The organism is Variovorax humicola, from assembly GCF_037889915.1.
GTDB classification, from domain to species: Bacteria; Pseudomonadota; Gammaproteobacteria; order Burkholderiales; family Burkholderiaceae_C; genus Variovorax; species Variovorax humicola.
In genome coordinates this window covers 1-54082 of the sequence record NZ_JBBKZV010000017.1, presented here as the reverse complement: position 1 = coordinate 54082, position 54082 = coordinate 1, and the positions used below count along the sequence as shown (strand labels likewise).

Sequence of the window (54082 nt, the reverse complement as noted above, 5' to 3'; positions counted from 1 at the left end):
CGCTTCAGAGTGATCGGATGGGTGTCGCCGGGCCTTTTCGATCCCGATGAGGATCGCAGCACCACGGTACCTTGATCGTGCATTGCCTGCGCGAGCAGTGCGCGCATGCAGACGGTGGCGGTGACGCGCCATGAACGCCGCCCGTGTCCCTGATGCCCGATCGTGTGGCAAAGCATCGGGACCGCTCGAAGACTGACGACTTCTATTCGGCGCCCTCTCGCAGAATTTCAAGAAAGCGCGTCGCCAGCGGCGAGAGGACGTGCATCTTGCGCGTCACTGCGCCGATGGCCCGCGTGAAGCGCGCTTCCGCGAAGGGCAGAGGCGCGAAGCCCTCACCACCCGGACCTGCCAGGCTGGCTTCGCTCATGAGCGCCACCAGGTCGCTACGCGCCAGCAGCCGGCTCAACGGCGCGGCCGTGTTGCTCACCTCGACCGCGACACGCGGAGGTGGGAGGCCGGCCTCCGCCAACCTTGCTTCGACCCCGCGGCGGGCAGCGACGTCGGGACCGGGCAGCATCCAGTGCGCATCCACCAGATCCTGCAAGCGCACGCGTCGGCGCGACAGCAGGGGATGGCCTTCGCGCACGACCATGCAGAGGTCGTCCTTCATCAGCGGCAGCGCCTGCAAGTCGTCGGGCAACGCCCGCGGGATCGCATTGATGCTCAGGTCCAGGTCGCCCAGGCGCAACGCGGCGAGCAGCGTGTCGTTCAGGTTGATCATCAAGCGCAGCCGCGCGGCGGGGCGCTGCTGGTGCAACTGCAGGAAGGCCGGCACGAACAGGCGATCCGCATAGAGCGGAGACACCCCCACCCGCAACGTACCCATCGCGCCCAGGTGCAGGTCCGCGGCTTCCTTGATGGCGTCGCCCAGGCTGGCGCGCAGGGTCTGCGTGCGCTGGCGGAACTGTTCGGCCACGCGCGTGAGCGTCATGCCGCGTGCGCCTCGCTCGAACAGCGGAAAGCCCAACTCCTTCTCCAGCCGCTTCAGGCCCTTTGTCAGGGCGGGTTGCGACAAGCCCAGCGCCGCGGCGGCGCGGCGCACCTGTCCGTGCTGTGCCACCGCCAGGAAATAGTCAATGTCGTCCAGCCGCAGGGCCATTGCACAACTCCGAGAAGATTCCCGCCGCACGCGGGCGTACGCACTGCGATAACCATCCGTTATCGCACGATGCGACTGGATTATCCGCAAGAGGGGCACCGCTTCCTAGACTTGCGCATCACTTCAGGAGACCACAGATGAACCACTGCCCTTGCTGGCCGGAGCGCCAATCATGAACCTCGGCATGTACCTCGCGCGCGGCGCCCGCCAATGGGCCGAGCGTCCCGCCGTACTCTTTCGCGACGGCGCCCTGACCTACCGTGACCTCGAACTGCGATCCAACCGACTCGCCCACTCCCTCAAGGCGCTGGGCCTGCAACGCGGCGACCGCGTGGCCGTGGTGTCACCCAATCGGCCGGAGATCGTCGAACTGGAGTGCGCGCTCTACAAGGCCGGCCTCGTGAAAGTGGCACTCAACTCGCGGCTGGCGCCGCAGGAGCTGGCGGACGCGCTCGCCAACGCCGAGCCGGTTGCCTGCCTGGCCGGACCCGAGCACCGTGGCATGGTCGAAGAGGCTTGCGCAAGCCTGCCATGCCTGACGCACCGAATTGCCTTTGAGACCGGTCTCGCGAACGAGGCATGCGGCTGGCTTTCGTACGAAGAGCTTCTGGCACGCGCTCCCGATACGCACCTGCACGAGGAGATGCGGCCGGAGGAACTGGCCGTGCTGCACTACACCTCCGGTTCGACCGGCAAGCTCAAGGCGGCGATGCAGACGGTCGGCAACCGCTTCGCGTCGCTGCGAAAGAACGTCATGGGCCGGATGCATGCCGCCCCCGGCGACGTGCTCATGCTGTCGGGCCCCATCACGCACGCCAGCGGCATGTTCATCCAGCCCATGCTGTTCCAGGGCGCGACCATCCTGCTGATGGAGGGCTTCCGCCCCGCCGAGTACCTGGAGGCCATCGAGAAGCACCGCGTCACCATGGCCTTCCTGGTCCCGGCCATGATCTACGCGCTGCTGGCCGAGCCGAGCCTTCGCACGCGCGACCTGTCCAGCCTGCGCCTCCTGAGCTATGGCGCCGCACCGATGTCGCCGGCGCGCATCCGCGAAGCATGGGCTGCATTCGGCCCCGTGCTGGCGCAAGGCTACGGCGCGGGCGAGACCACCGGCGGCGTCGTGGGCCTTGGCATCGCCGACCATGCGGCGGCCATCGAGGGCGGCAAGGATACGCTGCTGTCCGCGTGCGGGCGCCCTGTCTGCGAGTCGGATGTCCAGGTGCTGGACGACGCAGGCCGGCCCGTCAGCGGCGACGTCATCGGCGAGATCTGCGTGCGCGGCCCCGACGTATTCGCTGGCTACTGGCGCGCGCCCGAGCAGACCGCGCAGGCACTGGATGCCAACGGATGGCTGCACACCGGCGACCTGGCGCGCGTGGACGCGCAGGGCTACATCTACATCGTCGACCGCAAGAAGGAAATGCTCGTCTCGGGCGGCTTCAATGTCTACCCGAGCGAGATCGAGTCGGTGCTGGGCCAGCACCCCGCGATCTACGAGGTCTGCGTGGTCGGCGTGCCCGACGATCACTGGGGCGAGACGGTCAAGGCGGTTGTCGTCCTGCGAGACGGTGCCCGGGCGGATGACGGCGAGATCATGGAATTCTGCCGTGGCCGGCTGGCGGACTTCAAGCGGCCACGCTCGGTCGACTTCGTGCCGCAGTTGCCCAAGAACGGCAACGGCAAGCTTTCGCGCAAGGACGTGCGCGAGCAATACTGGCGCGGCCGCGAGCGGCGCGTGAACTGAGGAGCTCGACATGGACATGGATACCACCCACCTGGCCCTGCGCATGCCCTTGCCTCCGTTCGAGGGTTCCGACGCGGCGCGAGACTTCATCGCTCGACTCGAAACCTTTGTTCGCGATGAGTTGCAGCCACTCGCCGCCGAGCACCACATCACTTCCGAGAATGGCGCGCCGCGCGCATTGCTGGAGCAGGTCTGGAAGCGCTCACGTGAACTCGGCTTCTACGGCATGACGCTGCCCAGGACGCTGGGCGGCGCCGGCTTCGACATCGTCGATCACGCGCTGATCAAGGAGTTCATCTACGCCAGTGGCTCCCCCTTCGCGCCACACGTCCTCGGCGAGTTGACAGGGCCGCCGCGCGTGGGCGCGCTGGCCAGGCAGGCGACACCGGATCAGATGGAGCGCTTCATCCTTCCAGTCGCGCGCGCCGAAAAGGCGATCTGCTTCGCGATCACCGAGCCCGAGGCAGGGTCGGACGCCGGCGCACTGCAAACGCGCGCCGTACGCGACGGCGACAGCTTCGTGCTGAACGGGACCAAGCGCTTCATTTCGGGCTCCCCGTTCTGCGACTTCGCGGTGATCATCTGCTCGACCAGCGACGACCCCGCGGTGCGCGAGACCACGGCCTTCTTCGTCGAGCGCGATCGCGAAGGCTTTCGCGTCGAAGCAGGCTACAAGACCATGGCGGGCCAGTCCCATACCGGCAACATCGTCCTGACCGACTGCCGCATTCCAGCCACCAACCAGATCGGCGAGCGTGGGCGCGGGCTCGCGTTGGCCCTCGGACGCATCACCGTCAACCGACTTCTGCACTGCCCTGCGATGCTCGGCCTGGCCCGGCTGGCACTGGAAGATTCGCTGGCGCACGCGGCGAAGCGGCGGCAGTTCGGCCAGCCCATCGGCGCCTTCCAGGCGGTGCAGCACCTGCTGGCCGACATGGCCACCGAACTTGCCGCAGCGCGCGCGCTGATGCTCAGCGTGGCGCGCAGCCTGGACGCCGGCGGCGAGGCCCGCGCCGATGCGTCGATGGCCAAGCTGTTCTGTTCGGAGACCGCCTTCCGCATCGCCGATCGTGCCGTGCAGGTGCACGGCGGCGAAGGCATCGTGCAGGGCAGCCGCGTCGAATTCCTCTTCCGGCTGCTGCGCATGTACCGCGTGCTGACCGGCACCAGCGAAATCCAGCGCAACACCATTGCCCGCGAATTGCTGGGCCAAGCGGTACGCTGAACCATAGATCAGGAGACAAGCATGCAGACACTCACCCGACGCAGCCTGTTGCTGGCCGCCGCCGGCCTCGCATTGCACGGTGCGGCGCTGGCGCAGGAGTACCCCGCTCGGCCGATCAAATGGCTCGTGCCCTACCTCGCCGGCACCGCCCCTGACATCACGGTGCGTATCACTGCCGAGGCGATGTCACAGATCCTCAAGCAGCCGGTGGTGGTCGAGAACAAGGGCGGCGCGGCCGGCAACCTGGGAGCGCAGCTCGCGGCCCGCGCGCCGGCCGACGGCTACACCTGGGTCTACTCCGCGACGCCCATGGCCACCAACATGCGCATGTACCGCAAGCCCGGCTACGACGTGATGAAGGACTTCATCCATGTGGGCGGGATCACACGCTCGGACGTCGTGCTGGTCGTGGCTGCGGATAGCGGCATCCGCGACGCCAAGGACCTCTTCGAGCGCATGCGGCAGCAGCCGGGCAAGTTGTCCTATGCATCCGGCGGCGTGGGTACCCCGGCGCACATGGGCGCCGAACTCATCCTCAAGACCACCGGGACACAGGCGCTTCACGTTCCCTACAAGGGCGCTTCGGAATCGGCGAATGCCGTGCTGGGCAAGCAGGTGGACTTCGCGCTCACCATCAGTTCGGTATCCCTGCCCCACATCAATGGCGGGAAGCTGAAGGCGCTGGCGGTGACGGCGCCGACACGCAATCCGCGGCTGCCCGAAGTTCCCACACTCGCGGAGGCGGGCATACCCAATGTCGCGCTGGTGTCCTATGGAGGGCTTTCGTTGCCCGCCGGGACACCCGCACCCATCGTGCAACGCGTCTCCGACGCGCTGCAGAAGGCGCTGGTCGACCCCGGGGTCCGTGCGAAGCTCGAAGCCAACGGCGCCGTGGTCGTGGCCAGCAAGTCCGTGGAATACGCGCAGAGCCTCGAATCGGAGATCGTGCTGACGGAGAAGATGATGAAGGCCATCAACGTCACGGCGCAATGAGTCCTTCCGCCTAACAGCATGCCCTGGACGCTTTGAGCGCACACGGATGAGGTCGGCGCGAGCCTGCCTCGCTGGGCAAGCGCCGTACTGCGCCGACCCCCGGCCCGAGCATCACGCCGCAATAGTTGTGTCAGCTGCTGAAAGCCTGACGACGGCCCACCGCCACGCCGCTGTTCAAGCCCTTCACCAGTTATCCGCTGCGAGGGCGAGACGTGCAGGCTGTCGAAGCGCCTTCGCCGTGAAGGTCTTCATGACCGCTGTCGAGGCACTCGATGCCGAAGGTTCCGAGTTCGAAGATTTCGCAATCGAACGAAACGAACGCGCTGCCACGCTCCGATTTCGTGAGCGCGGCCTTCGGCAATGACGAATTCGGAGGCGAGCGGGTGCGGGAGCTAGGATTGCCCTGGATTTCGGGTGTCGGCCAGGAGCCGACCTTTGACGTAGGCACAATGTTTATTCAAATCCTGCCTTTCTCAGCCGTCGGTAGAACGCACGGCAATCCTCAATCCGAAAGATTCCGTTCGGCTCGTCTTGCGTGCGCCAGTTGGTAGAGCGCACCCGCATGAGATCGGGGCGTCCGTCGACGCGGTAGAACGTGACGGCGACCAGATAGGGACCAGGATACGTCAGCCTGAAGAATTCATGCTCAATCGTCCGCGCCTCGTGGATTTCGAGAATTGACTTAGGTCGCCAGTGGGCGACCAAGGAACTGGCCTTCAAATGGGCGTCGTTCATGCCGGAGCAGCGGGGTTTGCGAAAGCGAATATTGCCACGCGGTGTTTTTTGGGCGAGCTTGGAATCGCCAGCCATCATCGAGCCGGCTTCGGTGCCACACGTCGCGTAGCCAGAAGACGTCACCGTCACGGCAAGGAAGAAAACTTCTGCCCTCATGTGCACCGGCGTGCGGCAGGATGCGGCCATTAGGCACAGGACCCACTTATGAACAGTTGGCAGGAACGATGATCGGCTAAGGCGCACCGCACCTCGTGATCGAACCTCGTCCACGGGCGAGTCTGTACATAAGTTCGCAGTTGGGGCAGCACGGCGGCTCCACTTCAGGAGCCTGCCATGCACAAGATTCCCTCTTTGCACCCAACCGTCCGCGGCTGGCTGTTCGACGGCCCGTTGGCCGAGCATGTTCCGGCATACGTCGCGCGGTTGAAGGGCGGTCGCTACGCGCCCAACACCTCGGCCTGCTGCCTCGGCGCCATCCCCCACTTCGCTCATTGGATGGCGCTGTGCCTGTTGTCAGCGAACCGCCTCGACGAGAGCCGCATCGAGCGGTTCCTGCACGAGCACCTCCCGCACTGCGGTTGCCCTCCACCAGCCATGCGGCATGCGCGCGCGGCGCACGCTGTTCTGATGCCGTTGCTGGCCCTGGAGCACCAATCCTTTTGGTGGCACCCGGCCCGTAAGTGATGTCTACTCAACGCTCGGTAGCAACGGCGGCCAAGGAGAAACCTCATGAACTCGCAGTACTTCCACCGACTTGAGGACGCCCTCGGTGACCTCACTACAGACCCGGCAACTGCCGCGGACCCGATCAAGCGCAAGTTCTTGTTTGACGGGCAGGACCTTTCGTGCAACGTCAACATCCTCCAAGACAATGCCGATGTCATTCACATCCAGCCTGATCACGACGAGGTGGTACTGGTTTTGCAAGGCGAGTGTGGTTTCCGAGTCGGTGAGGAAACCAGGCGCGTGAAGGCCGGCGACTTGATGTTCATCCCTCGCGATACGGTGCATGGGCCGATCGTGGACAGCGGGCGTGTTGCTCTGCTTTCCGTTTTTGCGCCGTTCTTTGATCGCGCGAAGACAAACATTCGGTGGTCGCGGGATGCGTTCTCATAGCACCGGATCTGGTTCCTGCTTCTGGCTAAGCGATCTCGAAAGTCTCCGTCCCGGATGGCTTGCTCTTGAAGACGGCCATCAGCCGCAGAGGGTCCGAACTTGCCGGTCGCGCGTGAGGTTTCAGCAGCGGTGTCTGTATTGCCCCTCCCCCTGCCGTGAAGGAGAGCGGGCCAAAGCAGGGGCACACTTTCTGAGGCAACTGGCGGGAGACATTCGCCTGGAGGCTGCCATGCAAATGATTATCGAGGCCCGCTTGATCGACGATCTCGGCGAAACCGCGCCTGTTCGCCTGGCAGTGAGCGAACGTGAATCCACCGCGAGCCCAATTGGGTTGTCGCTGGCCGAAGCAAAGAAGCTGCTGGCCAGCGCGCAGGTACTTCGTTGCAGAGCAGTCGCTTTCCATTGCCGGTGCCTATTCGTATTGCTCACGGTGCGGCGTCAGATTGGGCGTCAAGGAATGGCATCAACGCCAGATCCGCACAGTCTTCGGGTTGGTTGATGTTCGAAGTCCACGCTTGCGCTGCTGCGCCTGCGCAGGAAGGCAACCGAAGCGGCGCCACGGCACCTTGTTCTCGCGAGCTTCGACCAAGCGCTTGTCTTCTTCAGTCGGTACGGATTGATTTGCCACTTTGTTCCCCGCTCGTTGAGGTTCAGGCTCACGTCCTGCGACGCGCTTCGGCTTTCCAGGAAAACCTGAGGTCCGCTGCGACCAGAAATGAGGCGCGGTACGAAGATGGCGCATCAATCGGTGCCCGTTCCTTCACGTCGGGGAGCAGGCGCCCGGCGAGGTTACAAATCAGAGCGAATGGACAGCCTCGACGCTTAGTTCTGCGTGACAATTCCGCGAAGTTCTCACGCATGAGCATAGTCAACCGAGGAGGAATTGCAATGTCCCTCAAAGGAAAGACCGCAATCGTCACGGGTGGCAACAGCGGGATCGGCAAGGCGATCGCGCTGGGTCTGGCGGAGGCCGGCGCCAACATCGTCATCGACTATGTCGTGCATCCCGAGGCGACTGCTGCGCTCGAGCAAGAGATATTGGCCCTGGGTGATCAGTCGATTGGCGTCGAAGCCGATGTCAGCCGGATTGATGACCTGCAGAGACTCGTCGACGCTGCGGTAGCGAAATTCGGGCGCATCGACATCATGGTGAACAATGCCGGCGTGGAGACCCGCACTTCCGTGCTCGATACCACCGAGGCGCAATACGAGAAGGTGTTGTCCATCAATCTCAAGAGCGCGTTTTTCGGCACCCAGGTCGCTGCGAAGCAGATGATCAAGCAGGGCGGAGGAGGGCGGATCATCAATATCACTTCCGTGCACGAGGATTGGCCCATGCCCGGTAACACGGCCTATTGCCTTTCCAAGGGTGGAATGCGAATGCTGACGCGGACGTCCGGCGTCGAACTGGCGCCGCACGGCATACGCGTTGTCGGCGTGGGCCCGGGCGCAGTGGCGACCCCGATCAATCTCTCCACCATGCAGGACGCAACGTTGATGGCGAAGCTTGATGGTGCCATTCCGCTGGGCCGGATGGCCAAGCCGGATGAGATCGCCAACGTCGTCGTCTTTCTCGCCGGGGACGGCGCCAGCTATGTGACCGCGACCACTGTCTTCGCAGACGGCGGGATAATGCAGAGCAGCCCCGGGCTGTAGCGTCATCATGGCCCAGCGCTACGACGTCATCATCGTCGGCAGCGGTGCCGGCGGGGGTACGTTGGCACACCGACTGGCGCCCTCGGGGAAAAAGGTGCTGATCCTGGAGCGAGGCGACTGGCTGCCGCGCGAGGCAAGCAATTGGAGCGTCGCGGACGTGTTCGGGGACAATCGCTATGTCTCGCCGGACACCTGGTACTTGCCGGACGGCAAGTCCTTCCAGCCACAGGTGCACTATTTCGTCGGCGGTGCAACCAAGATGTTTGGCGCCGCGCTCTACCGGTTGCGCAAGGAAGATTTTGGCGCGATGCAGCATCACGACGGCATATCGCCGGCGTGGCCGATCACCTACGAAGAGCTGGAGCCTTACTACACGGAAGCCGAGCGGCTGTACCAGGTGCACGGCGAGCGCGGCAGCGATCCCACGGAGCCTCCGGCTAGCGCGCCCTATCCGGCATCCCCCATTTCAAGCGAACCGCGCATCGAGAAGTTGGCCGAAGATTTGAAGGGAGCGGGTTACCGACCGTTCCCCGCCCCCTGTGCGGTGATGATGAACGAGGCCGACATGGCCTATAGCCGTTGTATTCGCTGTCAGACCTGCGACGGATTTCCTTGTCTGTTGCACGCCAAGGCTGATGCCGAGGTGATCGCCGTACGCCCCGCGCTGGAACATCCGAACGTCACGCTGCTGCGCAACGCCCGGGCCCTGAAGCTCGAGACCAGCGGTGCCAGCGTCACTGGCGTGCTCGCCGAGGTGGCCGGTGTGACGCAGCGCTTCACGGCCGAGATCGTCGTGGTCTCCTGTGGCGCCGCCAATTCCGCCGCTCTGTTGTTGCGTTCGGCTAGCGATGCGCACCCCGAGGGCTTGGCCAACGGCTCTGGTCAGGTGGGGCGCAACTACATGTTCCATAACAGCCAGGCGGTGCTGGCGCTGTCGCTGACGCCTAACGACACGATGTTCCAGAAGACGCTCGCGCTGAACGACTTCTATTTCGGAATGGACGGGTTTCAGTACCCGATGGGCAACATCCAGATGATCGGCAAGACGTTGGGCGGTATGTACCGCGCCGAGAAGACGCTGCTGACGGCCCTCGTGCCCAACCGCGCGCTCGACGAGATCGCTCGACATGCCGTCGATTTCTGGCTGACAACCGAAGACCTCCCCGATCCGAACAACCGCGTGACCATCGATCGCGCGGGTCGCCTGATCTTGGCATACACACCGAACAATCAGGTTCCGAAGCAAAAGCTCTACGAAAAGCTGCGCTCCATGCTGTCTCACCTCGGATTCCAGTCCCATCATCTCTTGGCGCGCAATGCGTATATGCGCAGCGACATCGAGTTGGCTGGCTGTGCGCATCAGGCAGGTACGTGCCGCTTCGGCGAAGATCCCGCCAACTCGGTACTCGACCGCGACTGCAAGGCGCACGAGTTGGACAATCTCTATGTCGTCGATACCAGCTTTTTTGTCAGTATCGGTGCGGTGAATCCATCACTCACCGTCATCGCCAATGCACTGCGTGTCGGCGATCATCTGCTGCGACGACTCGGCTGAGCCGGTGGCGCAAACTGCCACGGATGAACTGGCCCTTGCGGATGCGATGCAGCAACTCCACGCCCCGATGATCTTGCTCGACCATGTTGTTGAGATACTTGGATGACTCGCGCTCGAGCCGGCGACTCGATTGAACGCGATTGAGGTAGCCGCGGATGTGCAGCTTGAGCAGAACCGACGGGTGGGACCCCTCTTCGCGCGGTGGTACTTCCGACGGAGCGCTCGCCATTGATCACGCGATGTGAACGGCTCTGGAAAAAGATCCGCAATGCCCTGTGGAGAGGCAAGGGCGAAGCCGCCATTGAAATGATGCGAACGCTGGTGGCCCCGTTGCACGAGGACTGACCTTGCCCCCGGAAAACGTATCCCTTGCTGAGGTGTTTCAATACAAGCAAGGAAGACGTAAATGACGAAGACGACGAGGGCGCGCTAACGCTCGAATTCAAGCAGGAGGCGGAGCGGCTGGTCGAAAAGGGCCAGAGCATCGCGGCGGCGGCCCGCACATTGGGCGTGGTGGAGCAGACATTGTTCAACTGGGTCAAGGCGCAGCGCCAAGGCAAGCTCACCGGTGCTTAAGGCAAGGCCGTAAGCGCCGAGCAGATGGAGATCAGCCGGCTGCGTGCCGACTTGGCATGCGTGAAGATGGAGCGCGATATTTTGGGAAAAGCCACGGGTGCGCCGGGCGAGTCCACTGCAATGAAGGAGTAGCGATCCACATTGGCCCGGAGCCGTGCACCGGCATCCGCGAGGATGTCGGTGAAGCGTCGGCAGGGGAACACACAGGCCAGCAATTGCGCCACGAAAGTTTCTATCCTAGGTGCCGACGCTGTCCGTCAAAGCGGAAGGCAACACGGCCGGGCGCGTCATCGCAAGCGCCTGGACGACCTGGCGGGGTCGGAGACATTGGCATGCATGCACGCTCCCGTCGGCGCCAGTGATGGCCGCATCGGGAAGGTGAGGAGCCGACGCCCATGTTGCACGGGCTGGACAAGTCAGACCTCGCAGTAGTAGCGATGAAGCCTGCGAACACGGCCGGTGCGCCTGCGGCGGAGTGGGTGGTCCAAGGGCGAGGACCAACGGGAACGCCGACCGCACGCGACGGACTCAGAGCCGCGATAGCGTGTCCCAGGGGTTGGAACGCGTACGGCAGGCCGCAAGGCAAGGGAAGTGGCACGCGTTCACGGCGCTGCTGCACCACGTCACAGTCGATGCGCTCCAGACCACCTTCAATTCCGGCAGCCCCGCAATTCTTCGCGATCTCGTCGTCGCTGACGCCGCTCAGGGGTCCAAGAGTTGTGGCACATCGCGGGGGGTGTTGCTCAAGCGCATCGTTTAAGACCAGTGCGGCGCTCAGTTCCGCTGAAACGCCCACTGAGGAAGGGTTCGGCGCTATAAAACATATAGCGGCAGTACTGGCCTGTGCCGGATGGGAACATCATGCTCATTTTCGTGAAAAGTGCCCCACGGGTGATCCGAACGGATATCGTCGTCGCGTGCCTGCGAGCTTGCGTTTGGGCGCGTGTCGAGGGTCGGCCGTTCTGCCTCGTAGGGCCGTAACGTCCGCGACGCGCGACATTTCCGATCGGCACCGTGGCAAAAAGAGAGCCATCGGTGGGTGGTCCACTCTTTATGGCTCTGGCGAGCCGCCGACCGAAGGGGACGACGATCTTGTTCGCCGGTTTTAGCGCGAAGGCGCCTGCACAGTTGAGCTTGGCGCAGCAGCCGAAAGGGCGTCAAGACGATCGCGGTACCGGCGAAGCGCTTGCGGCCGTCGGTCGCAAGCGCCCAGGCGACGACGACGCAGCGCTCGCCGGGTCGGAAAGCTCCGATGGCCCGATGGGTTCAACAGCGTCCCGCTTTGCTGCGACCGGCGATCCCAACTTTGCTGGCGCGCCGATCTGGCCGCCTATACGATGCAGGAGGATTGCTTCTTGTCGTTTGCGCCCTCTGGGAGCCAAATTGCAGCTACCTGAACTAGGCCCCTGGTGGTTGGGCCGAACTTGCTCGCGACGAATGCATGCAATGACTGCCTACAATGTTCGACGGTCGCTGGCGTGAGGCTCCTGGTTCCCTTCAAAGAATCATGGACAGCTTGCGCCCCCCGCCCAAGTCACCGGCGCACCCCCTAGCGCGCCCGCCGGTAGATCTTGCTGCCGAGCCTCTCACGCCCGCCTATGAGTCGCGTTTCCTCGCGCCAGTGAGCCTGCTGTTAGTCTGCGGCACGCTGTTGCTAGTGATGTGGCTGGGCTTGCTGCCCGGCCTGCTATGCGTGTGCATGGGTTTCCTTGGCACTCGCTGGCTGTCACGTGTGATGGACCGGACACTGCGGGGACTGCGGCGCTGGCCGCGCGACGCTGACGGCCGGCCGCGCGGCGCCCCCGGCCTGGCGGCAACACTGGGTTTGTTGGCGCCAGTCGTCGTGCTGATCCTGTTGGTCACGCGATCGAGTTCTCTTTTGCTCGACGCACCTGCGCAATACAGGAATCTGCTTGACTTCATCGCCCGGACTGTCCTCGAGCTGCGCCAGAAGCTTCCACGGGAGATCGGCGCCACTTTGCCCGAGGGCGCTGCCGATGTGCAGCGAGTCTTCGCTGGCTATTTGCGCGCAGAGGCCGGCGCGCTGGCGCATACGGGCGGTACTTGGCTCAATGCGCTACTGTTCGCGTACGTTGGGCTGGTGATTGGCACGCTGGCTGCGGTACATTCGCCCACGCCGCGTGGCCCGCTGGCCGAGCAGTTGCGCCGGCGCGCCCACCTCTTCGGTGAGGCGTTCCACCAGATCGTGGCGGCGCAATTCTGGATTGCCGCAACTAACACCGTGTTTACGGCAATCTTCCTGCTATTCGCGCTGCCGATGTGGCAGCAGCAGCTGCCCTACACGCCGTTGTTGATCGCGCTCACATTTCTTGCCGGTTTGGTCCCGATCGTCGGCAATCTAGTGTGCAACGCGGTGATCACATTGGTGGGTTTGTCTGTGTCGCCGACGACGGCATTCATTTGCCTGGCATTCCTGGTTCTCATTCACAAGGCCGAATACCTCATCAATGCCAAGGTCGTGGGAAGTCGCACCGAGATGCGTGTGTGGGAACTGCTCACGGTAATGTTCATCGCCGAGGCTGCGTATGGGCCACCTGGTCTGGTGGCAGCGCCGCTGTTCTACGCATACCTCAAGAAAGAACTGAAGGCGGCCAAATTGATTTGAGTTGGCGGCTGTGCGTGCACGGCGCGAGCGGCGAAGCGCGAAGACCGACAGCGCGTTGGTACTTCACAAAAGTCGCTGCGATCGTCAACAAGGCCGAGGACGAAAGATCGGCCTCGAAGATAAACGTCCAGGCCCTCGCCGCGCTTGGCGATTCGCTGTGTCGGCACAGGAGATTGTCGTCGTCAGACTTCAATGCTCCACGTCCGAGTGGACGATGACCTCAAGGCGCAACCGCCGAGTTGGCGAACGTGGGCCTGACCGTATCTGACGCCATCCGCATTCTCCTGACACGTGTCACAAGAGAACGGGGCCGCCGGCAGGGCTTGTTTCTGCCCGTGATGCGTGGTTTCGGGCAGGAACTTGAGCAGGTTCAATGAAGCCCGCTGCTCGCAAATCGACGGCGCCCAGGACAGCTAGGCCTGCGCTGGTTCCCCCCAATGGGCACATCTTCGCAAGGAGAACGGATTTGATCGTGCGCTCAACTGCAGTGTCGTTCCACTGGTCGATGTAGGTCCGCTGGTCACCCCCGGCGATGAACAGCACGTCGGCCCCTTCGATGATGCTGATCACTTTCGGATTGTCGGCACCGCTGTGCTTCTTGATCACGACGGTCTCGACGGAATCGACACCCTCCATTGCGAAAAGGTAGTCGTTGCAGCCCTCTTCCCCGGAAGCACGAATGACGCCCACATCGATCTTGTCATTGCCGTGACCCCCGATCTTGCGAATCATGTCGACAAAGGCCTTATCGACGTCAAGCCCGCCACCCATCAACACCGTCATTTGACTGTCGGGCGCGCGGGTTTCTGATCGGCCGCATTGCCCGTCAGGTAATAGTCGAAGTCGCCGGTGCTGAGGGTACCTGCCATTTCGTGTTCGGGACCACCCTGTTTAGGACTCCCATTTGAGTCGGGCAGGTCGTTTCGGCTATTTGTGCGCGTAGCGTCTCGTCTAGCACTGGCACACATCCTTGCATGAGTCGCTTCCGCACCAGGCCTACCATCGTTCTTCGCATCGTCTCCGGCAAAGTGCGGCCATCCAGCAGAGAGTGGATCAAGGCTTCAGCGGTGTAGTGACAAAGGGCGATGGCTGTTCTCGGATTGCAGGTTGAAGCGATACAAGGTAGCAAGGTCGGATGGCTCTGTCTGTCCGGTGTCGGACGTTAGCGCTTGAAATTGTCTTCGTGGGCACCGGCATTTAGTTCGACATCGCGGCGCTCGTGCGCGGCCGCACGACGATGCTGCTGGTGCCGGCCTTCGCACTGCTTTTCCTGCTGGTGCGCGGCGTGCCGGTGTTCCTCTACCGCGTCAACTCGCGAAAGGGCAGGCACTTCCCTTCGCGCTGTCTTCCGCGGTGCCGTCGCTGTCGACCATCGTCGTCATTAGTGAGATCGGCACGCGCACCGGGGCGATGAGCGCGGACGTGACGGCCGCCATGATCGGCGCCGCGCTGCTGTGCGTGCTGCTGTTCCCGACGATCGCGGGGGCCATGCAGTCGCGGTCAACTTGATGTGGCTTTGCCATCTCGACTTGATCCCACTCGGGGGGCGGGCCGGGCGCGGCCCCGTCCTGGGCACCCTGGGAGTTCAGAACTAAAACCGAGACCAACGTAGAGGCCACCCATCGCGGCCTTGTAGACCAGGTCGTTGTCGCGCTTGTAGCCCAGGTAGCCGTAGCCGAACTTGATGGAAGTGGCGGGGGAGTACTGGTAGCTCGCACCCGCGATGGCCGCAGGCTTGTGGTCGAGTTGCCGGCGCCGGCATCCAGGTAACCCAGGAGCGACCACTTTTCGCCGAGCGGCACGATCGCGCACGCCGACTATGCCGCTGGTCGAGCCCGATGAGTCTTCGATCTGTTTGCCGAAGCCGCGCAGACTCGGCGCGATGTCCACGTTGGTCGTGATGTAGACATAGCGGACGCCACCCACGATGTCCACCTGCACCGCGGGCCCGTTGACCACGCGGTAGAAGCCCGCCGCCGTGGCAACGGTCTGCTTGAAGGTGACGTTGTAGCCGCCCGCGAGGCCGCCGAGGTACTGGTCGGAGACGCCGAGCTTGACGTACTGCAGATCGAGCAGGCCCCCCAGTTGCCCGATGAATTGCAAACGCGCGATGGCGCGTTGCGCACACATCTTCTGGCGCGGCACCGGCACGCGTACATCGGGTCGGAGTGCAACGTCGTTGCCCCGAGGGGAAGCGAACGCGCGCAGCATGTTGCCGCCCTTGCACCTTCGGGCAACGTCGTTGCCCTCTGTGCCCTATTTACAGGGGCGGGTCGCGTGCGTACCCTGTGCCTTGCAGTCAGTGAACCCTGTCGGGCGGTCCGCGCCCGTGTAACCCGGCCTGCGATCCTGAAAGGCAATCATGAAACACGTCGTGAGTTGGTCGAAGCATCTCGTCGCGATCGCTTCGCTCGCCATTGCCGCAGGCTGTGCCTACAACGCGAAGGCCAATGAGAACCTGGCCGTTGCCGCAGGCTTCAAGATGATCACGCCGCAGAATCCGGAGCACCAGGCCGTCCTCGCGACGCTTCCGAAGGACAAGGTCTCGCCGGTCAACTACCGCGGGGCGAATTACTACGTACTGCCGGACGCGACCAACAACGTCGCCTATGTCGGTGGCGCCAAGCAATACCAGGCCTACCAGCAACTGCGCACCCAACGGCAATTGAGCAACGACGCGTTCGAGGCCAAGCAGCTGGACTCGCTGAACAACCACGACTGGAGCGGTTGGAGTGGCGGCGTGGGTGCGTTCACGCCCCTTCCATGAGTTCGGGTAGCGCCGCGAAGCTCTTCGCCTGTGCATCCTGAGTGAGCACATCGGCAGGATCGGCGTAGATCGAGCGACTGGCGCGACACAGCGATCTGGCTTCTCTCGCCCAGCCCACCGGGAAAGGTGGTTCTTGGGGACGCAGAGAAGGATGCGCTGGCGCCTGAGAAGAAGCATCACCACCACAAACCGAAGGAGTGACTATGACTGCCTTGAAATCTCGACGACGCGATGGCCGCGCTCGTGCTTGCCGGCTACGCGTCCGCCCGCCCTTCATCGACCAGATGCAGCCGCAGGCGATTTCCATGGCCGAGCGTCGGGGCCAGTTCGAGATGAACTGTCCGGCGGCCAAGGGCGAAATGCTGTCGCGCGAAACGTTGCAACCGCTTGTGCAGACTTTCCGCTACCAAGGGGTTACGCGGGCTGAATACAATATCGGCGTGGCCGGATGCGCCAAGCGCACGACCTACGTCGTGATCTGCCCGGACAACGCAGCGGCAGCAGTTGCTTCGCTGGTGGATCGAGGCAGTGAGGCCGTGGTGACCGAATCTTTCGCGGGTCCAGCGCCCTGCACCAACTTGGGAGTCAGCATGTCCGCCCGAAAAGATCATCTCGCAGCGATCCTCCTCGCCTGCAGTGTTGTAGTCTGCGGCTGCGCCGGCTACCAGGCTCCTGCGCCGCTGATCGGTGGTTTCATGTCGCCGCAGAAGTCGCGTACAGCCTGCGTCGATGCGGTGGCGCGCTACTACAAGGTGCCTGCCGATAGCGTGAAGCCGTTGAGCGATGCCGGCACCATGCAGGACGGCGTCTACGTCGTGACCTTAAGCGCGGGCGGGCAGCCCAACGTGAATTGCACCGTCGACGAGAACGGTGCCGTTTCCGACGTGATTCGCGCGCGCTGAGAGGTGCAGGGCCGCACTCACCATGGCCGACGCAGCGGTTGACCCGGAGTTTCCGCTGCGGAAGATCGCATCGGCAACCTCCTCGGATCTCTCCGGCCTGCGACCCGCGCTCGTCGAGAACGTGCTCACCCAGGCGCTGCCGCTGCCCGACATCATGTTCGGCGGCAGCGTCCTGGTCTTCGTGATCATGACCCATGCGTTCTGGATGCGCTTCATCACCCGCACATTCGCCGAGCGCTCGAGCGCCTTGCTGCAGCAGCATGGCTCGATGTGGCGCGTCGACCTGCTGTTCATCGCGATGGTGATGATGCTGCTTGCGCTGCACTTGGCCGAGGTGATGATCTGGTCGGCCGCCCTGGTGTTCGGCGACATCGTCGACACCTGGTCGAGTGCGGCGTACTTCGCGGCCAACTGCTACACCGCGCTCGGCGAGCCGTTCTCGCTCCCGCGCTCTTGGCGCATCGTGGCGCCGATCATCGGGATGTCGGGCATCTTCGCCTTCGCCTGGACCGCGAGCGTGCTGGTCAACTTCGTGGCGCGCTACGACGCACTTCGCGCGCGCGTCCTTGCGGCCGCCTGCCCCGCGCGGGCACGCGCAACCCTGGACGGAAATATCGATGACCATACGTAGACGCAAGTCCCGAAAGGCTGGGGCAGCAGCGCCCCTCTCGACCCTTTCGCGCCTCCCTCTTCTCGCCCTGGCCGCGATATGCCTCGCCGGATGCCAGGCCTACACCGCGACGCTCGGCAGCGGCACCGCCGTGACGGCCACCGACGCCACGCGCATGACGCGAAGCGGATTCCTCAGCGACTACGCCAGGCTCAAGCCGGTCGCCGGGCTCAGCGGCGTCGAATGCTGGCGCGACCCGGCCCTCGACCCGAAGCGCTACGACAAGGCGATGGTCTCTCGCATCGTGGTGTCTCTCGCGCCAGCCAAGAACGGGGCGCCGTCGACTATCGACCCCAGCGACCTGAAGACGTTGACCGACTACTTCTACCATTCGATGCAGACGGCCCTCAAGGCCAACATGCAGGTCGTCGAACAGGCCGGCCCCGGCGTCGTGGTGATCCGCATCGCGCTCACGGACATGGTGCCCACCACCGTCGTCGACAGCCTGGCCGGCACCTTCGTGCCTTATGCCTTCATCGCGGAAGCGGGTTCCGGCGTCGCCACCGGTCGGCCCGCAGGCTCGACGCCGTACCTTGGCGAAACCGGTATGGAGATGCAGTTCCGCGACGGCGGCGGCGGCAAGGTCCTGGCGGAATGCCGCGACACGGAGATCGGCCGCAAGTACGCGGCCGATGTCAACAATGGAACGGCAGGCGCCGCACAGACCTGGGCCAATGGCTACATGAGTTCGTTCCAGAGCTGGTCGTACGCCAGGGAGGCGTTCGACAAGTGGTCGCTGCTCGTGGCCCGGCGAATGGCGGAACTGCGCGGCGCCGGCGGCGCACAATAGCCGGCCTGTCGGCGCGCGTTGTGTGGCAATGGGGGCGGCGGGCCGGGCCCCGCCTGACGGGGAAGCCGTCAGTGCGTCCGGCGAAGCCGTTCGGCCAGCGCGCCCAGATCAGTGGCGGAATTCGCGCCGAGCTTCAGCATCAACTGCGCACGGTGCGTCTTGACGGTGCGCTCGCTGGTCTTGAGCGCGTCGGCAATCTGTTTGTTGAGCTTGCCCGCGATTACCAGGTCGAACACATCGCGCTCACGCTTCGTCAGGCTTTCAAACAGCGCGCCCAGGTCGTGCGTGGCGCACTGCATTCGCCGGCACGAACACCTTGCCGATGTGCTTCCAGCCCACCCGCAGCGCGTCGGGCCGATGGGCCGAGTCGGTGAGCAGGCGCTAGAAGTACAACGGGCGTCTCTCGCGCCCGGCGGCCGGCGCGCCAGGCGAAGAAGCCCGCGACGCAGGGCTGCCGGATGAAGCGGAAAGCCATCGGCACGTGCCTGTGGCCGCCGTTCGTGAGGTCCGGCCAGGTGCGGATGAGGGGTTCGAAAAGTTCGTGCATCAGAGTACGCGCGAGACGAGACCGAGGAACATGAGCACCCCGGCGGCCGACATGATGAGGGCCATCACCAGCGAGGGCTGCCAGATCCGCAGTTCGGCCGATCCTTGCGCAGGCCCTGCAGTCGATACCAGTACTCGATCGTGCCCATCATGATGGCGACCGTGCCGAGACCCGTCAGGAACAGCCTGACGTTGCGCGCCGTGTTGGCGCGTGGAGCTGGCCGCCTTGCTGCGCAAAGCCCTCGATCACCATGTAGATCGTGAAGCCGAAGCTGATCATCGACAGGCCGGTGCGCACCCAGGCCATCAGCGAACGGTCCGCCGCCATCACGGTGCGATCGATTTGTTCAAGTACTTGCTCTGACGCAATTCGATGTCCGCGCCAGAGTCATCATTGACGCTCTGGATCGCAGCCGTGTTGGCGCCGCTCTTGTCGATGGTGATCGTTTCGGGCGCACCGTGCAGACTGATGGCTCGCTCCAGGAATTGCCGAGCAGCTGCCAAGTCTCGCTTGGCACGCAGCAGAAAATCAACGGTGCGAGCGTCAAGGTCGACCGCACGATACAGATACTTCCATTGGCCCGCGACCTCGATGTAGGTCTGGTCCATCCTTCAGCGCATCCCCAACGGTCGCTTGCGTTGCCGAAACGCCGCGGCCAGTACCGGCAGGATCTTCATCGCCCAACGATGGACCGTGGCGTGATCGACGCAGACACCGCGCGCGGCCATCATTTCCTCAATATGCCGCAGGCTCAGGGGATAGGCTTGCATACCAGCGCACGCAGGTGAGCATCACTTCCAGCGGGTAGTGCTTCCGCTTGATCACCTTGCGCAGCGCATCGATCACGTCTTCGTCCCGTCCTCAGTCTCGCGTCAGCCTGCCAGCGCCGGCTTGCTGCGACAGAACCCGAGCGACTGCATGCGGCCGTCCTGGCGCAAAGGATGCGCTGCGTGACGCGACCATCGAGGAATACGGGCCCCGTGTCGCGATCGACTCGGGTGTCGCAGTCCCGGCTCAGTCCTTCCTTGACGCCGCCACAGTGCTTGAAGGGTATGAGTTCGAGCGGACTGCGGGTACGACGACAGTCGTGATGGAGCCGGTCGGCGTCACGCTGTTGATCACGCCGTGGAACAGCAACGCCGGATCAATTTGCAGCAAGCTCGCCATGGCGATCGCCGCGGGCTGCAACACCGTGATCAAGCCCATCGAATTGAGCACCATCGAGACGCAGATCGTGACAGAAGCGCTGCATGAAGCCGGGCTGCCTCCTGGCGTGATCAATGTTCTCAGCGGACGCGGGGAGGTCGTCGGGCCGCACTCAGCTCGCATCCGGAGGTCAGCAGAAATTTCCTTTACCTGCTCCAGCGGCACCGGCGGCACCCGCAAGTCGCGCAGGAAGAGATCTTCGGGCCCCGTTCTGAGCATCATCGGCTACGAGAGCGAAGACGAAGCGATCTCGATTCAAAACTCGTGGAGAGCGGGCGTTCGTGGGATGCGAAGGGTGGGCACAAGTCTTCCAGATGCGGAACACGGTGTGGCCCTATGCGGTGGCGCTGTGATCGGCGGCACACACCTGGCGAGCGATAGGGACTGACCGGAGGTGGCAGCGCTTGGAGTGCGGGTGCCGGTGGCCAGAGGCAGGCGCTAGCCGGTTCCCGCGCGCCGCTACGCCTCCTCCCGTTCGAAAGCCTCCACGACCGCATCAGCTACCGCTCGCACGCGCGCGGTGCGCTTGAGATCGCCGTGCATTACGAGCCACATGTCGTACGGCTCCGCGCGATCGGGCCACACCTGCACCAGCGACGGAAAGCGCCGCGCGAGGTGTGTGGGGACCTCGCCGATGCCTAGCCCCGCGGCGACGGCCTGCGGGAGCATCATCCCCGTGTTGATCTCCAGCGCCACGTGCGCGCCCCCGGCGGGCTCGCCGCAGAGCACGTCGCGCCGAGTCCCGCCATGCTGCTGTCGTAGACCACGATGTCATGGCCTGCCAGGCCCGTGCCTGCTTCGGGCACCCCGCGCACTTCGAGGTATTCACGCGACGCATAGAGGCCAACGGCGCGCTGCCCGAGGTGACGCACGATCAGGTCCGGCGCGTCGGGGCGTACCGGACGCACCGCGAGGTTGCTGGCCGGCTCCGGTGCGGGCGTGCGCGAGCAGCGCGAGCGAACTCGGAATGAACAATGCCGCAGCGTTTCATGTCACCTTTTTTTTTCGATTCGTTCCAAGTGCATGCAATTTGCCCTCCGTGGGAGGGCAGATTCCCAGTGGGCTCGCCGTTCATACTGGTCGACAGGAAAGAGGGACTGCAGCGTCGGAGAAAGGCGCGATTCTGGCACCTTCTGGCACCTTCGGAGGGCAAGGCCGCGAGCTGTCTGGATCGATTGCTTCTGTTGCGGCAATGGCCAGACGGACAGTGTTCCCCAAGGCGGATCGTGACCCGGCCGCCACGGAAGTCAAAGGAGAAGCTCATGAAATCGGAATTCGAACGATCGAGCCTCCGGCGCCTTGCAGCATTGCTGCTCACGGCGCTGTCGATCGCATCCTGTGGCGGCGGGTCGTCCGGATCGACGCCCGTCGCAGCAACCGTAGCGGCGGCACCGACGGAGGCGAAGCCCGACACTCCCGCCATCAGCGCAGAGACGCGGGACGCCGCTGCGAAAGTCTCGGCCGGCGGCGGCCAGAACGAGAAGGCGGTCGGTGCAGCGCTTGCATCGTTGCAGGCGTTCAGGGCGGACCGCATACAGCAAGTCGTCGTCTTCGGGGACAGCCTGAGCGATGTCGGGACCTACAAGGTCGGATCCATCGCACAAGTCGGCGGAGGCAAGTTCACGACCAATCCCGGACCTGTGTGGCCCGAGACCGTGGGACTGCTGCTCGGCACTACCGTCAAACCATTCCGTCAGGGCTTTGGCGGTGCGTCACAGGTCTCCGTACCGCTGGCGACCGGCTTTGCAATGGGTGGCGCGCGGGTGTCACAGCAACCCGGCTACGGCTGCGATCCCGATCCGAGCGGCAATTGCACTGCGGCGCTGGCGATTCCCGTCGCGCAGCAGATCGCCGACTTCCTAACCTACTTCGGGTCCTTCCAGCGCCAACAGATGGTGTTTGTGTTCGCCGGCTCGAACGATTTTTTCTATGAGCTCGACCGGTATGCAAGGGGACTACAGACGGGACAGCAGACGCACGACGCCATCGTCCAGGCTGCGGATACTCTTGCCGCTCAGCTGCATCGCATCGTGGTCAATGGCGGAAGCCGCATCGCGGTGCTCACCGTCCCCGACATCACGGACACGATTGCGGGTCGAAAGCTCGATTCTCAGACAGCGGCTGCGGTGTCGGGTTGGGTGGCGGAATTCAACGCCGCAGCTACCGCGGGGCTCGACAGCGCCATCAAGATCATCGACACCCATGCGGAGTTCAAGCGCGTGGTCGCCAACCCCGGAGCCTTCGGTGTCTCGGTGTTGGACAGGCCGGCGTGCGACTTCCAAGCCATTGCCGAACTCACCGGACAGCTGGTACAGAACATTGCGACCCCGAGCCTGTTCTGTTCAGCCCTGACGCTGGTCGGTTTGAATGCCCCTTCACCTATTTCTTCGCCGACAGCAATCATCCATCGACACTCGGGCATCTGATCATTGCGCGCTTCGTGTTGAGCGAGATGTACAGACAGGGACTGATCTGACGCCGGTTGCCACGCCATTACCGTAGATGAATCACAAATGGAGTCATGAAACGAGTCGAGGCCGCCCTCACCAGCATCGGCGCACTTGCGTTCACGATGAATGCGGTCGCCTTTTCAGATGTCGAAGTGGTGCAGCACCTTGCTGTCGTTGCCCAAGAACTGAGTCCTCAACTTCCACTGGGAACCGCAAGCGCAAAGATTGTCTCAACAGAAGTCGGTCCGGGGCGCAAGTTCACATACGTCATTGCTTCTCGCTTGCGCGCCAACGAATGGACGGAAGTGCAAAAGGCGCGGCATCGCGAAGTCAAACGGGTTCTGTATTGCACCGATCCGGACATGAAATTTTTCCGAGACCGAGGGGTGACCGTTGTCTTTGCCGTGATCGACGAAAATGGGACCTCTGTTGACGAGGCCGCGACAGCGCCAAAAGACTGCAAGTAGGGGCGCATTTGGAACGCACGAACGGTGATTAATCAGGCGGATTGATCCGCTTGCTTTACCAGATGCTCGACGAGCAGTCGTGCGGCCAATGAGAGTTGCTGTGCATCGCGAAAGCACACGACGAAGCGCCGCTCCGCCCAGGACTCCGCCAGCGGAATGATCCGAAGGTTGTCGGCAGCAGCCTGCCGCTCGGCAACCTCCCTGGACACCAGGCCGATGGCCAGTCCCGCGCGCACCACGCCGAGCGCCGCCTCGAAGTTGCTCACGATGATGCGGTGAATCAGTGTGCGACCGAGCAGTGCCGCCGCGCGTTGCAGCATCACCTGCACCGCACTGTTGATCGGCAGGCTGACGTGCTCGTAGTCCAACGTGTGCTCGAAGCGCACGCTTTTTCGTGAGGCGAGGGGATGGTCCGGCTGCACCACGACGCAAAGGTGGTCGCTGCGGTACGGCAGGAACTGCAGCGGCCCAAGATCGACCGCGTCCCAACACACGCCCACCGAGGCCATGCCGTCCCGCACGCCGGACACCACGCCGGGACTGAGCCGCTCCTCCAGGTCGACCTGGATGGTGCGATGGGCGGGCAATTTGAGGAACGCCGCCACGTCGTTTGCCAGCGAGCCCGCCATGGTGGAGATGCTCGCGAGGACGCGCACCTGTCCGCGTGCGCCGGTGACATAGCTGTCCATGTCGCGCTCGATCCGTGCCGCGCCATCCAGCATGCTGCGTGCGTGCTCCAGCAAGGTCTGGCCTGCGGCCGTCGGCACGACGCCGTGGCGCTTGCGGATCAGCAGTGGCGTGCGCAACTGGTCTTCGAGCTGTGCGAGGCGCTTGCTGATGGCCGAGCCGACGATGTGGGCGTGCTCCCCCGCGCGGGCCATGTTGCCGGTTTCGCAGACGGCGACGAATAGACGCAAGGTGGTGAGATCGAGGTCGCGCAAGATATTCCAATCGGGAATTCTGAGCTTCTCAAATTGAGAAGCAATTTGCTTTGGGAAATTCTAAACTCGCACTTGGTGATTGCATTGACCTTCACCTGCAAGAAGCAAGGAGATTCGCTTGATTCCATCTTCCCCGCTGCCCCGGCGCGCCATCATCCGCGAGGTGGGCCTGCGCGACGGTCTTCAGAGCATTGCCCGGGTCGTGCCAACGGCGGCCAAGCTCGAATGGATCCGCGACGCCTACGACGCAGGCCAGCGCGAAATCGAGGTCGGCTCTTTCGTGCCGGCGCGCCTGTTGCCGCAACTGACCGACACGGCCGAGCTGCTGGCCTTCGCACAGACCTTGCCGGGCCTGAAGGCCTCGGTGCTGGTGCCCAACCTGAAGGGTGCCGAGCGCGCCATGGACTACGAGGCCGAACTCATGCTGCTGCCGATTTCCGCCAGTCACGCACACAGTCTGGCCAACCTGCGCAAGACGCCAGACCAGGTGGTCGAGGAGATTGCCCGCATTCGCGATGCGCGAGACGCACGCGGTTCGAAGACGACAATCGAGGTGGGATTCAGCACTGCCTTCGGTTGCACGATCCAAGGCCGCGTGGAGCCTGACGAGGTGGTCCGTCTGGTCGAGGCCGTGCTCGACGCGGGCGCCGAAGCCATCGGCCTGGCCGACACCGTGGGTTATGCCGATCCGCGCATGGTGCGCTCGCTGTTCGAGGCGGTGCTGCCCATCGCCGGCGACAGGCTCAACTGCGGCCATTTCCATGACACGCGCGGCTTGGGCATGGCCAATGTCTACGCCGCGCTCGAATTGGGCGTGAATCGCTTCGACGCCTGCGTCGGAGGCATCGGCGGCTGTCCGCACGCACCAGGTGCCAGCGGCAACGTGGCGACAGAAGACCTGGCCTACATGCTGGCCAGCATGGGCATCGAGACCGGGCAGGACTTCGATGCGCTGCTCGCCCTGCGCAAGAAGGTGGCCACATGGCTGGAAGGCGAGACCCTTCATGGCACCCTCTGGCGCGCTGGATTGCCCCGAACGATGAAACAGGAGGCTCTGTCATGAGCGACAGCACACAAGTTGCGCAGCCGTTGACGGGCCTGCGCGTCGTCGAGTTCACCCACATGGTCATGGGTCCGACCTGCGGCATGGTGTTGGCCGACCTGGGCGCGGAAGTCATCAAGATCGAGCCGGTGAACGGCGACCACAGCCGCCGATTGCTGGGTGCGGGTTCGGGCTTCTTCCCGATGTTCAACCGCAACAAGAAAAGCATCGGCATCGACCTGCACAGCGAGGAAGGCGCGGAAACCGCGCGGCGCCTCGCTGCCACGGCCGACGTGGTGGCCGAGAACTTCAAGCCCGGCACGATGGCCAAATACGGCCTCGACTACGCTTCGCTCAGCCAGGTCAACCCGCGCATCATCTACGCCAGCCACAAAGGTTTCCTGCCCGGCCCGTACGACCAGCGCACAGCCCTCGACGAAGTGGTCCAGATGATGGGCGGGCTCGCCTACATGACGGGCCGCCCGGGGGACCCTTTGCGCGCCGGCACCAGCGTCAACGACATCATGGGCGGCCTCTTCGGCGCGATCGCGGTGCTGGGTGCGCTGATCCAGCGCGGCATCACCGGCCGCGGCATGGAGGTGCAGTCGGCGCTTTACGAGAACAACGTGTTCCTCATGGGCCAGCACATGCTGCAGTTCGCGATGACTGGCAAGCACCCAGCACCGATGCCCGCGCGCGACAACCCCTGGGCGGTGTACGACGTGTTCACGGTGAAGGATGGCGAGCAGATCTTCCTTGCGGCCGTCAGCGACGCGCAGTGGCTGATGTTCTGCGATGCACTGGGCTTCGCCGACCTGAAGGCCGAACCTGATCTGGCCACCAACAACCAGCGAGTCGCACATCGGCCGCGATTGCTCAAGGCCATCGCCGAGCGGATTGCCGATCGAAGCGCGGAGGAACTGGCGCGGGCCATGGAAAAGGCCGGCTTGCCGTTCGCACCCATTCGCAAGCCCGAGGACCTCTACGATGACGAGCACCTGCTGGCCACCGGCGGCCTTGCCGACATGCAGTTGCCCGATGGCCCGAAGGCGGGCGAGACCGTCAAGACGGCGCTCTTTCCCATCACTCTGGAAGGTCATCGATTGGGCGTGCGATTGAGTCCACCGAAGCTCGGCGAGCACACCGAAGACTTGCTGAAGGGCCTCGGCTGCACAGAGCGCGAGGTCGAGGGATTGCGGGCGCGCAGCATCGTGGCCTGAACCCTTCGACAGCCCGACGTGGACACAGAAGAAACGATGGAGACAACACACATGACAAACACCACGAAGCTCCTTTCCCGCCGCACGATGCTGGCCGCCTCGGCGGCCCTCGCGGTCGCGCCTTGGTCTACCGCATCGCATGCGCAGGCGGGCATCGTCCGTTTCATCCTGCCCAATGCCGCGGGCTCCGGCGTGGACACGATCGCGCGTGCTGCCCAGCCGGCACTCAACAAGGCGTTCAACGGGTCGGTGGTCATCGACAACCAGCCCGGCGCAGGCGGCGTCGTCGGGCTGCAGCAGTTGGCGCGCGCGGCGCCAGATGGCAACACGCTGTCGATCGTGTCGAACAACGTCGTGATCTTCCCGAGCGTGATCAAGTCGCTTTCCTTCAACATGCCGGGCGACTTCACGCCGATCGCATTGGTCGGCGCCACGCCGATGGTGCTGGTGGTGAATCCGTCCAGGGTGCCGGCCACCAACAGCAAGGATTTCATCGCGCTGCTCAAGAGCAAGCCGGACACATTCAACTTCGCGTCCGGCGGCAATGGAACCATCCTTCATCTGGCCACGCAACTGTTCCTCGAGGAAGCAGGCGTGACAGCGAAGCACATTCCTTACAAGGGCGTCGGTCCGATGGTGGCAGGCCTCATCGGCGGGCAGGTCGACTTCGGAACGGTCGCCTTGCCGAGCGTGCAGCCGCACATCAAGAGCGGTGCGCTGCGCGCAATCGGCATGCTGACGGCGCAACGAACCCCCGCCGCGCCCGAGATCCCGACCTTCGCCGAACAAGGGCTGCCCAATTTCGTCGTCGACGCGTGGTTCGCGGTGATCGGTCCGAAGGGGCTGCCGCCTGCCATCGTCAACAAGACGCATGGCGCCGTGGTTGCCGCGTTCGAAGACCCGGCCGTCAAGCAGGCAATGACGAACCAAGGCAACACCATCAACATCAGCACACCGGAGCAGGCGCAGGCGGCGTTCAAGAGCGAGTTGGCGAAGTACGCCACGCTGGTGAAGAAGGCGGGGATTGAGCCGGAGTGAGCGCAACGACGGCTGGCTTCAGCGTAGCCAGCATAGCCTCCTCCGGGCTTGTATGTTCTCGCTCTGGGCGCTGAAGGGAGGTGCAGACTTGGTTTCCCGGTCAACCATATCTAGCACTGGCGAATGATGGGACCGGTTGGATGATGGGAGCCGGATGAATCGAGAGGTTCACGTCCGGTTCTGCGAGAGGCTGGGGGTGAATCTCCCCCCGGCCTACGTGCCAGAGCGGTGCCGATACGGCCGCCATCCAGAGCATTCAAGCCGACTCCGGTGCGCCCACCGAGATGCGCCAGTCGAAGTACCTAACAACATCGTCGAACAGGACCATCGGGCCGTCAAACGTATCGTGAGGCCGAAGCTCAGCTTCAAGTGTTTCCGTTGCGCGCGAGCGCTGATTGCCGGCATCGAAACGATGCGCATGATCAGGAAAGGGCAGATGGACTGCCTTGAAGGTCACGCCTCGTCCGCGGGGAACGAAGTTTTATTCGCTGGCTTTCTGAGAGCGAACACGCAGGACGCGAACTTGCTTGGCCTGGCACCGCTATTGCGGCTCGAGGCGCCGCAGCTTGAGTTGGCCGATCAAGGCTCCGTGGACGTCGGTTCCGAAGAACGGGCGCCGCCATCCCGATGGACGCCGTACTCCCGGCCCCGGATGTCGAAGCGGTGCAGGTGCATGTCCTGCCAACCGAACGCGATCTGCAGAATCTGGTGAAGGCGGGCGATGCTTGTGTCTCCTCGCAGCAGCAACCGGCGCCAGATCAGCGGGCTGATGCCGCGCAGCACTACGCGCAGTTGATGGACTTCTTGACCAGAGGATGCCCCGGTTTCCATTGCCGAAGCTTGCTTTGCTGCACTGCACCCCCCCCAGGAATGAGATGCTCTCCGACTCAACACGTTTCGCCAAGATCTCGATCCATCGCCGCGCCCAAATGCGGCTCGGATCGACAGCTTGCCTATTTACGGATAAGTTCTTACCCACACCAGGGGGAGCAAGATCATGCTTTCTGGAGCCTTCAGAACGCGGTCAAATGGTATGGCTTCCGCAACTCTCAAGGAGATTCCGAAATGTTCAAACGCATTCTTGTGGCTACCGACGGCTCCACGCTTTCCGAACAGGCCGTTGCCAAGGCTATTGACCTGAGCCTGCTGACCGACGCGGAACTGCATGCGATCACTGTGGCACACCTGGAACCACACAGCTATTTCGAAGGATCGTCCGTGCTGAGCCAGCGGCAGATCGAGGAGTCACATCACCGTTCAGTCGCGGCGGCACAGGCTTTGGTCGATGCAGTCAAGGGTCTCGCCCTCGCAAAGGGCGTTCGTCGAGCGGAGGCTGTTGTCGCAAAGTCGAACCACGTGGCTGAATCGATCGTCGAATTCGCAACGAACCACGACTGTGACCTTATCGTCATGGCGTCTCACGGGCGGAGGGGACTCACGCGACTGCTGATGGGCAGTGAGACGCTGCACGTCTTGACCCATTCCCACACGCCTGTCCTGGTGCTTCGTTAGTCGACGCGCGAGCGCTGCCGCTTTTCGTCGTCGAACACCTGCTGCTCGTGTTGAGCAGCCGAGTTCCGAGCAGCTCTGTTTTCCGGTGCGATAGAGCCGGCCGCGCAAATCTGAACACGCCGCAAAGTGGGTAGGCTGCTCCCATGGGCGAGGACAGAGCCCGGATGACAAGAGCAGACGACATGAGTAAAAGACCCCGCCGCAATCACTCAGCGGCATTCAAGGCCAAGGTGGCGATCGATGCGCTGGCCGACGGCAAGACGATCGCCGAGGTGGCGCTCAAACACGACGTCCACCCCAATCAGGTGACCGAGTGGCGACGCCAGTTGATCGAGCGCGCCGCGGGCGTCTTCGGGGGCGCGACGCCGCCAGAGACGCCGCCGGTGGATTTGAAGGTGCTGCACGCCAAGATCGGGCAGCTCACACTGGAGAACGATTTTTTGGAAGGCGCGCTCAGCAAGGCCGGATTGCTGAGCGTAAAGCGATGATCGAGCGCGGACACGCGCTGCCGATCAAGCGCCAGGCCGAGCTGCTGGGCATCAGCCGAGGCACGGTGTAGTACCACCCCGAGCCGGTTTCCGAGAGCGAGCTGGCATTGATGCGACGCATCGACGAGTTGCATCTTGAGCACCCGTTCGCCGACAGCCGCATGCTGCGCGAACTGCTGCGCCTGCGAGGCATCGATGTGGGACGGCGGCACGTGAGCACGTTGATGCGGTGCATGGGCATCCAGGCGCTGTACCGCAAGCCCAACACGAGCAAGAAGCACCCATCGCATCCGGTGTTCCCGTATCTATTGCGGGAGTCGACCACTGCCGGGTGCGGCAGCGAATTCACAATCGCGGTCAGAAGCAAGTATTGGCGACAGTCCGTTCTCCTGCAGCAGAAATTCACTGCCGCAAGGGCGAAGTCACACAAATTGATTGGCAGGAAGCGGCGGGCTGGCCTACATTGGTCTTCCACCCACCGTGAGGATCGCAACATGCCCATTCGCATCGCATCGCTAACCCACCGCATCGCGAAGAACGGCGCGATGCTTCACAAGGCGACGATGGACCGCGTCCACTCGCTGGGGGCGGACCATGAGCCGTCCGAAGCCGAACAGGCGCTGGCCGAGGAGCGCCGCCTGCTCAAGGAGGAGCGTGCGAAGCGCCAGGCGAAAGCGCTGCAGCCGAGGGCGAAGGCCATCGACAAGCTGGTGAGGACGCATCACCCGCAGGCCAAGGAGAAGCCCAAGGAAAAGAAGGAGCCCAAGGAGGCCAAGGCTGGCAAGGTCCACAAGCGCTCGCGTGCCGACAAGCACGCGGCGCAGGCGGCGGCCCTGCAAGCCGCGAGTAGAGCGCCGAAGAAGTCGGCGAAGACCTGAGAAGGTTCTCAGGCCGACGCGCTCTTCCGGGTTCTGTCGCAATAGCGGTGCCAGGCCAAGCAAGTTCGCGTCCTGCGTGTTCGCTCTCAGAAAGCCAGCGAATAGAACTTCGTTCCCCGCGGACGAGGCGTGACCTTCAAGGCAGTCCATCTGCCCTTTCCTGATCATGCGCATCGTTTCGATGCCGGCAATCAGCGCTCGCGCGCAACGGAAACACTTGAAGCCGAGCATCGGCCTCACGATACGTTTGACGGCCCGATGGTCCTGTTCGACGATGTTGTTGAGGTATCGGGACATGGCGTGGACACTGCACAAACGAACATGCTTCTCGCGGGGTGCCACGCGGGCTGCCCGGCGGTCGCGCCGGTTTCGTCATTTTTCAAGGCTTCATTTGACGATGAAGGGAGCGTCCCATTCCTGTGCGTACACAAGTTCCCACTCCTGATTGACGGCGTTCGGGGCGCTGAATCTGGCGATGCAGTCCCAGGCCTGCAAGTTGGCACCTTGTTCGGGCAGGCCGGAAAGGTAGCCGTTTGCCGCATGCAGGCATCGCCGGCCGCGATCGTAATAGTTCTCCACGACCGTGCGACGCCCAACGATGCACTTATTCCGGGTGGGGCATTCTGCCGCCGTCATGGCCACGGACCGCAACCTCCACATCTGAGAAGCGTCCCCACTGCACCTCTCCTGGACTATTGCTGCACCGGATCGAAAACCGTTGGTCTTCAGGCATTTGCCTGAATGCCTTGCCCGCAGCAAGAACCACTGCTCTTGCAACGGCTCAGGATTGCCGGGACGAGGAAGCCGTTCGACGCTGAACTGCTGGCTGGAGTCACCGTGGCTGGGCGACAGGACAACCGGCGAACCATCATCGTTCCGGTGCGCCAGGACCGTGCCCACCATGCGGGTGCCCGCATTGACGACATAGAAGTATGGGACGTCGGCAAAAGCTGGCTGAGACACAGCGATGAGTGCAGCCGTGGCCCAACGGGTCAGTGAGACAACGAGTTGGGTCCTGGAACTGCGAAATGCACAACGATCAGCATTCATTTCACCCTCCGTCGCGACGCAGCTCACTCGATGCCCCATCCACTGCGACACCGTTTGCTCCGTCGATTCCAGTTCGGCGAGATTGTCGCTGACGAAGTCCAAGCTCCACACCGCGTTGACCGCAGTGGTCTGAGAGCCAAACCCGCCGAACATCCCATGATCGCGTGGGCCACATCTACAACCCTTCTACCTTGGAAGCCGCTGACTGGGGCGTGCACTGCGAACAATATCGTCCATTCTGACCTTGCCCGGGCAAAGAGTCCAACCAGGACTCAGCCCCGGCATTGCAATTGGGGGCGCCAGCCCCCTATCAGCGGACATTGACGACCGCTTCAGCGCGCGTCGCGGTCGGCTCCGACTCAGGGGCCATAGCGGGGCTCCCGTCATCCCGAAGGGAATGCACCCTGGCCGGAGGCCTTGTCGCAGGGTCGAAATGCGGCATGCCTACGTCCAATATCACCTATGAAGCCAGCCAGATCCATTGCTCACACGCCACCCGGGCTTTCGACAGTGGAGTCGAGCGGCCATAGGCTCTGGCCGGCCAGAGAACCCCCTGGCGCTCGCGCGCTTCACGATCTTCGAATCCGCCGGCCGCCTTCTCGATTCACTGTCGATGATGGCAATCCTCGCCAGTGTCGTGGTCGTGATTCGAGGAGCAGAAGGCCGAGCGACCAGGGCAGGGCGCACAGGATCGCGAGGGTGAGCATGAGGCTCTGCTCGCTGGGCCGCAGCGTGGCAGCGGCCAAGCTGAATGCGAACGCGGACCAGGCGCTCGGTCGAACCCAATTTGATGAGTGAGCCGGGCGCCTTGCAACAGGATTCATGAGGTTCCCATTCCAAGCAGCAGAACATGCAGCCGCGCTGCAGGAGTTTGAGGGCCACATGCCTGAACGACGCAACCCGGACTTCCCGAGTGACCTTTGCGCCGAATCGAGCCACGGCTGTGCCTCCGGACGCCTTTTGTCCACGAGCGATTCCCATGCGGTATTTATCTTGTTGCGCATCTGTATCAAACTCCGAGATGGCGGGCGCACGGCGCCCATTTCACTATCACCAGTCATAGAGGCCAGCCATGGACAACATGAGATTCCGGTTTGGGCATGGACGGTATTCGCTCGCCTCGGCGGCGGTGCCTGTTGCGGCCGCGCTGCTCTGCATGGCGGCCCCGGCGGCGCGCGCCGATGGCCTGCTGACGCCTTTCTCGACCGCACCGGGTCCGCAGGCGCCCGCGCCCTGGCGCTTCACGACCTTGCCCAACAAGGCGCCGACGAAATTCGAGATCACTCAGCTCGACGGCCAGAAGGTGCTCAAGGTCGATGCCGACAAGTCCTACGGCAACCTTGTGCATCCCACTCGGGTTCAGCTCAATGACGAGGCCACATTGGCCTGGCGCTGGAAGGTCGAAGCATTCGTGGAAGGGGCCGATCTGCGCACCAGGAGCGGTGACGACGGCGCGGCCAAGGTCTGCGTCTTCTTCGATTTCCCTGCCGAGCGGCTGTCGGTGGGCGAGCGCACCAAGCTCGCACTGGCGAAAAGCTCGACCGGCGAATCGGTGCCGACCCAAACTCTCTGCTACGTCTGGGACGTCAAGGAAAGCAAGGGCAGCGAGTTCGACAACGCCTTCACCAAACGCATACGCATGGACGTTCTCGAATCGGGCGCGACTGACAAGAGCGGCGGCTGGCTGACCGAGCGCCGCAACCTTCTGGGTGATTACAAGCGAGCCTTTGGCGCCGAGGCCGGCGATACTCTGCCGGACGTAGTGGGGGTCGCGATCCAGGCCGATGCGGACAACACCAAGTCTCACGGGATCTCCTATTTTTCTGACGTCGATCTGCGCGGCGTACCCGCTGCAAAACCTGTGCAATAGCGGCCGGCCTCGAAAGCATCGCCGTCGCCCCGCCATGAACGAAGTCGTCTCGCTCCTCCCGGCGTCACTGCGGCTGCGAGGCAAAGCGGGGGCGAAGTCTGCTTCTGGGACGAATCCGGATTTCGCGCCGACACCGTGCACGGCAACACCTGAGCGCCAAAGGGCAAGACCCCCCGTATCGAGCGGCCCGGTCAACGCCAGTCGATCTCCACGGCCTCGGCTGTCAACGCCCAGGGGTGGGCTCCTGGTATACGACTTACCAGGGTGCCTTGTACTGAACTGTTCATCGAATTGCTCAAGAATGAAGGGTCGTGGCAAGCCGCTGCACCTGGTGGTGGACGGATTCCAGTGAAGATGCGGTCCATGGCATCTGGCGCCGAGCGTGCCCGGGGGTCGATCGCTCACAGGCAAGCCCTTTCGCTGTGCTTTGCGCACGAGACTTCATCGATCTTCGTCATCAAACCGGGTGATGCGAACCCCGCCGGGAGCACTAAGCTCCTTCGTGCTGCATCGCAACAATAGATTGCCCGGGTCACCATCGACGGAGGTTCCATGCGTCGCATCCGATTCGGTCTGTGTTCGCTGTTCATGTCGCTCGCCGCGGCCAATTCGGGGCCCGCCGGCGCCGCCGACGCGTTGCCCGCGCTGCATGCCGATGGCGCGAGAACGTCAGTCTCCGGCCTGTCGTCCGGCGCCTTCATGGCGGTGCAGTACGCGGTCGCGTTCTCGGGCAGCGTGATCGGCGTCGCCAGCATCGCGGGCGGCCCGTACAACTGCGCCAACACTGCGTTCGGCAATGTGCAAGCGTGCATGACGGGCAGCCCGTCCGGCTCGCTGGCATGGGCGACCACACGACAGCTTGAGGCGGCGGGTCAACTCGATCCGCTGTCGGGCATCGCCAGGCAGAAGGTCTACCTCTTTCACGGCAGGAAGGATTCGACGGTCGGACTACCGTCCACCGCAGCGACGCGAGATTTCTACCGCGCGGCCGGAGTGCCGACGGGCCGTCTCGCCTACGTCATCGACCTGTCCGCCGGGCATGCCTTCATCGCACCATCGGCCAGCGACGACTGCGGCGCCAGTCGCGATCCCTACATCGTGCATTGCCTGGTCCACGGCAAGCGCTACGACCAGCCGCGCGAGATCCTGAAGCACATTCACGGCCCCTTGAAGGCGCCGGCCTCCGCGCTGTCGTCCACCGTTCGGCCATTCGACCAGCGCGAGTTCGCAAGCGCGGCGACGAGCCTCGACCCGTTGGGCTTCGTCTACATCCCGACCGCCTGCGCCGCCAGTGGCGCTGGCTGTGCCGTGCACGTCGTCTTCCACGGCTGCCTGCAAGGCGCGCAGAGCGTCGGCCCCGCGGTCTACGGGTCGGTCGGCTTCAATCGCTGGGCCGACACCAACCGCCTCATCGTGCTCTATCCGCAGGCGATGAAGAGCCCGGTGCTGCCCTTCAATCCGAAAGGGTGCTGGGACTGGTGGGGCAGCTTGTTCGGCGCGCCGTACACCGGTCCGACATTCATGGTCCGAAGTGGCGTGCAGTTGAGCGCCGTGAAGGCGATGGTCGATCGGTTGACCGGCCATTGACCTCGTGACCCCCGACGGCGCAAGCGAGAAGGAGCCACACCATGCCCGCTTCAATGCAGAACGTGACCCCCGACACGCCGTTGGGCGCGACCCTGGTGGCCGGCGGCGCGACGTTTCGCGTCTGGGCGCCGGGTGCCACCGAAGTGCACGTCGTCCTGCAGGATTTCGAGGACTTCGAGCCTGGCGACACGAGCCTGCCGACCCGCGACGCGCAAGGCCGTTGGGCAGGTTTCGTGGCGCCGGTCGTCGAAGGCCAGTGCTACATGTCAACCACCTCGCCGCTGCCATCATTGCCTTCCGCAAGGTACCTGCCGACGTCAACATGATTTACGGACAAGTTCCAAGTGGTTTCATGCCCCGCCCGTAGCCCGTGGAAGCTCGACTAGCGCTTGAGTGCCAGCCAAGGCGCCCTTTCACCCAAGGCCCTGCGCGGGCGGATGGTTCGATACCGGGCAACCCGGTCCACAAGCCTGCCTCAAATGCTCGCTGGCGAGCCAACCGCGGGTTCAGAACTTGTCTTGCCGGGCGCGGTTTCCTTCGACAGCGCAACGATGAATCCAACGCCGAGCGCAACAGCGGCCAAGTGCATGATGTACTGGATGCCAAAGGTCTGCGCGACGTAGCCTGCGATAACCGGCGCGATACCACCGCCGAAGATTTCGCCCACGCCGATCACGATGCCCGATGCTGTCGACATCAGCTTGGCCGGCACTGACTCTGCGCTGAGCGGCCCCACGGTCAGGCAGATCATGCTGAACACGAAGCACAGCGTCACCATCAGCCAAAGAAACAGGCGTGCCTGCTCGGCACCCGTGGCCATCAGGAAGTGAAGCCCGATCGACGCGCCGACTACCGAGATCAGCATGATCGGCTTGCGGCCGAAACGATCGGAAGGCCGGGCATCACCAGCGTACCCAGCGTGCCGCCAAAGCCAATGGCCGAGAGTACAAAGCCCATCTGCTCGACCGAGAGCTTGAGGGAGTCGATCTGGTAGCTCGGCAGCAGCGCGCTGAGCACGACCAGGCAGGTGAGCCAGCACAGCATGCCGACCATGTTGAGGGGGATGTTGCGGTACTTGAAAACTTCGGTCCAGCGCTCGCTCGCGTCATGCGTCGACGTGTGCTGCGCCGCCTTGGTCGCATCGGTGTCGCACAGCACGCGGTACAGCAGATACGCCACTATTAGCCCGGGGATCGAGACGATTGCAAAAATCCAGTGCCACTCCACGACCTTCAGCAACTGCGTCACAAGAATGGGCGCGATGCCCAGGCCGAACCGCGGCATCGCCGCCTGCTGAATGCCGATGTTGAGGCCGTGCCGGGTTGGCTTTGAGGCATCGAGCGTCGCGACGATCGCATCTTTGCGGAATCCTCGTCACGGATTCATCCGGATGGGCGCTGCTGCGCCTCGCGGGGCCGGCGGATCCCCGTCGCTTGAGGAATCGGCCTTGGCGGCGGCCCCATTGCTAATCGCCGGGCTCCAGGAAGCGGACACGCCCCGTCTCCAACTCGTACACGGCGCCGACCAGTTTCATCAGGCCTTCGCGCTCGCGCGCCTGGGCCTCAGGGGTGTTGCGCAAAGTCTGGACGGTGTGACGCACGTTCGCTTCCACGGCTTGGTGGAGCAGCGTCGCGGCAGGTTGCGAGTCGTCGAGCCCTTCAAGCGCCGGCACGATGTTCTCCAGCAGGATCTCGATCCTGCTCAATTGCCTGGTGCGGTGGAACCGAGAACCGATGGCGGCTTCCACCGCGCCACAACCCTCGTGTCCCAGCACAACGAAGAGTGGCGTATGCAGATGCGAGGCCGCGTACTGCAGCGTACCGAAGATGCTCGGCCCAAGGACGTTGCCCGCCACCCGAATGACGAACAACTCGCCAAAGGAGGCGTCGAACACGAGTTCAGGCGGGACCCGGCTGTCGCTGCAACCCAGGATGGTGGCAAAAGGTTGCTGGCCCTTGGCAAGTTCGGCCAAGACCTCCTTCTGGACCGTGGGAAAGCGAGCGCGACCCTGCATGAAGCGCTCGTTACCCTCCTGAAGTCGGGCTAGCGCCTCGGCAGCACTACAAGATGGGGAAAAGGTTGCCATGACGTCGACCAGCGATTGGAAGGCCGACCATAGGGGCAGCGGCAGCCGTGTGTCAATCGGGGGTCTCGTCTGCGCGGGAAATACTGCCGACGCGTGACCGATCAATATGATGCAACCCTTGGCGTGCCTGGAGGAATTTGGATGTCCACAGGTTGGGGGAGTTTGAAGTCGGGGATGCGATTGACATGGCGAGCTTGGCAGGATGGCCGATCGCAGTGCTTGAGCCATGCCGCATCCGCTGCAACCACGGGCCTGATCCAAAACCGTGTTGCCAAGTCACGGGCCTACCAGGGCCAGCGAGTACCAGATGACAAATTCGAAGACACTGAAGAGTCGCTTTATCCATGAACTTTGGCGCGGGCTGGGCATAGTCTGGCCCATCTTGTCGGCGCTGCTCGTGCTCACCGCTTTGCTGGGCGTGCTTGTCGCAAAGCTGGAAGGTTGGCCACTGGGCGACGGGCTGTACTTCTCCTTCGTCACCGGACTAACCATCGGCTATGGAGACTTGGTTCCCAGGGCGGCCTTCACGCGGTTGTTGGCGATCTTGATCGGACTGTGCGGAATCTTTCTGACCGGGCTGGTTGTGGCCGTTGGCGTGCAGGCGCTGCGCATCGCCCTGGACAGCGTGGACGACGAGTGAACGCGCCAGTGAAAGGAACTGGATTCGCACTCTGTTGGCGTGCCGCGCAGATGCAATCGGACTTGCCGTCTTCCCCCTCAGGCCCTGCATGGGGTTCTGTCGCAGCAGGCCGACCGGCGAAAATGTCCCCATGGTCCCGCTGCACATCCAGTTGGCGAATTCGACACTGCGCCGTGTGATCAAGCGGCTGCACTTCACGTTGGAGGTGATGCTGGTCTGCGTACGCTGGTACGCGGCCTACCCATTGAGCCTGCGCCAACATCGAAGCGATGATGGCCGAGCGTGGTGTACTGGTCGACCACGCCACGGTGAACCGTTGGCGATGAAGGTGTTGCCGGTGTTGGCGGCGGTGCTGCGCCGGCGCAAGCTGCCGGTCGGTCCATCCTGGCGCGTCGACGAGACCTGCGTGCTGGTGGGCGGCCAGTGGAGGTACTTGTACCGCGCAGTCGACAAACTCGGGCAGACCGTGGATTTCCTGTTGACTGCACACCGCGACGTGGCTGATTACGAAGTTCGGGGCAATCTGACCAGCGGCGACACGCTTTTCGGCGTGGAGGCGGCGCTCGAGGGCGTTGGACTGGCCTACACCTTCGAGCAATTGGCGCAACCCTATGTCCGCGCCAAACGGCTCAGGCGCGTGTTGACGGAGTTCTCGCCGACGTTCCCGGGGGTTCTACCTGTACTACCCCAGCAGGCATGACCAACCGACAAAGCTGAAAGCACTGGTCGAATACGTCACCCGCACCAAGACAGTCGTCCCAGCGAGCAGGGCGTCGTGAACCGCGTCCTGCTTTCGGTCCTGGAGACGGCGGCTCGGGCGCGCTTGAAAGCGGTGGGTTTGAGTGTGCAACGGCCGCGCGAGGGTGCCGATGCGATCTTCCGCCTCGTTGAAGCGCGCCTTCAACCGATTGGAAGCTGCCAGCGCCGCACCGCATGCCGCGCGCAGCTCATTACGCAACTATGAGTTCCTGGAGACGCAGCAGCGCGGTTGACGGCGTGCCGTTCCACACCAGATGCGTGTGATTGCGACGTACCCGAACCGGCAATGCGTGCTGCTGCACCTCTTTTGCGGCCTTGAGGGACACCAGCAGCGAGCGTGGAACGATTGCGAAACCTGTTCCGGCCGCCACACACGCGATCATGGCCTGGTACGACGCCACCTCCAGTGTCCGCGCGGGCATTAGCGCCGAGCCACTCAGCCAGTCTTCCAGCCGCTTGCGGTAGGAGCAGCCGGTGGCGAACGCCACCATGCTCATGCCCATCAGGTCTGCCGCGCTCCGCACGCCGGGCACGTCGCGGGCGCGAGCCGGCTGCCAGCTGTGCTCTCGAGCGACCCGATGCGCAGTACGCCCATCGGGCGGCCCGTGCGCAACTCGCTCTCTGCCTCGTCTGCGAGGCGGAAAAGCCGCTGCGCGTAGGACAGCAACAGTTCGCCTTCGGGTGACAGCACCAAGCCGCGGCCCTGCTTGCGGAACAGGGGGCGGCCAAGGCGCTGCTCGAGTTGCTTGATGCGCGTGGTCACGTTCGACTGCACGCGGTTCAGCTTCTGCGCCGCCCTGATCACCGCGCCTTCAGTCGCCACGGTGCGAAAGATGTCCAAGCTGTCGAGGTCGATGCTTCTCATTGCGGGAACGATGCTCCAGATTTATTCATTTGTGTGAGCCTTCGATTCTCGATGCAATGCGTGGCCATGACAGCGCAAGAGCGCCCCATCAATCCCGCGCTGCTCGCCCTGGCCGGAGCGCTTTCACTTGCCGCAGCGATGGGCATTGGTCGGTTCGCCTTCACACCGTTGCTGCCGTTGATGTTGGACGAGAACCTGCTGGACGTCGAGCGAGGCGGTTGGTTGGCCGCCGCCAATTACGCGGGCTATCTCGCGCGCGCGCTCACCGCCGCCCGCATGCCGCTGCGCGCTGGGGCGCTCGCTGTCTTGGCGCTGCTCGCAACGGCGGCATTGACCGCCGCGATGGCTTGGCCTCTGGCCGCGGTCTGGCTGCCGCTGCGCTTTTTAGCGGGTGCCGCGTCAGCCTGGGTGTTCGTCGCGACCAGCGTGTGGTGCTTGGGCGCTCTTGCGCAACAGGGCGGCAGCCGCACGAGCGGTTGGGTCTACGCCGGAGCCGGCAGCGGCATCGCGATCGCCGGGCTTCACTGCCTGCTCGCGGTCGCGGCGGGCGTCCGTTCCGTTGCGTTGTGGATGCAACTCGGCGGCTTGGCCTTGCTGCTCGCGCTGCCCGCGTTCTGGGTCATCGCACGCCTGCCGCCCCCCATGGGCGCCGCCGCATCGCGAACCGAAGGCGGCGGCTCGCGTGTCGGCGGAGCCACGCGCGGGCTGGTCGTCTGCTACGGGATCATGGGATTCGGCTACATCCTTCCAGCTACTTTCCTTCCAGTGTTGGCGCGCACCGTGGTGGACGACCCGCGTGTGTTCAGCCTCGCGTGGCCGATCTTCGGCGTCACGGCGGCGCTTTCCACGCTGCTCGTCGCGCGGCTGCTGCAGGGTGCAAAGCGACTGAAGACCTGGGCCACCTGCCAGCTCCTGATGGGCCTGGGTGTGTTGCTGCCCGCCTTGCGGGCGAATCGTTGGACCATCGCAGCGTCGGCCTTGCTCGTGGGCGGAACCTTTATGGTTATCACCTTGGCCGGCGTCCAGGAAGTGCGCGCCCGCGCGCCCACTCGTGCGGCGCATCTCGTCGGTCGCATTACCGCCGCCTTTGCACTCGGCCAGATCGCTGGCCTGCGGGGCCACGCATCGACGCCTTTCCGCCGTAGTGGCACACCCATGCTCGCCATGCGCTGCGAACGCACCGCGCGGTTGTAGTCTTCGCCACGCTCCCGAGTCAGAGGTAAGCGGTAATTAATTGGAAAGGACGGCGAAGGCTCCTTTGAGCCCAAGAACGACATTTCGCGACATATGGAAGCGGTCGTTGACACGCGACAACTACCTCCATCGTCACTGCCTTGTCCGACGGCCGCCGGAACCCACGATTCCACCAGTGAGGGGGCGAAGGCCATATTCAACGATGCCCAGGCGGTCACGAAGGGGTGTGCCGGTCTCACGCGAAGTCGCCCCTCAGCCAAGGCCAATCGCGAAATCTCGGGCATTGCGATACGCTGACCGTCGGCAAGAGTGAGTGGCGGATGCAGCATAGTTGACCGAACCAATTCAGTCGAGCAGCGCCTGCAACCGTTCAATGAAAACGATCTGCGCTTCGAGAATATGTACGCGCGCCGCATCGACCGAAAACCATGCTGCGCGATCGATTTCTGCGAAGGGTTGCATCAGTCCCGAACGCGGTGGCCATTCCATCTCGAAGGTGTTGGAGACCAAAGCTGCGGGGTCACAGTCGCCCTCGAAGGCCCAGGCCAAGACGAGCTTGCCACTGCGTTGCCGTGCTTCGCCGAGGCTGACCCAGCGGGTGCCGGTTGCGAAGCCTGCTTCCTCCGAAAACTCGCGCTTGGCAGCTTCCAGTGGGTCCTCGGACTCCCCCCGGAATTCGCCGTTCGGAATGGTCCATGCGCCGAGGTCGCGCTTCGCCCAGAACGGCCCACCTGTGTGGGCCAGCAGCACCTCAAGCACGCCCCCGCTGCGGCGATACATGAGGAGGCCGGCGCTGCATCTCCTGGTGGGTCGCGATGAATTGACCATGCGCAGGATTTTCTGATACGAGGCGCGCCATGGGCCCCGGAAAGATCTGTCCTTCTCGCTTCTTCGAGACGATACAAGCGGGAGGACTGGCGTTTCCGCGGTTCCCACAGGTGTGCCGCGCGGCGTCTAGCGCGCCGATGCGGGCGTTGCGGCTCACGCATTCACGACCCTGAACAACGCGCAAGTCGCAAGACGAACTCAATCCAGCAATGCGTCTATTGTGACAACTCTTCCTATCACGATCGAGACCCACGACGAATGGCGGCGACTCCAGTCAATGTCTCGTACCAGTAGCGGCACATGACCTCGGCGACAGCGATGCGAAACGGTCGGTTGGCAGCAGTCACGGCCGGTCTTGCGCAATCGCCGCGTCCTCGGAGGCTTGAAGCGCGTACCCTGCGATGATCGAGAGTCCCATCTTGAAGGAAGCACCGTGCTGACCATCCACCATCTCGGCAAATCGCAATCAGAGCGTATCGTGTGGCTCTGCGAGGAACTCGGCCTGACGTACGAACTCAAGCACTATGTACGGGATCCGGTCACCGCGTTGGCACCCCCGGAACTCGTCGCGCTGCACCCGCTCGGGACGGCGCCCGTGATCAGCGACGGGGATCTCCTGCTTGCGGAGTCCGGCGCCATTGTGGAATACATCATTGCGAAGTACGGCGATGGCCGCCTGACGCTCGGACCGGACCACCCGGACTACGTCGACTACATCTTCTGGTGGCACTACGCCAACGGGAATTTCCAGCCGAACATGGGTCGCAACATGATCCTGCGCCGACTGAACGTGCCGGCTGACAACCCCATCGCCGCGCGTCTGAACGGCCGACTTGCTGGTGCGTTCGCGCTGATCGAGAAGCGACTCGGCAATGCGCCATTCCTGGCCGGCGAGAGCTTCACCGCCGCGGACATCATGACCTTCTTCTCGTTGACGACGATGCGCTACTTCATGCCCTTCGACCTCACGTCATATCCAAGCATCCTGACTTACCTGCAGCGCATCGCAGGGCGGGAGGCCTATCAGCGCGCAATGCAGAAGGGCGACCCTGGCATGCCGCTTCTTCTTACCTGATTCCTCTGGCTTGGCACCGACGAGGGACCTCGCCGCAGTCGTCAGGCGCGCTCAAAGCGCACCCGCCAAGGGCGATCAATTCGGGTGCACGTCGACACTGAAATGAGTCTGCATGTGCTGGTTTACAAACTCAAGCGCGGGACGAGCGTGTTGGGTATTGTTAGAGCGATGAAGGCGATGCGATTGGCAGGGGCATAGGCCCTTGGATGCCTTCATTCGTGCTTCAACGAAGCGCTACGAGGGCCTCAGTGGACGCCGTGGCGCGTCGTCGCACGGGATGCCGTCCGCAGCGGCAGAGCTCTCGACTTCGATGCGCGCAAGTGTGTTTCTACACAGCCTCGGCGCACTCCGGACGGTCACTTTCCTGACCGACCTGCCAGTTGCCCCTCAAAAGTCAGGACGAGTGCCGGGCTGTCCATGCGCCGGTGTGCCCGCGCTCGCGGGCAGGAGCCGTGGTTCGCCATTAGCGCCAGGAGCAGTCACTCGACGCCACGCTAAATCCGAGGTGGACGATTCAGATGCCACCCGCGTCGCGCGCCGACTACCATGCTACGGCGGGATATTCTGGTTCATGTGGAACAGGTTGCCCGGGTCGTACTTGCGCTTGATCAACGCCAGCTTGTCGTAGTGCGGTCCGAAATTGTCCCGGACCCGGCCCTGGTCGTCCTCGGCCATGAAGTTGATGTAGCCACCTGCCTGCGAGTGGGGCTCCAGGGCTTTGTAGTAGTCCTTCACCCACTTCGTGTTCCTGGCGTTGTCAGCGGGATCCGGCCACATCCCAGCGATCACGGTCGCGAAGCTCGCGTCGCGATGGCCCCATGCGGTCGCGTCCGGCTTCACCCGGTGGCAGGCTCCGTTGATCGGGTAAATGTGCATCGTGGAGTTCACCACCGGCACCTGCGGCCCGAACCGGGCGTGGGCCTCTATCGCGCCATCCGTCAACTCGGTCGCGAATGAGGCCTTCCAGTAGTGCTGCAGGCCCGGAGGCAGCAACACATCGAAAAGGCCGTTGATCACGTAGTACGGCATCTGCGCGACCATCTCCGCAACGACCGGCGCGGCGCCGCGTATCTTTGCCAGTTCCGCGTCGGCCTTGTCCGTCGGCCCGGCCCAACACGAGACGATCGCAATGAACGTCTTGCCATGGTCCTCTGCTTTGATGAAGGGCAGTGGCGGGGCAATCTGGAACGCTGGGAACAGCCCCATTTCCTCCGGCGCTTTCGCCACGTAGTCGCGGTAGAACTGCAACACCTCGCGCACCTTCTCGATCGGATAGAAGAAGATGCCTGCCGTAATGTCCTTCACCGGGTGCAGCTGGTACTCGAACGAGGTCACCACGCCGAAGTTGCCGCCTCCGCCGCGGATCGCCCAGAAAAGATCCTCGTTCTCCGCGGCACTCGCCACGCGGAATTGTCCGTCCGCCGTTACGACATCCGCCGAGAGCAGGTTGTCCAGCGACAGCCCGAACCCGCGCGTAAGGTAGCCGATGCCGCCGCCAAGTGTCAGCCCGGCGATGCCGGTCGAGCCGATGATTCCACCGGTCGTTGCCAAGCCGAACGGGTACGTCGCGTGATTGAAGTCGGCCCACAGGGTCCCGCCGCCTGCCCGCGCCGTCTTGCGATTCGGATCGACCCGCACGCCTTTCATCTGCGAGAGGTCGATCACGACGCCCCCGTCGCACGTTCCGAAGCCAGGGACACTGTGCGACCCGCCGCGCACCGACAGGTCGAGGCCATTCTCACGCGCATAGTCGACCCCGGCCATCACGTCGCCAACGTCGACCGCACGTATCACTACCGAGGGCCGCCGATCGATCATTCCGTTGTAGACCTTGCGCGCCCCTTCGTAGCCGTCGTCGGTGGGAGTGATCACCTGCCCGCGAGCGCGCTCCCGAACACCGTCGATCGTCGGCTTCGCCATCGTTGTCATCGCCGCACCTCCGTTTTCTGTTGCAAATCTCGGGCAAGCAATATGCGCCCGATGAGATGCGCAGTCAATGACGAAGGCTCGGGCCGTCGTGGCGCAATCCGCGAACACCCGCTGCTGCGCCGCGCAAGCCATGCACTACCCGGGCCAATCCCGGTGCGCGCGTCGTCGCGGCCGCCTGAGAGCAGAACGGCTGACTTGAATGTCGGCTTGGATGTCGGCTTGGATACGGGTGAGCAGCTGCCACGGGCCCATTGCTGAATTCCGACTTACTGGCATGAACTTCGGGATGCCAGCGTCAGCTGCCTTTGCGGGTCGCTCGACGAACTCACGCGTGAGCCCGCTTCCTGTCTCACATTCCGCACATCGAAATTGAGGATTCGTTTTTTGCGACGTGAACCGGGGCGCCGCGACGATGAAAAACATCGATTCCTCCTTCGAGAGCAAGGACCTGTGCTGTGCCGGCACGCTGCTGTTGCCCGGCCAGGGCGAGTGCCCGCCGGTGATCGTGATGGCGCACGGCTTTGCCGGCGTGCGCGCAGCAGCATGCCGATCAGTGCTGTCCAGATCTGCGTCCTGACCGCGTTAGCCGACGTGCCCACGAAGGTCTTGATATTCAATTTCTGCTTGAGCGATTTGAAAGCAGCTCGATTTGCCAGCGGTCCTTGTAGGTCGCCGCGATCGTTGCTGGCCCCCAGATGATGCAGGTTGGTATTCGGTTGCAGCGGAGGGGGCGAGGGCAGTAGGGGCAACGCCACCGCTTCCATCGGCCATGTGGGGCAGCTCCAGAGTCAGGATCCTCGATGGCGAAAGATACTGCGAGCCGCGGCAAGCCCGGAGACGATCCGTCACTGTGCGCGGTGGAGATCAACTGGACCGCCGTGCCGCCCGCCATGGTGCTGCAAAGCATCAGGCTCAATCTGCTGATGGTCGCCGAAGATTCGGTCATCGAGACGTCGCTTGGCGACTTGGCACCCCCAATTTCCCGGCCTGACGCGCGCGCACGATGTGGCCATCGAAAGCGGAGTCATCGATGCGTTGGGCGCAACATCAAACCGACGTCGTGCGCGTTGCCGGGCTGCTCGGTGGCGGGGCCGAAGTCGAAGAAGACGAAAGGTCCGACCGAACGGCGCTTCGCGGCAGGCAGCAGGCGCCTGACCTTGAATCCGCCACCGAGGCCCTTGCCGGCGGCTTGCAGCAGCAGAACGGATTTCATGCCCGCGATCGTGATGAAAACGCCCCCGGAGCGCACGCGATGTGCCATGGCAAGCCCCGCGGCCGCCCGCGGTGAACGGCACATCACTTCAGCACGTCGTCGCGAGCGAACAGCCAGGCCGATAGCGCCTGTAGCACCGCGCTGCGCGCGGCTGGGTCATTGCCCTTGTGCAGACCGAGTCGGTCGAGTGCATCCGAATAGGCACTGATCGTGGCGTCGGCGGCACGCCTTGCGTCGGTACAGCGAAATCCCAGTTCCTGTCGTGTGAACATGGGTTGGTAGCCGAAGCTCATCAGCCCAAGCAGTTCGCGCGTGAGCACGCGCGGCCCCCAACTCTCGTACAGGTACTGCGGGTTGTCGACGAACCATTGGCGCCAGACCTCCTGGACCAACACCTGCAAGGTGGCGTTGTTCGACGTGGGCGAGGCACCGGGATCGGCTCGGGTCTGCTCAAGCAGGGCCTGGTCCCGCAAGGCATCCATTGCCGCGACGAGTTTCTGCTCGCCGAGCCCCTCTGTGACCAGGTGGAAGCTCTGCTCCTTGTGAACACCGCCCAGCAGCCACGCGTCGTTCATGAGGGGCGTCCAGAGCCGATCGCTCAGGATGCTCCCGGGCCCCTGCAAGCCTCCGAGGTGGGCGTGCTTGCGGGCATCGAGCGTCGCAGGATCGATATTCGACAGATGGGCCTGGGCTTCGAGCGGGTTCTTGATCTCCGACCCCAGCCAAGGGCTGAGCCAGGGCTCGTCGTCCTCATGCCCGAATGCCGAGTTCAGCCCGAAGTTCTGCACCAGCGCGATCTTGCTGCGCATGCTCACCTCGCCGAGCAGCAGAAACCCAAGTGCGTTGTCGCGGCTGGCGGTGTAGAGCGCCCAACAGCGCTGGGCGCTGACTTCGGCTTGGTGCAAGCCACTGTCGCTGGGCATTTCCTGCTCGAAGTACTTCTTCGCCCAGATGTTCTGGCCCTTGATGGTCGCGTATTCCCGCCTGACCTCGTCGACGAACGCCTGCTTGTCTACGTACACGGCGAGCCCCTTCCACAACGATGCAAACATAGGGAACGCGCACGGCCAGGCGCATCGACCCACCGGGCGCGCTGGCTTGCGAGGGGCACTTCAGCCGCTGGAAGGGAAAAGGATGCGTGGCTTCGCGGTTTTCTCGATCCCCGAATAGCGCTTGGCATTCTCGGCGAGCTGCGACACCCCGTATTCGATGATGACGTAGGTGTCGCGACAGAATCGCGCCTTGTCCTGGAAGGCCTCACTGCCCACTTGCTGCGTCTCTGCAAGATCGAGCAGGGCATCGGACTCACCCAGGATGCGCTCGGCCTCCTCGAGAAAATCCCCGGCCTGCACCTTTCCCGGCACCACGACCGTCATGTTCCTGGCGTAGCCTTGTATCTCCGTCGCGAAGCGGCGAAAACGATTGGCACTGGCCCGGAGTTGGTCATAGAGGCGCGCGGAGTCGGTCGGCCAGTCTTGCGGACTCTTCAGGTTGCGCCAGACTTTCAGGAAAGCGTCGCCGTCGGGGAACGAGTACTTGGCGCGTTCCGTCTTGAAGATCTCGATCTGCTTCACGCAGGCATCCGCGTTCTGGAAGGCGTTGATGGCCTCCTTTTCCAGGTCCATTGCGCTCTTTTCAAGGTTCTTCTCCAGCCAGTCCACCGCCTCCGGATATTTTTTCCTGACGGCGTCCTTGTACTTCCCGATGTCCGTTATCAATTCGCGCAGAGCGCTCTGCAGCTTGTCGAGCGACTTCTTCCATTCGTTGGATACGTTGTCGATCGAATCTCCAATGCTCACATCCTTCACGTAGCCGGACTTGATTCCCAGTCGATCTCTCGCCGAGGTCCACTCGCCGTGCTTTCTCTTCCAGGTGCTGAGGTCCATGCTTTCCTCGATAAGTTGAGTACGCGGTACCCTGAGCGGTGAAGTCCGCATCGACAAGAGGGGTAACACCTAACAAATTTTCACCTTTTGGGGCCGCCGCACCGTAACCTACTTCGGCAGCGCCGAGCTGCATCCGCCGGCGCGCCCCCCCCCCGCGATCCCGAATGCGTGAAGCGCGCGCAAAAAAGCAAGCCCTCCAACTGAACGAACTGGGAAAACCCATGAGCAGTGACGCAGTGACTTCAAGCGCGCAACAAGCGAATGCCATCGTGGTGCTTGACAAGGTGACCTACGACGTGATCGCCGGGCCACCTGGCGACAGCGCGCTGGTCCAGATCGCCAGGGACCGGCTGGTCCAATCGCTGAAGATCGACCAGATCGTCAGCGGCCTGGAGCGATCCGACGACCTGCTGAACATTGCCGCTTGCGGCGTCTCCGGCTTCAGGCACCCTGACACCAAGGTGTCCCTGCTGGCCATGGTCATCGACCTGCAGGCGAAACTGGGCGCCGCCGCGGACGACATGCGCAGCGCGCTGGTGGTCTTTGGCGAGAGTTCCGGGGTTGTGCTTGGCGCCCTGGGCCGGGCCTTCCGCTTCCTCTACAGGCTTCAGGAGGACAAGGCTGTCAACGTGCTCAAGCGCTGCGAGCAGATCGCGAAGGAGATGACGACGACCGCGAGCCAGCTCGAGACGCGCTTCCAGGGCATGTCCGGGGAAGCGCTCGAGGTTCTCAAGGCGACCGTTTCAACCCGCGACTTCAACCACGACAAGAAGCTGGAGGCTGAAGCCCGGCAACGCAAGGCGGAAGAGCGCCACGATCGGATGCTCAAGCTGAGCGAGAAGATAGCCGAGCAGCTTCCAAAGGTCGAGTCCCGGTACGAAGAGGCCAAGGCCGCCCAGGCGACCGCGGACACGCGCGTCTTCATCATGGGACTGACGAGTTCGATCATGCAGGGCATCGGATCCGGCATCTCGGCTGGCCTGGCCTTGAAGACGGCACCGCTGCGCGCAGGGACTGAGCTTGCCGCGGCGCTGGCCGAGTCGCGCCTGCCTACGCCCCAACAGAACAAGGCCGGCAATCCGCCCTCGCCAGTCGCGCCTCCACCTGCCGCGCCCGCCCCGGTCGTGGACGACAAGGCACGGGTCGCAGCCGAAGAGGCCGTGTCCCGTTCGAAGGCCAGCCTCGAATCCGCGCAGGCGGCGCTTCGAGAGGCCTCCGCGCGGTATGCGAAGGCGATCGAGGATTCCGTGGACGTCGAGGAGGTGCAGGCGCAGCACAAGGCAGCGGAAGAGAAGCACAAGTCTGCCAAGGAAAGCCTCGCCAAGGCCGAGGCCGATCTCCTGAAGCTCAAGGGAAGCACCCCCGCGCGACCGCCGGCGCCTGCGGAGAACAGCACCGGTGCCTCAGTCGTGTCCGGCGTCGGCCAGGCGCTCCAGACGACTGGCGAAAGCCTGGGCAACTCGACGGACGGTTACGCGCAGATCGCGTCGAACTATGCCAAGGAGAAAGCAAAGTACCTGGACATGTTGATGGCACTCCAGAAAGAACAGCGGGATGCATTGGCCGAGGTCGCCGAGCTGACGAAGCAGATGCAGAACGAAGGCGTGACGGCCGATCTTGCGCAGGCAGCGGTCGATTCCCTGCAGCAGGCGATTGGCGCCTTGCGGGAAATCCACGTGATCGTTGGTCAGCTGAGGAAATTCTGGACGGCCATTGCACTGGGCTGCAAGAACCTGAGCAGGGGCGAAACGACCGAGCTGATCACCGACCTCATGGACCAGCCCGAGGCGATGCGAATCAAGGACTACTCCGCCGGATGGTTTCAGCTCGACCTCCTCCAGCTGAGCGCCAAGTGGATGGCATTGCAAATCGTCTGCAACGAGTATTCGACAGCGATCGAAGCGGTGGGGAAGAAGATGGACGAAACGTTCATGCGCAATCCGAGCATCGAGGAAGCCCGCAAGCTCGCGAAGTCGCTGAGCGCAGATCTCGCCAAGAAGATCGGTGCAGAGGTTAAGCAACTGGATGTCGTCGAAAAGGACATCCAGCTCGCCAAGGACGACACAGATCGCCTGAAGATCGCCGCATGACAACGCGGTCCGCAGCCGGCGTCCTGGCGTAGGGCATGGGCCGCTCACCCTTCCCCGGTCGACCCACGGCGCGCTTGGGACGCTGGGTTCGCATCGTCGCGGTCGCCGCGGCGCAGGCCTTGCTGCTGTTCGCCGTGCCGGCGCAGGGCCAGGGCCAGCTGCAACGCACGCAGGACACGGTGAATGCCCTGCTCCTGGCGGCCGCGGCGATGGAGCGGGGCGACGTCGCCGGTACCGAGGCCATCCTGAGCGGCATGCGTTCGACGGTTGCCTCGCTGGAACGGACTTTCGAGCGCCAGGTCGCCGTGGCCGACAGCGCCATGGCGCAGAACCAGGAGCAGCTGAAACAGGTGGTCTCGCAGATCACCGATGCGTACACGGCGGAATTGGGTGCCGACGCACAGGCCCGCGAGTTGTCAGCGAAATACGCGCAGGTTCAAGCCAGGTTGCCCCTGCTGCAAAAGCAGCGGCTTGAACTGGAGGAAAAGCTGGCCGGATATTGGGCCCGCCACAAGACACGGATCTGGTGCAACCAGCAAGCCGGGTGGGGAATGACCGATCCGAAATGCGTCAACTGGGAAGTTGCGGCGGACCTCACCGGCAGTGGCGTCGTCGGCGCCATCGAAGACACCACGCTCCAACTGCGAACGGTCAACACCGAGTACTCGTTGGCGGTGGCGGAACTCACGGACCTGAATGCCAGGATCAACCTCAGAGGGACCGAGGCGCGCCGGCTGCAGGAACTGAGGGCAGACTTGAATCGCAAGGAAGGCGTATTGCGCGCACTGATCGTCCAGGTGCGCGTCGCGAAGCGATTCTTGACGGACCTGCAGCCGATTCTCCGGTATCGACTCGAATACCCCCTCCAGGCATTTCAGGAGAGGGTTCGCGATCTCGTGGAGGATGCGCAGGAGACGGCCGAAGTTCCGGTGTTCGACCGCCACGACATCCGGCAGGCCGAGACCATCCAACAGTCGCTGACGGCACTCGCCCGGACGCTGGAAGAGAAGAAGACCCTGCTGCGGACCATCGAGAGCGGCGCCCTGGTTTGCCCGCCTCCACCGAAGGAGCCGACCGCGGTGTCGGTGCACAGGGCTTACGCCCATGACTGGACGCGCTATACCGGCACCGACCGATGGGACATCATCGGCCCCGCGCGCTGCGCGTCCCCGGAAGCCATCTACTACGGAAAGGTGGCGAGCCAGGGGGACTGCGAATTCAAGTGCAAATACGACACCGAGTGCGTGATGTGGACTTATGAGGAGTTGCCAGACAAGGGGCAATGCTGGGGCGGAACCTCAGACCTGACGCCCAACTGGAAGCCCGACATGAAGAATTCGCACCGATCGGGCGGCAGGAATGACGTCCCGCGCTGGTGACCTGCCAGATCCAGTCCCGCCGGGCTGCCGCGCGCAGCGTCAACGCCCTGATGACAGCGACCTACTGGGAGATTGGACGCCGCATCGTAGAGTTCGAGCAAGGTGGGCAAGAACGGGCAGCCTATGGCGAAGCCCTGATCGAGATCACGCGCCGCAGTGTTCTATCGGCAGGTGGCATCGGCTTGCTTGTCGCGCCCCGGTTCAGCCGCGGACAGCCCCAGTCGAAGATCCCGCGCAGTGGCGTCCTTTTTTTCAGCTCGCTCGACACCGCGACGACCTCGCGAAATCGTTCTGTGTTTCGCCAACGACTATTCGCGTTTGGCTATGTCGAAGGACTGGCGTCCCCGGACCTTCGCGACAGGGCTCGGGGAAGTCCACGAAGACTTCGCCCGGATCGAAACCGGTGATCTGATTGGCAGGCACTCTGCTGTCCGCGCATCCGATCCACATGTATCTTGGATTCTGCTGATGTGCGAGGCGAGAAAAGAACCCCGGCCGTTGCGCCTCGGTGGCAATTGCCCAGTCCCGATTGCTCGCGAACAGGTGATCAAAGTCATCGGTCATTTCATACTTCCTTCCAAATTGGGGGACGATCCAGCGGATAGACCGACGACTTATACGGGTCCTACCATCGTTCAAATGAACACATTGCACCTGCTTACCTGCGTCGCGGCGGTCGGCGCAATACAGCCTGTTCCTGTCTTCACACTTCAAGTGATCGTCGAACAGGACCATCGGGCCGTCACACGTATCGTGAGGCCGATGCTCGGCTTCAAGTGTTTCCGTTGCGCGCGAGCGCTGATTGCCGGCATCGAAACAATGCCATGATCAGGAAAGGGCAGATGGACTGTCTTGGTCACGCCCCGTCCGCGGCAACGAAGTTTTATTCGCTGGCTTTCTGAGAGCGACGCGTAGGACGCGAACCTGCTTTGCCTGGCACCGCTATTGCGACAGAACCCCACGCACGCGTGGCACACACCGCTGGAGGTGTTCGCCAAAACACTGGCATCGTCCCGTCAAGCGCCACGTCAATTCAATGACCCGCTGCGCTTCAGCCTTGAAACCGCCACCCTATTTCTGTTTCTGCATCGCCGAGATCAACGGGCAAGACACTGAGTGACGCTTCACGCAGCATTGGTGAACTAAGTTGGCCAGCTCCGACTCAATGCAATGGAGATTAGCAAGCTGGGCGCGCACATCGGCGAGCTTCGCCGCCCCGATCTCACGCGCTTTGTCGCAATTCGAGCCATCATCCACTGCAATCAGACTAGCGACCTCGTTGAGACTGAAGCCCAGACGCTGGGCACACTTGATGAAGCGGACCCGCGCTACATCGACCGTGCTGTAGTGCCGGATGCCGCCGGGTGGCTTGTCCGGCTCGAGCAGTAAGCCCTTGCGCTGGTAGAAACGGATGGTCTCTACGCTGACACCTGCCGCCTCGGCAAAGGCACCGATGCGAAGTATGTTTGCCCGCTTGTCCATGCGCTTGACCCTGTACCTTAGTACGGAAGTACTATGCCGCCACGCTGTAACTGCCCAAACAGCGAGAGCGTTGTTATATGTGTGTTGTTCACATTTAGACGAAGGCTCCAGTTTTATACACCTTGCACGGGTCCCATGAGAGGGGAAATCCGCGATTTGTGTAAAACTTTATTCTTATACTGACCGCCCGCTGACCTGCCGGCGCGGTTGAGCAAGCGATCGACTTGGCTGCCTCCGCAAGCACTCGCGGCAATCATTCGTGCGTTGCCTCATGGAACTGCACGCCCCGTAAGAAGCATATGAATGAGGGGAATGAAAATGAGCGCACCACTTGTCACCACTGACTTGGAAGACTACGCACCCGGCAGTACGGCCACGATCACCGCCAGCGGTTTCTCCGTCGGCAGTTCAGTAACATTTGAGGTGGAGCACGTTAGCGACCCTGGCGGCGACGGCCTTTGGGGCACGCTCGACGACGTGCTCGCCAACAGTGATGGGTCGGGGCACGACCCTTGGTCTGTAGTTGACGGCGGCATTGGCGATCTCGACGGACTGGCCAACGGGAGCATCACGACTTCCTGGTACGTCGATCCGGACGACTCGGCGGGTGCCACGTTCCTGCTGACGGCGATCGGGACCGGCGCCGATGGTGTAGCGGGTAGCGCGGATGACCAAGTTGCGACAGACGCGTTCACGGATGCGTCCGGAAGCACCAACAAGGTCTACCAGCATTGGGCGGATGCAGGCGGTCCCGAATGGAACAATAACATCCTCAACGACAACAAATCCGACTATTTCGAGGGTGAGGTGATTCCGCATGTCTTCGTCTTCAAGGCATCGAGCCAAACGCCCTTGATCAATGGACAGAGCTATTCGTTCAACATCACCTACAACTACTACCAGCAGACCACCAATGCTGGCGGGTTTGCCTACATCACAACCTACAACCTCAGTAGGCAGCCCGGCCCCAATGACGCGACCAATCCGTACATCGCGCCAACCGCCGATGGCACGTTCACGAACGGCGGCGGAACGCAGGGCATGTTCTATACCGTCGACGCTAATATCACCAATGTCAGCAACGTGACCTATACGGGTACGGGGTCGAAGGATGGGCACGTCACCGTCACGTTTACCTATACCGGCGCGAACACGACCAACGGCATTGCAGAGATCTACTATGGCCTGGCCGTGGCGACGCCTGGCCAAGTGCCCAATCAGGGTTCCGGTCCCACGGACGGCGCCAACGCCTGGACCGGCGGGTCGCTTCAGACGACAGTCGACATAGGCGGCTCCGGCGCCACTTCGATCCAGCTAGCCCCGGCCGCGATCATCGCGGGTGAAATCAGCGGCCTGAAGTTCACCGACATAAATGGCGACGGGGTGCGCGATGCCAATGGCATCGACGACATTTCCGGCAACGCCGACGACGAAGTCGGGCTGGCCGGCTGGACCATCTTCATCGACAAGGACAACGATGGGATTCTCGATGCCGGCGAAGTGTCCACGGTTACTGGAGCGGGTGGTACCTACAGCTTCTCCGTCACACCGGACGCTGATAAGTCCGACTCCGACAACGACCCGTACATTGTGCGCGAGGTCAATCAGGCAGGATGGGCTCGGACCACGGCTAACCCGGCGCCGATTCTGATCACGGCGGCCGACCCGACGGAGGCGAACGTCAATTTCGGGAATCAGCAGCAGCTCCCGTCGCTGAACATCGTCAAGGAGGCGAGCGTGCCTGGCGGAACGGCCGATGCGGCCGGCGAGCTGATCAGCTACACGATCACGGTGACCAACACCGGCAACACGACGCTGACTGGCGTGACGGTGACGGATCCGTATGCGAACCTCGGCTCGATCGTGCGCGGTGCTGACGTGGTCGGTGACAATGACGCACTGCTGG

54 protein-coding genes and 15 pseudogenes (1 of these 69 cut by a window edge) are annotated in these 54082 nt (G+C 63.3%); 39 read left to right on the top strand and 30 right to left on the bottom strand.

The annotated features are described in order from the left end of the window. Window positions 1-13: the end of an alanine racemase gene (gene alr / locus WKW80_RS23055; RefSeq protein WP_340365895.1), read on the top strand. It extends 1067 nt beyond the left edge of the window; 13 of the gene's 1080 nt are visible here — the last part of the coding sequence; its start codon lies beyond the left edge, outside the window; the stop codon is at window positions 11-13. A gap of 189 nt (window positions 14-202) precedes the next feature. Here alr and WKW80_RS23050 read toward each other — a convergent pair whose 3' ends face one another. Continuing rightward, entirely contained in the window at window positions 203-1099 is an 897-nt protein-coding gene (locus WKW80_RS23050; protein WP_340365894.1) for a LysR family transcriptional regulator, read from the bottom strand. Window positions 1100-1271: 172 nt separating this feature from the next. Here WKW80_RS23050 and WKW80_RS23045 point away from each other — a divergent pair, with 172 nt between their 5' ends. Genes WKW80_RS23045 through WKW80_RS23035 form a run of 3 tightly spaced genes read left to right on the top strand, consistent with a single transcriptional unit; the run spans window position 1272 to window position 5061 of the window. Further along, window positions 1272-2843 carry an AMP-binding protein gene (locus WKW80_RS23045; RefSeq protein ID WP_340365893.1) on the top strand — a complete coding sequence of 524 codons (1572 nt, stop codon included), beginning with the start codon at window positions 1272-1274 and terminating at the stop codon, window positions 2841-2843. 10 nt (window positions 2844-2853) lie between these two features. Then, on the top strand, window positions 2854-4068 hold the full coding sequence (locus WKW80_RS23040) for an acyl-CoA dehydrogenase family protein (protein WP_340365892.1): 1215 nt from the start codon (window positions 2854-2856) through the stop codon (window positions 4066-4068). A gap of 21 nt (window positions 4069-4089) precedes the next feature. Further along, window positions 4090-5061 (top strand): tripartite tricarboxylate transporter substrate binding protein, encoded by a 972-nt coding sequence (locus WKW80_RS23035; protein WP_340365891.1) that lies wholly within the window; start codon window positions 4090-4092, stop codon window positions 5059-5061. A gap of 453 nt (window positions 5062-5514) precedes the next feature. Here WKW80_RS23035 and WKW80_RS23030 read toward each other — a convergent pair whose 3' ends face one another. Beyond that, window positions 5515-5952, bottom strand: coding sequence for a hypothetical protein (locus WKW80_RS23030; RefSeq protein ID WP_340365890.1), 438 nt, complete (start codon window positions 5950-5952; stop codon window positions 5515-5517). A gap of 177 nt (window positions 5953-6129) precedes the next feature. Here WKW80_RS23030 and WKW80_RS23025 point away from each other — a divergent pair, with 177 nt between their 5' ends. The 5 genes from WKW80_RS23025 to WKW80_RS23005 all read left to right on the top strand — a co-directional run bounded on the left by WKW80_RS23025 (window position 6130) and on the right by WKW80_RS23005 (window position 10123). Continuing rightward, window positions 6130-6480 (top strand): hypothetical protein, encoded by a 351-nt coding sequence (locus WKW80_RS23025; protein ID WP_340365889.1) that lies wholly within the window; start codon window positions 6130-6132, stop codon window positions 6478-6480. 45 nt (window positions 6481-6525) lie between these two features. Beyond that, on the top strand, window positions 6526-6912 hold the full coding sequence (locus WKW80_RS23020) for a cupin domain-containing protein (protein ID WP_340365888.1): 387 nt from the start codon (window positions 6526-6528) through the stop codon (window positions 6910-6912). Window positions 6913-7141: 229 nt separating this feature from the next. Next, a complete protein-coding gene (locus tag WKW80_RS23015; protein WP_340365887.1) occupies window positions 7142-7411 on the top strand; it encodes a hypothetical protein in 270 nt (89 codons plus the stop codon). Window positions 7412-7800: 389 nt separating this feature from the next. Beyond that, a complete protein-coding gene (locus WKW80_RS23010; RefSeq protein WP_340365886.1) occupies window positions 7801-8568 on the top strand; it encodes a glucose 1-dehydrogenase in 768 nt (255 codons plus the stop codon). 7 nt (window positions 8569-8575) lie between these two features. Beyond that, window positions 8576-10123 (top strand): GMC family oxidoreductase, encoded by a 1548-nt coding sequence (locus WKW80_RS23005; RefSeq protein WP_340365885.1) that lies wholly within the window; start codon window positions 8576-8578, stop codon window positions 10121-10123. On the opposite strand, the pseudogene WKW80_RS37370 reads toward WKW80_RS23005, so the two are convergent. Beyond that, a pseudogene (locus WKW80_RS37370) lies at window positions 10071-10229 on the bottom strand (IS6 family transposase); the annotation flags it as partial. The gene WKW80_RS23005 and the pseudogene WKW80_RS37370 sit on opposite strands and share 53 nt — an antisense overlap. A 266-nt stretch (window positions 10230-10495) precedes the next feature. Here WKW80_RS37370 and WKW80_RS23000 point away from each other — a divergent pair. Beyond that, window positions 10496-10792 (top strand): annotated as a pseudogene (locus tag WKW80_RS23000) (transposase); the annotation flags it as partial. Here the strand turns inward: WKW80_RS23000 and WKW80_RS22995 are convergent. Next, window positions 10696-10923, bottom strand: a complete 228-nt coding sequence (locus WKW80_RS22995) for a hypothetical protein (RefSeq protein ID WP_340365964.1) — start codon at window positions 10921-10923, stop codon at window positions 10696-10698. The pseudogene WKW80_RS23000 and the gene WKW80_RS22995 sit on opposite strands and share 97 nt — an antisense overlap. A 1283-nt stretch (window positions 10924-12206) precedes the next feature. Between WKW80_RS22995 and WKW80_RS22990 the strand changes: the two genes are divergently transcribed. Next, window positions 12207-13325: an AI-2E family transporter gene (locus WKW80_RS22990; protein ID WP_340365884.1), complete on the top strand. Its 1119-nt coding sequence runs from the start codon at window positions 12207-12209 to the stop codon at window positions 13323-13325. A 192-nt stretch (window positions 13326-13517) separates the two neighbouring features. After that, a pseudogene (locus WKW80_RS22985) lies at window positions 13518-13680 on the top strand (type II toxin-antitoxin system RelB/DinJ family antitoxin); the annotation flags it as partial. A gap of 62 nt (window positions 13681-13742) precedes the next feature. On the opposite strand, the pseudogene WKW80_RS22980 reads toward WKW80_RS22985, so the two are convergent. From WKW80_RS22980 to WKW80_RS22970, 3 genes and pseudogenes are all read right to left on the bottom strand, one after another. Next, window positions 13743-13961 (bottom strand): annotated as a pseudogene (locus tag WKW80_RS22980) (Type 1 glutamine amidotransferase-like domain-containing protein); the annotation flags it as partial. A gap of 671 nt (window positions 13962-14632) precedes the next feature. Beyond that, entirely contained in the window at window positions 14633-14815 is a 183-nt protein-coding gene (locus WKW80_RS22975) for a hypothetical protein (RefSeq protein WP_340365883.1), read from the bottom strand. 10 nt (window positions 14816-14825) lie between these two features. Beyond that, entirely contained in the window at window positions 14826-15536 is a 711-nt protein-coding gene (locus tag WKW80_RS22970; protein WP_340365882.1) for a hypothetical protein, read from the bottom strand. Between the two features lie 151 nt (window positions 15537-15687). Here WKW80_RS22970 and WKW80_RS22965 point away from each other — a divergent pair, with 151 nt between their 5' ends. The 4 genes from WKW80_RS22965 to WKW80_RS22950 all read left to right on the top strand — a co-directional run bounded on the left by WKW80_RS22965 (window position 15688) and on the right by WKW80_RS22950 (window position 18454). Further along, window positions 15688-16092 carry a hypothetical protein gene (locus WKW80_RS22965; protein ID WP_340365881.1) on the top strand — a complete coding sequence of 135 codons (405 nt, stop codon included), beginning with the start codon at window positions 15688-15690 and terminating at the stop codon, window positions 16090-16092. A 203-nt stretch (window positions 16093-16295) separates the two neighbouring features. Continuing rightward, complete coding sequence (locus WKW80_RS22960) at window positions 16296-16994, top strand: hypothetical protein (RefSeq protein WP_340365880.1); 699 nt, start codon at window positions 16296-16298, stop codon at window positions 16992-16994. Window positions 16995-17016: 22 nt separating this feature from the next. Next, window positions 17017-17625 carry a hypothetical protein gene (locus WKW80_RS22955; protein WP_340365879.1) on the top strand — a complete coding sequence of 203 codons (609 nt, stop codon included), beginning with the start codon at window positions 17017-17019 and terminating at the stop codon, window positions 17623-17625. Then, window positions 17612-18454: a DUF3313 domain-containing protein gene (locus WKW80_RS22950; RefSeq protein WP_340365878.1), complete on the top strand. Its 843-nt coding sequence runs from the start codon at window positions 17612-17614 to the stop codon at window positions 18452-18454. The genes WKW80_RS22955 and WKW80_RS22950 overlap by 14 nt, the downstream gene beginning before the upstream one ends. Window positions 18455-18522: 68 nt before the next feature. Here the strand turns inward: WKW80_RS22950 and WKW80_RS22945 are convergent, their stop codons facing one another. The 3 genes and pseudogenes from WKW80_RS22945 to WKW80_RS22935 all read right to left on the bottom strand — a co-directional run. Beyond that, window positions 18523-18753 carry a response regulator transcription factor gene (locus WKW80_RS22945; protein WP_340365877.1) on the bottom strand — a complete coding sequence of 77 codons (231 nt, stop codon included), beginning with the start codon at window positions 18751-18753 and terminating at the stop codon, window positions 18523-18525. 422 nt (window positions 18754-19175) lie between these two features. Beyond that, the gene (locus WKW80_RS22940; RefSeq protein ID WP_340365876.1) at window positions 19176-19328 is read right to left on the bottom strand and encodes a DUF202 domain-containing protein; all 153 of its coding nucleotides are present in this window, start codon (window positions 19326-19328) and stop codon (window positions 19176-19178) included. Between the two features lie 8 nt (window positions 19329-19336). After that, window positions 19337-19847: pseudogene (locus WKW80_RS22935) on the bottom strand (IS6 family transposase); the annotation flags it as partial. On the opposite strand from WKW80_RS22935, the gene WKW80_RS22930 reads away from it, so the two are divergent. After that, the gene (locus WKW80_RS22930) at window positions 19819-20595 is read left to right on the top strand and encodes an aldehyde dehydrogenase family protein (protein WP_340365875.1); all 777 of its coding nucleotides are present in this window, start codon (window positions 19819-19821) and stop codon (window positions 20593-20595) included. The pseudogene WKW80_RS22935 and the gene WKW80_RS22930 overlap by 29 nt on opposite strands. A gap of 71 nt (window positions 20596-20666) precedes the next feature. Here the strand turns inward: WKW80_RS22930 and WKW80_RS22925 are convergent, their stop codons facing one another. Further along, window positions 20667-20903: a LysR substrate-binding domain-containing protein gene (locus WKW80_RS22925; protein ID WP_340365874.1), complete on the bottom strand. Its 237-nt coding sequence runs from the start codon at window positions 20901-20903 to the stop codon at window positions 20667-20669. Beyond that, window positions 20876-21115, bottom strand: a complete 240-nt coding sequence (locus WKW80_RS22920; protein ID WP_340365873.1) for a type 2 periplasmic-binding domain-containing protein — start codon at window positions 21113-21115, stop codon at window positions 20876-20878. Before WKW80_RS22920 ends, WKW80_RS22925 begins: the two co-directional genes overlap by 28 nt. 66 nt (window positions 21116-21181) lie before the next feature. Between WKW80_RS22920 and WKW80_RS22915 the strand changes: the two genes are divergently transcribed. Next, window positions 21182-22633: an SGNH/GDSL hydrolase family protein gene (locus tag WKW80_RS22915; protein ID WP_340365872.1), complete on the top strand. Its 1452-nt coding sequence runs from the start codon at window positions 21182-21184 to the stop codon at window positions 22631-22633. Between the two features lie 95 nt (window positions 22634-22728). Continuing rightward, window positions 22729-23124 (top strand): hypothetical protein, encoded by a 396-nt coding sequence (locus WKW80_RS22910; protein WP_340365871.1) that lies wholly within the window; start codon window positions 22729-22731, stop codon window positions 23122-23124. A 32-nt stretch (window positions 23125-23156) separates the two neighbouring features. On the opposite strand, the gene WKW80_RS22905 is transcribed toward WKW80_RS22910, so the two are convergent. Beyond that, on the bottom strand, window positions 23157-24065 hold the full coding sequence (locus WKW80_RS22905) for a LysR substrate-binding domain-containing protein (protein WP_340365870.1): 909 nt from the start codon (window positions 24063-24065) through the stop codon (window positions 23157-23159). Window positions 24066-24186: 121 nt separating this feature from the next. On the opposite strand from WKW80_RS22905, the gene WKW80_RS22900 reads away from it, so the two are divergent. From WKW80_RS22900 to WKW80_RS22885, 4 genes and pseudogenes are all read left to right on the top strand, one after another. Beyond that, complete coding sequence (locus WKW80_RS22900) at window positions 24187-25128, top strand: hydroxymethylglutaryl-CoA lyase (protein ID WP_340365961.1); 942 nt, start codon at window positions 24187-24189, stop codon at window positions 25126-25128. Continuing rightward, the gene (locus WKW80_RS22895; RefSeq protein ID WP_340365869.1) at window positions 25125-26327 is read left to right on the top strand and encodes a CaiB/BaiF CoA transferase family protein; all 1203 of its coding nucleotides are present in this window, start codon (window positions 25125-25127) and stop codon (window positions 26325-26327) included. Before WKW80_RS22900 ends, WKW80_RS22895 begins: the two co-directional genes overlap by 4 nt. Before the next feature lie 51 nt (window positions 26328-26378). Continuing rightward, window positions 26379-27365, top strand: a complete 987-nt coding sequence (locus WKW80_RS22890; protein WP_340365868.1) for a Bug family tripartite tricarboxylate transporter substrate binding protein — start codon at window positions 26379-26381, stop codon at window positions 27363-27365. A gap of 221 nt (window positions 27366-27586) precedes the next feature. Further along, window positions 27587-27865: pseudogene (locus tag WKW80_RS22885) on the top strand (DDE-type integrase/transposase/recombinase); the annotation flags it as partial. Window positions 27866-27944: 79 nt separating this feature from the next. On the opposite strand, the gene WKW80_RS22880 reads toward WKW80_RS22885, so the two are convergent. Continuing rightward, the gene (locus WKW80_RS22880; protein ID WP_340365867.1) at window positions 27945-28196 is read right to left on the bottom strand and encodes a plasmid pRiA4b ORF-3 family protein; all 252 of its coding nucleotides are present in this window, start codon (window positions 28194-28196) and stop codon (window positions 27945-27947) included. Between the two features lie 234 nt (window positions 28197-28430). On the opposite strand from WKW80_RS22880, the gene WKW80_RS22875 reads away from it, so the two are divergent. From WKW80_RS22875 to WKW80_RS22865, 3 genes and pseudogenes are all read left to right on the top strand, one after another. Further along, a complete protein-coding gene (locus WKW80_RS22875) occupies window positions 28431-28877 on the top strand; it encodes a universal stress protein (RefSeq protein WP_340365865.1) in 447 nt (148 codons plus the stop codon). A gap of 182 nt (window positions 28878-29059) precedes the next feature. Continuing rightward, window positions 29060-29682, top strand: a pseudogene (locus WKW80_RS22870) (IS3 family transposase); the annotation flags it as partial. Between the two features lie 177 nt (window positions 29683-29859). After that, a complete protein-coding gene (locus tag WKW80_RS22865; protein ID WP_340365963.1) occupies window positions 29860-30243 on the top strand; it encodes a hypothetical protein in 384 nt (127 codons plus the stop codon). 86 nt (window positions 30244-30329) lie between these two features. Here WKW80_RS22865 and WKW80_RS22860 read toward each other — a convergent pair. Both WKW80_RS22860 and WKW80_RS22855 read right to left on the bottom strand, forming a co-directional pair. Then, a pseudogene (locus WKW80_RS22860) lies at window positions 30330-30537 on the bottom strand (DDE-type integrase/transposase/recombinase); the annotation flags it as partial. A 93-nt stretch (window positions 30538-30630) separates the two neighbouring features. Further along, on the bottom strand, window positions 30631-31395 hold the full coding sequence (locus WKW80_RS22855) for an RICIN domain-containing protein (RefSeq protein WP_340365864.1): 765 nt from the start codon (window positions 31393-31395) through the stop codon (window positions 30631-30633). Between the two features lie 970 nt (window positions 31396-32365). Here WKW80_RS22855 and WKW80_RS22850 point away from each other — a divergent pair. The 3 genes and pseudogenes from WKW80_RS22850 to WKW80_RS37365 all read left to right on the top strand — a co-directional run. Continuing rightward, entirely contained in the window at window positions 32366-33163 is a 798-nt protein-coding gene (locus WKW80_RS22850) for a DUF3047 domain-containing protein (RefSeq protein WP_340365863.1), read from the top strand. Window positions 33164-33715: 552 nt separating this feature from the next. Next, complete coding sequence (locus WKW80_RS22845; protein WP_340365862.1) at window positions 33716-34750, top strand: extracellular catalytic domain type 2 short-chain-length polyhydroxyalkanoate depolymerase; 1035 nt, start codon at window positions 33716-33718, stop codon at window positions 34748-34750. Between the two features lie 41 nt (window positions 34751-34791). After that, window positions 34792-34953 (top strand): annotated as a pseudogene (locus WKW80_RS37365) (hypothetical protein); the annotation flags it as partial. A 272-nt stretch (window positions 34954-35225) separates the two neighbouring features. On the opposite strand, the gene WKW80_RS22835 reads toward WKW80_RS37365, so the two are convergent. The 3 genes from WKW80_RS22835 to WKW80_RS22825 form a co-directional block, all read right to left on the bottom strand. Continuing rightward, on the bottom strand, window positions 35226-35615 hold the full coding sequence (locus WKW80_RS22835; RefSeq protein WP_340365860.1) for an MFS transporter: 390 nt from the start codon (window positions 35613-35615) through the stop codon (window positions 35226-35228). After that, window positions 35609-36049, bottom strand: a complete 441-nt coding sequence (locus WKW80_RS22830; RefSeq protein WP_340365960.1) for an MFS transporter — start codon at window positions 36047-36049, stop codon at window positions 35609-35611. The genes WKW80_RS22835 and WKW80_RS22830 overlap by 7 nt, the downstream gene beginning before the upstream one ends. Window positions 36050-36215: 166 nt before the next feature. After that, window positions 36216-36722 (bottom strand): carbonic anhydrase, encoded by a 507-nt coding sequence (locus WKW80_RS22825; RefSeq protein WP_340365859.1) that lies wholly within the window; start codon window positions 36720-36722, stop codon window positions 36216-36218. A gap of 421 nt (window positions 36723-37143) precedes the next feature. Between WKW80_RS22825 and WKW80_RS22820 the strand changes: the two genes are divergently transcribed. Both WKW80_RS22820 and WKW80_RS22815 read left to right on the top strand, forming a co-directional pair. Further along, window positions 37144-37476, top strand: a complete 333-nt coding sequence (locus tag WKW80_RS22820) for a potassium channel family protein (RefSeq protein WP_340365858.1) — start codon at window positions 37144-37146, stop codon at window positions 37474-37476. 130 nt (window positions 37477-37606) lie between these two features. After that, window positions 37607-37978 (top strand): annotated as a pseudogene (locus WKW80_RS22815) (IS6 family transposase); the annotation flags it as partial. Between the two features lie 180 nt (window positions 37979-38158). On the opposite strand, the gene WKW80_RS22810 reads toward WKW80_RS22815, so the two are convergent. The 3 genes from WKW80_RS22810 to WKW80_RS22800 are packed head-to-tail and all read right to left on the bottom strand — an operon-like array spanning window position 38159 to window position 39100. After that, a complete protein-coding gene (locus tag WKW80_RS22810; RefSeq protein ID WP_340365857.1) occupies window positions 38159-38434 on the bottom strand; it encodes a hypothetical protein in 276 nt (91 codons plus the stop codon). After that, window positions 38427-38738, bottom strand: coding sequence for a LysR substrate-binding domain-containing protein (locus tag WKW80_RS22805; RefSeq protein WP_340365856.1), 312 nt, complete (start codon window positions 38736-38738; stop codon window positions 38427-38429). The genes WKW80_RS22810 and WKW80_RS22805 overlap by 8 nt, the downstream gene beginning before the upstream one ends. Beyond that, window positions 38738-39100 (bottom strand): LysR family transcriptional regulator, encoded by a 363-nt coding sequence (locus tag WKW80_RS22800; protein ID WP_340365855.1) that lies wholly within the window; start codon window positions 39098-39100, stop codon window positions 38738-38740. The genes WKW80_RS22805 and WKW80_RS22800 overlap by 1 nt, the downstream gene beginning before the upstream one ends. Before the next feature lie 66 nt (window positions 39101-39166). On the opposite strand from WKW80_RS22800, the gene WKW80_RS22795 reads away from it, so the two are divergent. After that, window positions 39167-40294, top strand: coding sequence for a YbfB/YjiJ family MFS transporter (locus WKW80_RS22795; RefSeq protein WP_340365959.1), 1128 nt, complete (start codon window positions 39167-39169; stop codon window positions 40292-40294). A 345-nt stretch (window positions 40295-40639) separates the two neighbouring features. On the opposite strand, the gene WKW80_RS22790 is transcribed toward WKW80_RS22795, so the two are convergent. Further along, the gene (locus tag WKW80_RS22790) at window positions 40640-41122 is read right to left on the bottom strand and encodes an NUDIX hydrolase (protein ID WP_340365854.1); all 483 of its coding nucleotides are present in this window, start codon (window positions 41120-41122) and stop codon (window positions 40640-40642) included. Window positions 41123-41555: 433 nt separating this feature from the next. Here WKW80_RS22790 and WKW80_RS22785 point away from each other — a divergent pair, with 433 nt between their 5' ends. Further along, complete coding sequence (locus WKW80_RS22785; RefSeq protein ID WP_340365852.1) at window positions 41556-42197, top strand: glutathione S-transferase family protein; 642 nt, start codon at window positions 41556-41558, stop codon at window positions 42195-42197. 549 nt (window positions 42198-42746) lie between these two features. On the opposite strand, the gene WKW80_RS22780 is transcribed toward WKW80_RS22785, so the two are convergent. Beyond that, a complete protein-coding gene (locus tag WKW80_RS22780) occupies window positions 42747-44126 on the bottom strand; it encodes an FAD-binding oxidoreductase (RefSeq protein ID WP_340365851.1) in 1380 nt (459 codons plus the stop codon). Between the two features lie 412 nt (window positions 44127-44538). Between WKW80_RS22780 and WKW80_RS22775 the strand changes: the two genes are divergently transcribed. After that, window positions 44539-44703 carry a hypothetical protein gene (locus WKW80_RS22775; RefSeq protein ID WP_340365962.1) on the top strand — a complete coding sequence of 55 codons (165 nt, stop codon included), beginning with the start codon at window positions 44539-44541 and terminating at the stop codon, window positions 44701-44703. On the opposite strand, the pseudogene WKW80_RS22770 reads toward WKW80_RS22775, so the two are convergent. The 4 genes and pseudogenes from WKW80_RS22770 to WKW80_RS22755 form a co-directional block, all read right to left on the bottom strand. After that, a pseudogene (locus WKW80_RS22770) lies at window positions 44657-44811 on the bottom strand (transposase); the annotation flags it as partial. The gene WKW80_RS22775 and the pseudogene WKW80_RS22770 overlap by 47 nt on opposite strands. Window positions 44812-45180: 369 nt before the next feature. Then, window positions 45181-45339: pseudogene (locus WKW80_RS22765) on the bottom strand (pirin family protein); the annotation flags it as partial. Window positions 45340-45422: 83 nt separating this feature from the next. Next, entirely contained in the window at window positions 45423-46361 is a 939-nt protein-coding gene (locus WKW80_RS22760; RefSeq protein ID WP_340365850.1) for a hypothetical protein, read from the bottom strand. Window positions 46362-46451: 90 nt separating this feature from the next. Further along, on the bottom strand, window positions 46452-47225 hold the full coding sequence (locus tag WKW80_RS22755; RefSeq protein ID WP_340365849.1) for a hypothetical protein: 774 nt from the start codon (window positions 47223-47225) through the stop codon (window positions 46452-46454). Between the two features lie 221 nt (window positions 47226-47446). Between WKW80_RS22755 and WKW80_RS22750 the strand changes: the two genes are divergently transcribed. The 3 genes and pseudogenes from WKW80_RS22750 to WKW80_RS22740 form a co-directional block, all read left to right on the top strand. Next, window positions 47447-49315, top strand: coding sequence for a hypothetical protein (locus WKW80_RS22750; RefSeq protein ID WP_340365848.1), 1869 nt, complete (start codon window positions 47447-47449; stop codon window positions 49313-49315). A 35-nt stretch (window positions 49316-49350) separates the two neighbouring features. After that, the gene (locus WKW80_RS22745; RefSeq protein WP_340365847.1) at window positions 49351-50694 is read left to right on the top strand and encodes a GumC domain-containing protein; all 1344 of its coding nucleotides are present in this window, start codon (window positions 49351-49353) and stop codon (window positions 50692-50694) included. Next, window positions 50688-50837 (top strand): annotated as a pseudogene (locus tag WKW80_RS22740) (DUF1016 N-terminal domain-containing protein); the annotation flags it as partial. The gene WKW80_RS22745 and the pseudogene WKW80_RS22740, both read left to right, overlap by 7 nt. Before the next feature lie 232 nt (window positions 50838-51069). On the opposite strand, the pseudogene WKW80_RS22735 reads toward WKW80_RS22740, so the two are convergent. Further along, window positions 51070-51258, bottom strand: a pseudogene (locus tag WKW80_RS22735) (carbonic anhydrase); the annotation flags it as partial. A gap of 144 nt (window positions 51259-51402) precedes the next feature. Here WKW80_RS22735 and WKW80_RS22730 point away from each other — a divergent pair. Then, window positions 51403-51596, top strand: a pseudogene (locus tag WKW80_RS22730) (DDE-type integrase/transposase/recombinase); the annotation flags it as partial. A gap of 169 nt (window positions 51597-51765) precedes the next feature. On the opposite strand, the gene WKW80_RS22725 reads toward WKW80_RS22730, so the two are convergent. Next, complete coding sequence (locus WKW80_RS22725; RefSeq protein WP_340365846.1) at window positions 51766-52176, bottom strand: MerR family transcriptional regulator; 411 nt, start codon at window positions 52174-52176, stop codon at window positions 51766-51768. A gap of 318 nt (window positions 52177-52494) precedes the next feature. Here WKW80_RS22725 and WKW80_RS22720 point away from each other — a divergent pair. Next, on the top strand, window positions 52495-54082 hold a 1588-nt coding region (locus WKW80_RS22720; RefSeq protein ID WP_340365845.1), incomplete at its 3' end, for a DUF7507 domain-containing protein.

Bases quoted from the DNA above. Each gene is read 5' to 3' on its own strand.
- WKW80_RS23050 (WP_340365894.1), bottom strand. From the start codon at position 1,099: ATGGCCCTGCGGCTGGACGACATTGACTATTTCCTGGCGGTGGCACAG.
- WKW80_RS23045 (WP_340365893.1), top strand. From the start codon at position 1,272: ATGAACCTCGGCATGTACCTCGCGCGCGGCGCCCGCCAATGGGCCGAG.
- WKW80_RS23040 (WP_340365892.1), top strand. From the start codon at position 2,854: ATGGACATGGATACCACCCACCTGGCCCTGCGCATGCCCTTGCCTCCG.
- WKW80_RS23035 (WP_340365891.1), top strand. From the start codon at position 4,090: ATGCAGACACTCACCCGACGCAGCCTGTTGCTGGCCGCCGCCGGCCTC.
- WKW80_RS23030 (WP_340365890.1), bottom strand. From the start codon at position 5,952: ATGAGGGCAGAAGTTTTCTTCCTTGCCGTGACGGTGACGTCTTCTGGC.
- WKW80_RS23025 (WP_340365889.1), top strand. From the start codon at position 6,130: ATGCACAAGATTCCCTCTTTGCACCCAACCGTCCGCGGCTGGCTGTTC.
- WKW80_RS23020 (WP_340365888.1), top strand. From the start codon at position 6,526: ATGAACTCGCAGTACTTCCACCGACTTGAGGACGCCCTCGGTGACCTC.
- WKW80_RS23015 (WP_340365887.1), top strand. From the start codon at position 7,142: ATGCAAATGATTATCGAGGCCCGCTTGATCGACGATCTCGGCGAAACC.
- WKW80_RS23010 (WP_340365886.1), top strand. From the start codon at position 7,801: ATGTCCCTCAAAGGAAAGACCGCAATCGTCACGGGTGGCAACAGCGGG.
- WKW80_RS23005 (WP_340365885.1), top strand. From the start codon at position 8,576: ATGGCCCAGCGCTACGACGTCATCATCGTCGGCAGCGGTGCCGGCGGG.
- WKW80_RS22990 (WP_340365884.1), top strand. From the start codon at position 12,207: ATGGACAGCTTGCGCCCCCCGCCCAAGTCACCGGCGCACCCCCTAGCG.
- WKW80_RS22975 (WP_340365883.1), bottom strand. From the start codon at position 14,815: ATGGCCCCCGCGATCGTCGGGAACAGCAGCACGCACAGCAGCGCGGCG.
- WKW80_RS22970 (WP_340365882.1), bottom strand. From the start codon at position 15,536: ATGCTGCGCGCGTTCGCTTCCCCTCGGGGCAACGACGTTGCACTCCGA.
- WKW80_RS22965 (WP_340365881.1), top strand. From the start codon at position 15,688: ATGAAACACGTCGTGAGTTGGTCGAAGCATCTCGTCGCGATCGCTTCG.
- WKW80_RS22960 (WP_340365880.1), top strand. From the start codon at position 16,296: ATGACTGCCTTGAAATCTCGACGACGCGATGGCCGCGCTCGTGCTTGC.
- WKW80_RS22955 (WP_340365879.1), top strand. From the start codon at position 17,017: ATGGCCGACGCAGCGGTTGACCCGGAGTTTCCGCTGCGGAAGATCGCA.
- WKW80_RS22950 (WP_340365878.1), top strand. From the start codon at position 17,612: ATGACCATACGTAGACGCAAGTCCCGAAAGGCTGGGGCAGCAGCGCCC.
- WKW80_RS22945 (WP_340365877.1), bottom strand. From the start codon at position 18,753: ATGCAGTGCGCCACGCACGACCTGGGCGCGCTGTTTGAAAGCCTGACG.
- WKW80_RS22940 (WP_340365876.1), bottom strand. From the start codon at position 19,328: ATGGCGGCGGACCGTTCGCTGATGGCCTGGGTGCGCACCGGCCTGTCG.
- WKW80_RS22915 (WP_340365872.1), top strand. From the start codon at position 21,182: ATGCCGCAGCGTTTCATGTCACCTTTTTTTTTCGATTCGTTCCAAGTG.
- WKW80_RS22910 (WP_340365871.1), top strand. From the start codon at position 22,729: ATGAAACGAGTCGAGGCCGCCCTCACCAGCATCGGCGCACTTGCGTTC.
- WKW80_RS22895 (WP_340365869.1), top strand. From the start codon at position 25,125: ATGAGCGACAGCACACAAGTTGCGCAGCCGTTGACGGGCCTGCGCGTC.
- WKW80_RS22890 (WP_340365868.1), top strand. From the start codon at position 26,379: ATGACAAACACCACGAAGCTCCTTTCCCGCCGCACGATGCTGGCCGCC.
- WKW80_RS22880 (WP_340365867.1), bottom strand. From the start codon at position 28,196: ATGGAAACCGGGGCATCCTCTGGTCAAGAAGTCCATCAACTGCGCGTA.
- WKW80_RS22875 (WP_340365865.1), top strand. From the start codon at position 28,431: ATGTTCAAACGCATTCTTGTGGCTACCGACGGCTCCACGCTTTCCGAA.
- WKW80_RS22865 (WP_340365963.1), top strand. From the start codon at position 29,860: ATGCCCATTCGCATCGCATCGCTAACCCACCGCATCGCGAAGAACGGC.
- WKW80_RS22850 (WP_340365863.1), top strand. From the start codon at position 32,366: ATGGACAACATGAGATTCCGGTTTGGGCATGGACGGTATTCGCTCGCC.
- WKW80_RS22845 (WP_340365862.1), top strand. From the start codon at position 33,716: ATGCGTCGCATCCGATTCGGTCTGTGTTCGCTGTTCATGTCGCTCGCC.
- WKW80_RS22835 (WP_340365860.1), bottom strand. From the start codon at position 35,615: ATGCTGATCTCGGTAGTCGGCGCGTCGATCGGGCTTCACTTCCTGATG.
- WKW80_RS22820 (WP_340365858.1), top strand. From the start codon at position 37,144: ATGACAAATTCGAAGACACTGAAGAGTCGCTTTATCCATGAACTTTGG.
- WKW80_RS22805 (WP_340365856.1), bottom strand. From the start codon at position 38,738: ATGGGCATGAGCATGGTGGCGTTCGCCACCGGCTGCTCCTACCGCAAG.
- WKW80_RS22800 (WP_340365855.1), bottom strand. From the start codon at position 39,100: ATGAGAAGCATCGACCTCGACAGCTTGGACATCTTTCGCACCGTGGCG.
- WKW80_RS22795 (WP_340365959.1), top strand. From the start codon at position 39,167: ATGACAGCGCAAGAGCGCCCCATCAATCCCGCGCTGCTCGCCCTGGCC.
- WKW80_RS22790 (WP_340365854.1), bottom strand. From the start codon at position 41,122: ATGGTCAATTCATCGCGACCCACCAGGAGATGCAGCGCCGGCCTCCTC.
- WKW80_RS22780 (WP_340365851.1), bottom strand. From the start codon at position 44,126: ATGACAACGATGGCGAAGCCGACGATCGACGGTGTTCGGGAGCGCGCT.
- WKW80_RS22775 (WP_340365962.1), top strand. From the start codon at position 44,539: ATGAAAAACATCGATTCCTCCTTCGAGAGCAAGGACCTGTGCTGTGCC.
- WKW80_RS22755 (WP_340365849.1), bottom strand. From the start codon at position 47,225: ATGGACCTCAGCACCTGGAAGAGAAAGCACGGCGAGTGGACCTCGGCG.
- WKW80_RS22750 (WP_340365848.1), top strand. From the start codon at position 47,447: ATGAGCAGTGACGCAGTGACTTCAAGCGCGCAACAAGCGAATGCCATC.
- WKW80_RS22745 (WP_340365847.1), top strand. From the start codon at position 49,351: ATGGGCCGCTCACCCTTCCCCGGTCGACCCACGGCGCGCTTGGGACGC.
- WKW80_RS22725 (WP_340365846.1), bottom strand. From the start codon at position 52,176: ATGGACAAGCGGGCAAACATACTTCGCATCGGTGCCTTTGCCGAGGCG.